Consider the following 57,155-nt stretch of genomic DNA (forward strand, 5'->3'; position numbering starts at 1 on the left):
GTGGCCCCACGCTCATCCATCCCGAACTGAGTGGTGAAACGCATTTGCGGCGACGATAGTGAGAGGGTAGCCTCTTGTCAAAATAGCTAGCTGCCAGGGTATTAATTAGAAGAGCCGAATGCATTTACAGAAGTGAGTGTGTTCGGCTTTTCACTTTCTTCACTGCATGAGGCTTACGGTCGTCGGTGTTCGCAGGGGTGAGCTTGAAGGCAAGCAATTCGCCACGCTTGTTGATGATCAGGTGCAGCTTGAAGCCAAACTTCCACAGCTGAGACTCGAAAGAACGTTACAGCTCTTTCAAACGTAGTCTCAGCTTTCTTTTCGCGCTACCTCCCCGTCGAACTCACGTTAAAGTAGTAATGCCAGCCGCTTCGTGAACGACTGACATTGTGAACCCTATTCGCTTCAAATAGACTACTGATCTGCTTGACTCTCAGCAAAATACTGCATCCGAATCGCCTTTTTCACGATCGGCGTTAGCTTTTCGCGCCAGTACCGAATATCCGGATACTTGATCGCAATTTTAAGTACATCATTCCAGCGGCTCTGCTTCTCAGCATTGACCGCCTTTTGGTATTGAACTTTAGCTTGATCCCAAGCTTGCGGCATTATCTTCAAAGCAGTTTGAGCATGAGGATAAGCTGCGCTGTCCGCCGAGATCATTTGAGCAAGTTTGATCGCACCCGGCAAATTTCCTGCTTGAAACTGAGACACCGCCTCGCGGTAAAGCCGGGTTCCTGATTCATCCGGCAGCACCTCTAAAGCCGGATCAACTACACGCCTGCTAGATAGCCTTGCAGCTGGTGGATCGCCCTCACATTTCTGACGAGTCAAATTCTGATAAACCCAGCCAGTCGTAGGAGCGCTTATTTTAAGCCAACCGTCCTGCTCTCCAACCACGGTCACAGTCTCGCCATTATTAAGCGATGCCACAATATTTCCGGGTTGAACAGCGGGAGTCGCTCGAACATTCAGCGGCGGTTTATCGTCGAAAACCACCGTTTTACAACTCGTAGCTTGCCCGGATGGACTCGAATCGGCGAGTTTCACCATCGATCGCGGATGAGTCAGTGCGTACATAGTGCCAACTAAAGTGACGGTGGCGGTGAGACAAGCCCCAACCATCAGCGGAGATTTGAGAATGGTTTTTAGGTTAACCGACATGGTGATGCATCAAGCTGATCAAGTTCAGAGCGGATTCAGAATTGACAATGAGCCAGGAGGAGCGAGACGAAGATTTTATGCTCTCTTTGTAGATTGCCTTAACTAACCCTAAATTGCATTCAGAACTTTTATCAGTCGTGTCGAGTTCGAGCTTCAAATTCACAGTGTTCTTACACTTGACAATCTCTGGGCATCCTGAGTGGAAGCCTGATTCTTCTTCCGTCGCTGGTTTCTTCGCGCTGAGCTTAATATGTTGCAACATTCTGGTAAACTTCATGACATGGTTAAGCATCAATAGTGGTAATGGAAATCGGTCAAAAAGTTCGCGTTCGTCGGTTGCGCGATCGCGTCTCTCAAGAAGTGATCAAAAAGCTCGGAGCGGTTGGAATTGTCCGGCAATTCAAAGTTGTGGACGGCAAAGGAGTTGGAATGTTGGTTCAGTTTGACGATAAATATTCGACCTGGTTTTTTGAGGACGAATTAGAGCAATACGACTAATTGATCTGAAGAAGCATTCAGGCAGTCGATACCATAAGAGAGTTGGGAGTCGAAAACTGGGAATGTATTCTCGGTTTTTGAAGTCCAACTCTCTGTTTGTTCAAAATACTGGATATGGCTTTTATATTGACGTTTTTGGGTAAGGGCGGGACTGGACGCACGACGATCGCTATCGCGGCGGCGAAAAAGCTTGCCAGCCAAGGAAAGCGCGTTCTTTTGGTTGGACAGGATTCCAGTCCAGCGTTTGGGTTAGCGTTAGGAACCCCGATCGGATCTGATCCACAAGAAATTGCACCGAATTTGAGCGCAGTTCAGCTTCAGACGACTACACTCCTAGAGCGCAGTTGGGACGAAGTGAAAAAGCTCGAAGCTCAGTACCTGCGGACTCCGTTCTTTACAAATGTGTTTGGTCAGGAATTAGGCGTTTTTCCAGGATTGGATGAACTCTTGGCGTTAAACGCGCTGCGGGAATTCAATCAAAGCAATCGTTACGATACGATCGTCTATGACGGCACAGGTGACCAAAATACCTTGCGAATGATCGGAACGGCTGAGGTAGCAAGCTGGTATATTCGGCGATTCCGGCAGGTCTTCGTCGATTCAGATTTGGGTAGAACGCTATCGCCGTTTATTCAACCTGTTGCCAGTGCTATTCTGACCAATGCAAATTTTGCAGGCGATAACTTTGCTCAACCCACGGGACAAGTGAATGACTTGTTAGAGCAGGGCAAGCAAGCGGTCAACGATCCAAAACGGATGGCGGCGTATTTGGTGACAACTGAGGATGAAGGCGCGATCGCAGCCGCAAAATACCTTTGGGGTAGCGCTCAGCAAGTTGGATTAACGGTCGGCGGCGTTTTACTCAATCGCTCGACCGATGCCTCTGCATTAGACGAAGCGTTTCAGCCGCTTCCAGTTTCCACCATTCCAGTTCAGCCTGTGAATGATTGGCAACCCTTGATCGACGCGCTGCCAGAGTTTAATCGCGCTTCAGAAGCGCCCCGCCCGATCGCAGTGAATGTAGCGGAAAGGAAAGTAAGCTTATTCTTACCAGGGTTTGACAAGAAACAAGTCAAACTCACGCAGTACGGGACAGAGATCACGATCGAAGCCGGCGACCAGCGACGAAATATTGATTTACCACCAGCTTTACGGGGACAGCCTGTGAGCGGTGCAAAATTCCAAGACGGCTACCTCATTATTTCCTTCTAACCTTATGACTGATTCTCCTGACCTGACTACGGACACTCAAGAGAGCGGTTCCCCGGAGAACCGCTCTGCAAAAACTCGCCAGCTTCTCGGCATGAAGGGAGCTGACGTGAAAGGATCTTCGATCTGGAAGATTCGACTGCAGCTAATGAAGCCGATTACCTGGATTCCGCTAATGTGGGGAATTCTTTGCGGTGCGGCTTCATCGGGCAACTACCACTGGGTTCTCGAAGACGTGCTGAAATCAGCGACCTGTATGCTGCTAGCCGGCCCCTTGCTGACAGGCTACACCCAGATCTTGAATGATTACTACGATCGCGAAATTGACGCGATTAACGAACCATATCGCCCGATTCCATCCGGTGCGATTCCATTGGGACAAGTCATCATCCAAATTTGGGTGCTCCTGCTGAGTGGAGTCGGGTTGGCGTATGTGCTCGATCGCTGGGCGGGTCATGGGTTCCCAACCATTACGGTGTTGGCGGTTGTCGGATCATTCTTGTCCTACATCTACTCAGCACCCCCGCTCAAGCTGAAGCAAAACGGCTGGCTCGGCTGCTATGCGCTCGGTGCAAGCTATATTGCGATTCCTTGGTGGACAGGTCATGCGCTGTTTGGTGATTTAAATCCAACGATTATCGCGTTGACGCTGTTCTATAGTTTTGCAGGGTTGGGAATTGCGATCGTCAACGACTTTAAAAGCGTTGAGGGCGATCGGGCTTTGGGACTGAAATCCCTGCCTGTGACGTTTGGGGTTCCGACTGCCGCTTGGATTTGTGTGCTGATGATCGATGTATTTCAGAGCGGAGTTGCGGCGTACTTGATGGCAATTCATCAGAATCTGTACGCGACGTTATTGATTTTTCTGATCATTCCCCAGATCACGTTTCAAGACATGTATTTCCTTCGCAATCCTGTGGAAAACGACGTGAAATATCAAGCCAGCGCCCAACCTTTCCTAGTGTTTGGAATGCTGGTGACGGCATTGGCGCTAGGTCATGCGGCTATTTAAGGTTGGCTTCCGGACAAGCAAATTCGCGCTTCTGATGACAATCCGCAAGCCGGAAAATTTGGAGGCGCGATTGCAAAATCTCTAAAGTCTTGTAAACTAAGCGTGAGTATTTGTACAAATTTTGAAGCGTCTTCTGATACAGGGTTGGGAGATGACCGGCTTGTCTGAAATCCAATTGATACAGTCGCGTGCCATTGATCGAACGAAGGCTGATTTCCGCAAGACTAGCAGTGTGTGTGAGGTACGAATGTGGCAAAGAGTAGCTCGAAGCGCAACGGGAAACCCACTCAACCTGATTATTCCCCAACAGGGCTAGACTCTATGACAGACGGAACTGACGGAAAAAAACGCACCCCGAAAGCGCGATCAGAGCGCAAGCGGACACGGCGGGGTGCGCGCAAGCTGACGGAAAGTTCTCGCTTGGCAGGAGTTCGGGATTGGATCACTGGAGTCACAGCTCGGCTCAAACCTTTAGGAGAAAAAATCCCCGCACCGCTGAAAGAAGCGAAAACTTGGAGATGGATCGTTGGCGGCGTGGTGGTGGTCGGTGGAATTGGTGCACTTCGAGTCGCTGCGATCGAGATTGACAGCAGCCTGCCCAATCCTGCTGAAATTAAAACGTTTGCTCGTCCTGGAACGCTGACGATTCGGGCATCAGATGGTACGGTGCTGCATCAGCTAGGCCCTGCAACCCGACAGAAATTGGCGATCGATAAAATTCCCCAACGCCTCGTGCAAGCGTTTGTCGCTTCAGAAGATCGGCGGTTTTACGATCACGGTGGACTTGATTTTCAGGGCATTGGACGAGCGGTTTTTCGGAACCTAACCTCTCGCGATGTCGTTGAAGGCGGCAGTACGATCACGCAGCAGCTTTCTCGAATTGTGTTTCTCGATCAAGACGATCGCAGCATTGGACGAAAAGTGCGGGAAGCCCTGATCGCGCAGAAACTTGAGCGCGACATCGACAAGCAGAAGATTCTAGAGAAATATCTCAATTTTGTTTATCTTGGCTCTAACGCCTACGGAGTTGCAGATGCCGCTTGGATTTATTTCAGTAAGTCCGTCGAGCAGTTAACGCTGGGAGAAATGGCAACGATCGCCGGACTACCCCCCGCTCCGAGCTTGTATTCGCCACTGGTCAGCCTAGAAAAAGCACAAGAGCGGCGCAATGTAGTGCTCGATAAAATGGTCGTCGCGGGCTACATTACCGAAGCAGAATCACAAGCAGCACAGGCTGAAAAACTGGTGGTAAAACCGAGTACGCCGAGAAATATTCAGAGTTCTTCACCGTATTTCACCTACTATGTGCAGCAGCAGCTTGAAAAATTGGTGCCGAAAGAGGCGCTATTTGCAGGCGGGGTCACGGTTGAAACGACGCTGAATGCAAAATGGCAAAAAGCAGCAGAAAAAGCGTTGAAAACCGCTATTCGTGAAGATGGCAGCGCAGAAGGCTTCAAACAAGGCGCGCTCGTGTCGATCGATCCGCGGAACGGTGAGATTCGCGCGATGGTGGGCGGCTACGATTTTTACAAAGATAGCCAGTTCAACCGAGCGACTCAAGCACAGCGACAGCCTGGATCAACCTTTAAGCCGTTTGTTTATGCGACCGCGATCGGCGCTGGGTTTTCTCCGAATCAGTCTTATCTTGATGAACGCTTCTCGATCGATGGCTACCAGCCGAAAAACTATGGCAACAAGTATTCTGGCTGGATGAGTATGAAATCGGCGCTGACGAAATCGATTAATACGATCGCCGTGAAAGTGCTGATGGATGTGGGATATAAGCCCACGATTGATTTAGTTCGCAGCGTAGGTATTGCCTCTAAGGTGGAACCAACGCTAGCGCTAGCGCTGGGTGCTTATGAAGTCAATCCGCTAGAGCTAACTAGCGCTTATGGCGTGTTTGCGGCGCAAGGAAATTTTGTTCAGCCTCACGCCATTCGGCGCGTGCTCGATCGCAACGGCAAAGTTTTGTTCGATTCTAACTTCAAGTCCAAGCGAGTTTTAGATGCAGAAACGGCTGCAATCACCAACTGGATGATGCGCGAGGTCGTGACCGAGGGAACCGGACGCGCCGCGCAACTCGGTCGTCCCGTAGCTGGAAAAACTGGAACCTCTGAGGAAGCGCGAGACTTATGGTTTATTGGCTATATCCCGCAGCTTGTTACAGGCGTTTGGCTGGGCAACGATGATAGCTCGCCGACCGGGGGAACGAGCGGAACGGCAGCCTATACCTGGCAAGAGTTTATGAAAGAAGTCGTGCAGGGAATGCCTGTGCAGAAATTTGCGGAAATTCCAGCGAATCTCGAAGACCGCAAAGGCACGATTAAACCGCAACCGATTCGAGCAGCGCGAACACGATCGCTCGGTCAAGAGCCTGACCCGGCAGAAGAGCAACCCAGACAGCGCTATTACGAAGAACCTGCACCGGAACCGACCTATTCAGAACCCCGTCGCTCTGAGCCAGCGTATTCTGAGCCTGCGCCCAGTCAAGCGGAGCCAGCCCCAGAACCTGCTGCGGCTCCAGAACCCCCTGCTGCGGCTCCAGAACCTCCCGCTCCGGAGCCCCCCGCCGCGACTGATCCCGCTCCTCCCCCTGGGAATTAGGGAAAATTACCTGATTCGTCATTGCGAATCGAACCGTTGAAAGATGCCCTGATATGATGGCTTTGATAACTTATCTCTAGTAGAAAATTACAGGAGTATTTACATGAACCTTCTATTAGAAGTCGCAACGAAGCCTGGAATGCAGTTTCCGGTGTCATTCACGGCTGTTTATGTGGTTGGCTTTATTGCAGCAGTGACCTTCGGCTCGATCACCTGGTACAACTCAAAACGCCCGGTGGGTTGGGAAGATAAAGAGCGCCCAGATATTGTTCCTGAAGTGAAGAAAGAAGAAACTCCCGGTCTCTAATTTTTATAAGCTCTGGACGATCGTTCAGAGCTTTTCAATTTTTGCAATGCCGTGTTGATAAAGCTTGCAAATCGCAGCAATGATTTTTGTGTGCAAACTGGGTGCAGGTTCGGATTCAAGAATCTGGAGTCGAGTTAGAAGTTTTGCTTCTTCATGGGCGATCGTTCCGTCTGCATAAATTAATTGACTAATCGCTTCGAGCAGTTGATGGCACCGTTCAGCCGTGGGATGCTCACCGAGATAGTCTTGCACCCATTGATAACATTCTTCAGGTTTGACCGATCGCAGTTCGTAGAGAATTGGCTGAATTTCGCGATCCTGGTCTACTCCTTTATCTTTGGCGATGCGCTGGATATGCAGTCGTTCTTCGGGCTGAATGCATCCATCAAGCCAAGCGACCCCGATCAGAATTTTAACGAGCGTTTTTGCGTCATCCATGTCTTAGTCTGACCATAAAGAATCCGTCCATATTATGGCGGTGCGGTAGAACTTTAATCCAGCCTTCCGGTGTCGTAAATTCTGCAAGTGAATCAGAGCTTTCGATTGACCATTGAGGATGGTGCGCTAGGAACTGTCTAATCATGGCTTCGTTTTCGATCGGGTTTAATGTGCAAGTTGCATAAACTAAGACTCCTCGCGGTTTGACCCAGGTTGCCGCTTCGGTGAGAATTTCTTGCTGAAGTTGTGCCAGTTGTGTGGCACTCTCGGGAGTTTGTCGCCAACGAGCATCGGCATGACGATTGAGCGTTCCCAATCCAGAACAAGGCGCATCGACTAGAACCCGATCGCACACCCCTTTCAACTGCGGCACATTGCGACTATCACCGATGAGGGTTTGAATCGACTGGAAGGATAAGCGATCGAGGTTCTGCTGTAGCTTCTTCAGGCGAGATGCGGTTTTATCGATCGCCCAAACCGTGCCGCGATCGCGCATGAGTTCTGCAAGGTGCAATGTTTTACCACCGGGAGCCGCGCAAGCATCAGCAACAATCTCTCCAGGTTGAGGATCGACGAGATAGCTCACCAACTGAGCGCTACTATCTTGCACAATCCACCAGCCCTCGGTGTATCCCGGTAGGTTATAGATTGCACCCACCGCAGGCAACCGCAGTGCATTCGGTACGTTCGGAATGCGATCGGCGTGGATATCCTGCGCCTGCATTGCGGCTTCAACTTGATCGATATTCGTTCTGAGTGTGTTAATTCGCAAATCAATCTGGGGCGATCGATTCATCCATTCGCAAAGCTTTTCGGTGTCTTCAATTCCGAACTGATCACACCACACTTGCGCAATCCAATCAGGATAGCTGTGTAGCGTTCCGATTCGAGCGATTGCATTTTCGGGTAATTGCAGTGGATCAGCGTGCAGAATCATTTGCGATCGGAGATACTGCCGCAATAATCCATTCACAACCCCAGTTAATCCGCTTAGCTTATTCTGCTTTGCAAGTTCGACGCTTGTATCTACGGCAGCAGAGGCTGGAATTTGGTCAAGATAGCGCAGTTGATACAGTCCCAATTGCAGAATCAGACGTAAATCAGGAGGCTGGTCTTTCTTTTTGGCAAACTGATCAATCAGCGCATTGAGAGTGCGCTGGCGGCGAATGGTTCCGTAAACTAATTCGGTGAACAAACGGCGATCGAGCACATTCACATCGGCTTGATGCAGCGCTTGATCAACGGCAACATCCGCAAAGGCTCCTTTCTGGATGGCTCGGAGTGCGAGAAACGCGAGTTGGCGGGGATTTTGAGACAACGATCGGCAAGGGCTAAGATTGGCTTATCTAGAATAACAATCGATCGAGTGCGTTGATGAAGTTGCCAAATGTTGAGAATGCTCAACTTGGAGATAAAGTTGAGCGATACTGTCTGAATCTTGCGCACTCTAGAGGCAGAAATAAAGCAATCCTCTTCAGAAGTCGGCTTGGAATCACACTCGACAACAAAGAAATTTTAGAGATTGCGTTATTGGAAGCAGCAGTGACTGGTGACGCTATGATTTACAAAGAAGACCGATACGGGATTCACTATGACATTAAACTCTCGCTTGAAACCGAAGTTGGTTCGTCTTTGATTCTTAGCTGTTGAATCATCCGCAACGACGAAGACTTTCCAGGGTTGACGAACGCCTATCCTGTCGATCGCTAGGGGATTTCCATGACAATCATTCAAGAATATGACGTGGTTGCACTCATTGAAGATACTCCAGCAATTCATAAAACAACGCACCAACCGATTCTATTGAGGCGCGGACAGGTTGGAACCGTACTAATGACATTTGAGGATCAAGCCTGTCTAATTGATTTTGCCGATTCTCAAGGAATGACTTACGCTATGGAAACAATCCCAGTGAGTCGATTACTCCTGTTGCTGCAAGAACCGGAGGTTGTTCCTGCTTGGCGAAACCTGACTTATTTGACGGAATTGAACTCCTAGTTGATCTGCCAGAGGTTGGAATCCAGGCTGGAGAACAAGGGGCAATCGTAGAAGACTACGGAGATGCTTACGAAATAGAATTCTTTGTGCCAAACTCCAATGGAGAAACGTTAGCGCTTTGTAGGCTTACATTGGATCAATTTGTAGTGGTTTGGCGATCGGCAACGAAATCTGATGTTTCAATCTCTGGGCAAGTGGCAGCGATCGTCGAATAATTACCGGACGATCGCCGCAAGCAGGTGTTTGGATTTGCGCGATCGCTAGTGCTGAAGGAGCATTTCGTTTAATCAGAAACATCCGTCGTCAGATCAATTCTGGGAATTAGATAAAGGGGCAACAGAAATCCAAACGAAACCCACTAGAATGAGTTGGATTTAGAGAAGAAAGCGGAAAGACACTATGCCCCGTCGCCAAGACATCCATAAGATTTTATTAATCGGTTCTGGTCCGATTGTGATCGGGCAAGCCAGCGAGTTTGATTACTCCGGGACTCAAGCCTGTAAAGCGCTACGGGATGAAGGATTCGAGGTCGTTTTGGTTAACTCGAATCCGGCGACGATCATGACTGATCCCGAAACCGCCGATCGCACCTACATTGAGCCACTCACGCCGGAACTGGTGGAGCAAATCATTATTAAAGAGCGTCCGGATGCGCTGCTGCCGACAATGGGCGGACAGACGGCGCTCAATTTGGCGGTGGCGTTGGCGAAAAATGGCGTTCTGGATAAATACAACGTCGAATTGATTGGCGCAAAACTGCCCGCGATCGAGATGGCAGAAGATCGCAAGCTATTCAAAGAAGCGATGGAGCGAATCGGGGTCGGAGTCTGCCCGTCAGGATTAGCAAACACGCTCGAAGACGCGAAAGCGATCGGTCAGCAAATTGGGTCTTATCCGTTGATTATTCGTCCGGCCTTTACGCTTGGTGGAACGGGCGGCGGCATTGCCTACAATCAGCAGGAGTTTGAAGAAATCGCGCAGTCCGGTTTGGATGCAAGTCCGGTATCGCAGATTTTGATTGAGAAATCGCTGCTCGGCTGGAAAGAGTATGAACTCGAAGTCATGCGGGACTTGGCGGATAACGTCGTGATTATTTGCTCGATCGAGAACCTCGATCCGATGGGCATTCATACCGGAGACTCGATCACGGTTGCTCCGGCTCAAACCCTCACGGATAAAGAATATCAACGGCTTCGGGATGCTTCGATCAAAATTATTCGTGAGATTGGAGTCGAAACGGGCGGATCGAATATTCAGTTTGCAGTGAATCCGGTCACCGGTGAAGTGGTCGTGATTGAAATGAACCCGCGTGTGTCTCGGAGTTCGGCGCTGGCTTCTAAAGCGACTGGATTCCCGATCGCGAAGATGGCGGCAAAACTCGCAGTCGGTTACACGCTCGATGAAATTCCCAATGACATCACGAAGAAAACACCTGCGAGTTTTGAACCGACGATCGATTATGTCGTCACCAAAATTCCCCGGTTTGCGTTTGAGAAATTCCCTGGATCGCAGCCGTATCTCACCACGCAGATGAAATCGGTTGGTGAAGCTATGGCGATCGGGCGGACGTTTCAAGAATCGTTTCAGAAAGCCTTGCGATCGCTCGAAACCGGACGGGCAGGCTGGGGTTGTGATAAGCAAGAAGTTCTCCCAAGCCTAGAGCAGATTCGTGCAGGTTTGAGAACGCCGAATCCCGATCGCATTTTCACCGTGCGCCACGCGATGCTGATGGGAATGTCCGTAGATGAGATTTTTGAGCTAACCAGTATTGATCCTTGGTTTCTCGATAAGATGCTCGATTTGCTTGAAACCGAAAAAGCGCTGAAACGATCGAGCCTTAAAGATCTAACGGTTGAGAAACTGCGTGAAATTAAGCGGAAGGGCTTTAGCGATCGTCAAATTGCTTTCGCCACCAAGACGACTGAAGATGAAGTTCGCGCTCACCGCAAAGCGATCGGCGTGATCCCGGTTTATAAAACAGTGGATACTTGTGCGGCTGAGTTTGAAGCCTTGACCCCGTACTATTATTCGACTTATGAAGAAGAGACCGAAGTTCTACCATCGAGCAGGCCGAAAGTAATGATTCTCGGTGGAGGCCCAAATCGCATCGGGCAAGGGATTGAATTTGATTACTGTTGCTGTCATGCGTCGTTTGCGCTGCGTGAAGACGGCTACGAAACGATCATGGTAAACTCAAACCCCGAAACCGTTTCAACCGACTACGACACCAGCGATCGCCTCTATTTCGAGCCACTGACGAAAGAGGATGTTCTCAACATTATCGAAGCGGAACAGCCCGAAGGCGTGATCATTCAATTTGGGGGACAAACGCCCTTAAAGTTAGCGGTTCCGCTCGCTGCGTTTCTCAAGCAAGGCACCGTGCCGACGAAAATTTGGGGAACTTCGCCAGATTCGATCGACACTGCCGAAGATCGCGAACGGTTTGAAAAGATTCTGCGCGAGTTAAACATTCAACAACCTGCAAACGGAATTGCACGAGACTATGCAGACGCGAAAAAGGTCGCACGGCAAATCGGGTATCCGGTAGTCGTGCGCCCCAGTTATGTCCTCGGTGGACGGGCAATGGAGATTGTTTACTCGGACGCAGAACTCGAACGATATATGGTTTATGCCGTTCAGGTTGAACCGGATCACCCAATTTTGATCGATCGCTTCCTCGAAAACGCGATCGAAGTCGATGTCGATGCGATCGCCGACCAAACCGGAAACGTCGTGATCGGCGGCATTATGGAACACATCGAACAAGCGGGCATTCATTCCGGCGACTCTGCTTGCTCGATTCCGACCGTCACGCTGAAGCCCGAAATCGTCGATCGCATCCGCACCTGGACAATTCAACTGGCAAAAGCGCTCAAGGTGGTAGGCTTGATGAACATCCAGTTTGCCGTGCAGGGCGATCAGGTTTACATTATCGAAGCGAATCCGCGGGCTTCTCGAACCGTTCCGTTTGTGTCAAAAGCAATCGGCTATCCGCTTGCAAAGATGGCAGCCCGGATTATGTCTGGTAAAACGCTTGCCGATCTCAATTTCACGCAAGAAGTGATCCCGAAGCATATTTCCGTCAAAGAAGCCGTTCTGCCGTTTGAGAAGTTCCCTGGAACCGATACGATTTTAGGACCCGAAATGCGATCGACCGGAGAAGTGATGGGGATCGATACTGATTTTGGCAAGTCTTATGCAAAAGCAGAACTTGCCGCGAGTCAACGTCTGCCGCGTCAGGGAACGGTTTTTGTCTCGATGAACGATCGAGAAAAAGCGGCGGTCGTTCCTGCCGTTCAAGAGTTAATGGAACTCGGTTTCAAAGTTGTCGCAACGGCTGGAACTCGTAAAACCCTGAAAGAACAGGGTCTCGACGTGGAACTCGTCCTGAAGCTGCATGAAGGTAGACCGCACGTTCTCGACTCGATCAAAAATGAGCAGATTCAATTAATCATCAACACTCCCACTGGACAAGAGGCACACGAAGACGATCGCCTGATTCGCCGTACCGCTTTGACGTACAAAATTCCTATGATTACAACGATCGCGGGGGCCAAAGCGACAGCGGCAGCAATTCGATCGTTACAATCTGAGGCACTAACGGTTCGGGCTTTGCAAGATTACATCGCTCACTAATCTGCCGAAAGCGGAGCCTAGCCCCGCTCCGCTTTCACCCTCTGTCAGAGGGTAGATGACATTTACAGAACGAAACCTGTATGCCTATAGAACAATTACGGAAATTCAAGCACTAAATTTAACTACGATCGTGCCAGCACTTTTAGACTAAATCTTAAAGTTTTACAAAACGTTCTCATAATTAAGCCATTTCACTATCAATGACATCTCGTTTAAATGACCAGGCTTTGATTAAATTTATAATTCCGTTGCCTAAGAAACAAACGGAATCTGTAGTTTTGGTAATGTGTTGCATAGGCTATAGATCAAGAATTAGACTCGCACGATTAGAATGGACTTTGTTAAATCTTCTCTCATAATCTTTACAAAGCTTAACTCACTAAGGGATAATCCTTAATACAACTGCTTAGTGCCACGGTTGAAACAATGTTAGAAGCAGCACATCCGTTTACGCTCATCAATTTACGCCCATTGACCGAGTTGTAGTCGCCTTACTTTTGCTTCTATAGGCAATTTCGCTCTAAGCTGCACAAGCTTCACAAATGTTTCACTGCTTCAGCATTCCCAATTTCTCTTTGTTCCCTCACACTCGTTGAAGTCGCTATGAAAACTGCTCAGACCCCCACTGATTCCGTTCGGGCTTACCTGCGTGAAATTGGTCGTGTGCCGCTTCTGACGCACGAGCAAGAAGTGCTGTATGGCAAACAGGTACAGCGACTCGCGATCGCCAACGCTGTCCGGGCAAAGCTGGTTGAGAAACTGGGTGCAGCGCCAGATGATCCAACCTGGGCGCAGGCGGCAGGACTCTCAGAAACAGAACTTCGGCAGGTGTTAGCGGAAGGTGAGCTTGCCAAGCGGCGAATGGTCGAGGCGAATTTACGTCTAGTCGTTTCGGTGGCAAAGAAGTACACCAAGCGCAATGTTGAATTAATGGACTTAATTCAAGAAGGCACGATCGGAATGCAGCGCGGAGTCGAGAAGTTTGATCCCACGAAGGGATACCGTTTTTCGACCTACGCTTACTGGTGGATTCGTCAGGCGATCACAAGAGCGATCGCAGAGAAAGGTCGCACGATTCGCCTACCGATTCACATCACCGAGAAGTTGAATAAGATTAAGAAAGCGCAGCGAAGTTTGTCCCAGCAGTTAGGACGCGCCGCTACACTGTCAGAATTAGCGAACGAATTAGACATTCCCATCTCGCAGGTGCGGGATTATCTCGAGCGGGCGAGAGTTCCCTTATCGTTAGATTTGCGGGTCGGAGATAACCAGGATACTGAGCTAGGCGAACTGCTTGAAGACACGGGAATGTCGCCCGAAGAATTCACCACCCAGACTTCACTCAAGCTCGATCTTGATGCGCTGATGGCAGATTTAACCCAGCAGCAGAGGGAAGTTTTAATTCTGCGGTTTGGGCTAGATGACGGCAAAGCGCTGACGCTGGCGAAGATTGGCGATCGGCTCAATATCAGCCGTGAACGAGTGCGCCAGATCGAACGTGAAGCGCTGACGAAATTGCGGAAGCGCAAAGGTGATATGGGTGAATATCTCGCAAGCTGATTGATTTCCATCAATTTCTGCGTAGCTGAGACGATCGGAGTCACCTATTTAACTCTCAAGATAGTCATGCAAATTCTCAAGGCTTGTTACAGTCGAAGAATTGTTCTGGCTCTGGAGAAAGGGTGGGTGAATACTCGATTGGTCAGTCGCAGCATAAATCTCAGTGAGTGTCAGCTTCACTATGAGCAAGGTGGGCAGGAATTACGATCGCTGCCTATCCTGTTTCTGCACGGTTGGGGAATCTCGGCTGAGCCTTATCAGGAAGTTTTAGAACGGCTGTCAGAGCAGCATCCGGTGTTTGCACCAGATTTACCGAGCTTTGCGAGATCGTCCTACGACAAGATGATCCCGGACTACAAGACTTATGCAGCGTTTCTGGTGGAGTTTTTAGATGCGTTGAATTTGGAGCAAGTGCATATCATGGGGCATTCGTTTGGCGGAGGAGTGGCACTGACGATCGCAGCCCTGTTCCCGGAGCGAGTGAAGAGTCTTGCCCTGCTTGGTAGTACCGGAATTCCAACCGTTTCGGTTGCCGAAATTATTCCGAGACGCGCAGCAGAAATGACGGCACAGTTGTTTCTACCTAAACTGGAATTAAAGTTAACCACAATTCCGAAGGTCTTTACGCATAATTTGCTATTCAACACAGCGAACGTCCTGCAAGCGTTGCTGCTTTCGTTGTACGGGGATTTGAGGCATTTATTACCCACGATTCAAGCCCCCGCATTATTGCTTTGGTCAGAAGAGGATTTAACAGAGCCGTTAGCGATCGCGCGTGAAATGGCAGCCACTTTACCGGATGCCAAACTGGTGACTGTGCCAGAAGGCTTTCACGAATGGGGGCTTTGGTATCCAGAGAAATTTACTTCAATGGTGCTTGAATTTACCAGGCAAATTGAAATGGCATAACTACTCGTTCATTTCGCGATACGTTGCCACAGCAGACGGTGAAACTCGATTGAGGTAACGGAAAATCCAATACTTAAAAATGGTGTCTAGAATCACCGGGAAGGTTGCAATAAACAAGAAGATAAAATCGCGACTCGTCGGTAAACCGAAGTGTCTTGAAATCCCTTCGAGAATGATTTCCCAACCGTGGGGCGAGTGGAATCCCACGAAGACATCTGTAAACAAAATGATGATAAATGCCTTAGCACTATCGCTAAGACCATAAACCGTTTCATCCATAAAAGACTTGAGAATTTCGATTTCGCGTTTGCCGTTCAGCAGCACGAACGTAAACGCGATCGTAGCCAAAATATCAGCAATCCAGTTGCGAATCACGTTTGCGCTTTGACTTGAAAATTGTTCTGCAATTTCGGTGGCTTTCTCGCGGACTTGGACTTCGACTTGTTGCGATCGCACTTTCGCTCTCGCTTCGACTTCCTCAGAACTGAGAATATTCCGTTCTAAGGTTTCTTTGATAATATTTTCAAACTTCAAGCGCTCCTCAAATCCCTGCATCTCTCTCAGCGCTTCTTCTGCCATTTCGCCATTGATAAAGATTCGGTCTGGATTTTCGATCGTGAACTGTTGCGAAATCCAAGCACCAACAGGTAATCGATCGCTCAGCACAAAATTACGAGTTACTTGCTGCACCAATAACGGTACAAGAATTAAGACCAAAACAAATCGGACTGCTAATAGCGTTTTGACCTTAGAAATGCGATAGTTTTGAACGACTTCGTCTTCAGATTTAGGATCAAGATCACGTCTTAATCGTCTCAGTGTTGCCAGGATCGATCGGGGAAGCAGCCCTGTTTTATCAGAAATGCTTTCAAAATCTTCGGAAGTTTGCACATCGTTTGTTGGGACTTTTTGAGCTTCAGGTACGGTTAGATCCTGATCGGAATTCTTTTTAGCAAGACCGCCATTGCGCTCGACCGAAAGCATTGCCGTTGAAACGGCTTCAAGTGTTAATTGTTCATCTGCATATCGAGCTAGAATTTCGTCGATAAATCGAAGTTTTTCTAGCGTAATTGAAGACTTATCGCGCAGGGTGGGCACAAACCGGGATGAGCCAACTTCCGTCGTTTCGATCGTGCGAACTTCCTGCGTTGTTTTATTCGGATTCGTAATTGCCAATGCAGCACGACTCCGACGAAATTCGGTTAATCGCATCCGCATCATGCGGAGATATTTCTGTAAATCGGCTGAGAAATACTCAAACGCACTACCGCGCAGTTGAGTCGAATGAGGCGCGATCTTCTTACCGCCAAAATGCTCATTTTCGATCGCTTTGATTTTGAGAGCAGCATCATATGCCTGATCGAGAGCGCGATCGGGCGTTTCGAGGTACCATCGCTCAGCCCGACGCACATAGGCTCTGAACTGCGAAAGTAGCGAATTATTGTTCATGGCTTGTGTAGCAGAAATCGTCGATCGAAGAATGTGGCATGACAGTGTAACGAATCGGTCAGGTTGTTGGCGATCGCTCTATTCTAAAACTGCTTTTGGCTAAAGGTTTAGGATGGAAAGAGCATCTTAAGCAAGTGCTAAGTATCCTAACAAATCCGGTTGAGAGGGTTCGGGCAAATGCAAACATTTCCGTCAGTCTGGATTACAGGCGCAACTCGCACTGGTAAAACTGCCCGATTGGTAGCGCAGGCGTGCGAGTGGATGCGGGTGCGAAAATCTGGAATTTTGGTGTTGGCGGCGATCGGGGATAATCGATTGGAGTTGAGCGATCGGCTGACTGATGCGACTCAGGGCAAGTTTCCGTTTCGAGCGACAACTCCGCTCGGATTCTTTGAAGATGAAGTGACGCTGTTTTGGTCGCTGTTAGTGCAGCAGTTGGATCTGAAGGCTCAGTTTCCGGTGCGGTTGCGTCCTGAGAATGAGCAGGAGTTAGCGACAAAATTATGGCGGGTTGAGTTGGATCAAGCGATCTCACGATCGGGAATTGCAGAAGCGCGTTTAGTGCGGCGGGTACTGGATTTGATGCAGCTTGGTGCGTTAGGTGGGGTTGCGATCGAGGACATTCCCGCGATGCTCGATCAAGGTTTACCGGAATTTGAGGAAGGATTTTCCGAATTGCCGCTCTCATCAGAAACGATCGGCGAAATGATGCAGCGCTGGCGATCGTGGTGTTTGCGACGGGGATTGCTCACTTATAGTTTGATTACCGATTTATACGGGCGTTATTTGCTGCATAACCCGACGTATCAAGAGCATTTACTTGAACGGTATCAAGCAGTAATTGCAGATGATGTCGATGAGTATCCCGCGATCGTGCGATCGTTGTTTGAGTTTTTGATCGATCGACGCATCCCTTGTGCGTTTAGTTTTAATCCAGATGGAGCGGTACGCTTGGGGCTGGGAGCCGATCCGGTGTATTTAGCCGAACTGAGCGATCGATGTTCGGTGGTGGAATTGAGCGATCGGGTTTCACCCTGTCTGATGGACGAACTCGGCGAAGCCATTTTAGATCTTGTGACTGATCCCGTTTTCTTTGCCAGTTTGCCGGATACGATTCAAACGATTCAAACCACAACGCAGGCGCAACTCATTCGCCAAACCGCAGAAATCATTATCAAAGCCGTGCAATCGGGAACGGCTGAGCCGCGTGACATTGCACTGATTGGGCCTGGGATCGATCCAATTTCTCGGTATGCACTGCGGGAAATCCTGATGCGCCAAAATATTCCAGTTGAGTTTCTCAACGATCAGCGACCGTTAGCGAGTAGCCCGATCGTGCGCGCTCTGTTAACGTTATTGACACTGATTTATCCGGGACTCGGACGAGCGACCAATCGGGACACGATCGCAGAAATGCTGGTAATTCTCAGTCAGAAATCCGAATCGCCTACGACTTATGCGATCGATCCAGTTCGGGCGGGGTTGCTTGCCGATCATTGTTTTGAGCCGCATCCGGAGCAGCCGCGCTTACTCCCTGCGAATACGTTTCCACGCTGGGATCGTTTGGGGTATCAAGCTTCAGAAGCCTATGAAGGCTTAGTGCGCTGGATCGAATTGCAGCGATCGCAGTTAGAAACCCGAATGATTGCCAGTCCGGTTGTGATGCTCGATCGAGCGATTCAGCGATTCTTTCTCGGTGGCAGTCATTTACCGTTTGATCAACTTGCAGGACTGCGGGAACTGATGGAAACGGCGCAGCATTATTGGGAAGTAGACGATCGCCTCCGACGCAGCGATCTAAGCGATGCACCGCAATCGCTCACCGTGCGAAACTTTATCCAACTCCTAAGAAGTGGTACGGTGACGGCGAATCCTTATCCGGTGCGGTTAGTGCAACCCAATTCCGTGACGTTAGCTACGGTATTTCAGTATCGTTCCATGCGACGATCGCATCGCTGGCAATTTTGGTTAGATGCGGGATCATCGCGCTGGTTGAGCGGGGTGGATTCGCTGTTTGCGGCTCCGTTATTTTTGCAGGATTGGTCGGGGCAGGTGTGGGATGTGGAAGACACGCAACGGATGAACGAGCAGCGATTACGCCGCATTTTGCTCGATTTGTTAGGACGGACAGAAGCGCGATTGTTCTTGTGCTACAGCGATCTTTCGACAAGCGGACAGGAACAGACAGGAATTCTGACCTCGCTTGTGAATGCCGCAATTCCGTTGAGTTAGATGAAGATTTTCTGCTTCGGTTTGAGCGGTTGTTTGCCCCCTAAATCCCCCAGAATGGGGGACTTTGAGAGTAGACAATAACGTTCAAACCAAAGACCGGAGACGATCGCGCCCATTCCACACAATCCAAAAATTAACGGCTTCACGGGTAGGTCGTACTCTAGTGCGCGGCTTGAAATCTGCAAAATTAGAAACGTTACCCCACACCAAAACGTCGATCGCTCTCCGGCTCGTAAACTGCTTCGTATTGTCGTAATCGATAATACAACCAGCATCAGATTAAACACGATCGCCGCAAAGATTGGAATCGGTTGCACTCGGAGATGCCAAACCTGAACGATTCCATACAGTGCAATCATCGAGGCGATCATAATCGTCTGCCAATTGCACTTCCGCATTGAAATAAACAAGTACAGCCATTGCCCGATCGTGATCGCCGCCAAGAACACCACACTGGGAAGCGATCGCCACCCTGAAAGAATGCTGTACCAGGCATGATTCGCCCAAGTCCACTGAAACGACTGGCAAAAAAATAGCCCGCTCAAATACAGCACTGCCAATCGACGTGCGATCGGTTGAAACTGCTTTTCTTGCCGTCCCAGCGTCCAGATTGCATCGTCATACGACCACAACAATGCAGCAGGAAGACCCAGCACCAAAGGCGGTAACACGCTTCCTTTAGTCACAATCTCAGCCAAGCTGCTGATTAACGCCGAACAAACCGCGATCGCGCTCAACCCAAACAGCACTCCAGATCGACACCAATATGCCAACGGCAAAAACAAAATTGCAGCGACGATCGGCATTTGCAGCGCGATTGAGTGAGATTCAGCATTGAGGTAAATGTTATTCCAGTCTCCCCAATACCCCAGCCCGATGAGTAAAATCGCTCCAATTCCCCAGATAGTAGAGCGGAATCCGTAGGCAATCGCTAGCGCCCCAATTCCCCAGACCAATAAGCTAGAACTCACAGAGGTGCTGTGACTGAACAGTGGGATGATTTGCAGAATGACCCTGCTAAAGAGGAGTCCCGCGATCGATACCGCGATCAATAAGAGTAAGGCGCTGAGAGGATACTGACGAAACTTCTCACGGAGCATAAAAGCGAGTGCGAACAGATGGAAAACACTGAAATATTTTAATTCGCACCCCAGATTTTAATATCTACCTTCAGTATTTATATCGAAAAACGTCACCTTGATTTGATCTACGCGACCACGCATTCCTACGATCTCGCTGAAAAAAGTTGTGCCTGCCTCACCAATGTTCGGTATAAACAAACAGAGAGTTTTGGGTAAACTGTGCGCCCGTTTTTTGCAGTTTTATTAACGATTTTGGTGTGGTTTTACGCGCTTCCTGCTGAAGCCGCAGAACTAGAACGAGTGCCACTGACTTTAGAATTGTTGCAGGAGCGATTGCGCTCCCCGATGCCCAGTGAAGGAACGCGAATGGTCGATCTCAGACGGATGACGATCGATCTGCGTCCTGAAAATGCGGCGTTTCGAGATCAGTTTTACGGTTTGGTGCAGGCGCAACTTCAGCGTCCGGGTGTGCCAGTCGGGTTAGATCTGAGCAATTCGCAGATCGAAGGCGACTTTACCACGAGCAAGTTAGGGTTACGTGCGCCGATCTACGACGGAGAAGCCTTATCAAAATTATTTACACCCACGGAACAAGAGCAGCTAAGGCGCGATCGCAGACGTTTATACAGATTAAGCACCCTCTCGCAATCACTTTTGGTCGCGCCAAAAGAAACCGGAATTACAACTTCTCTGCAACTCACGGTATTTCGTGCCCCGATCAAATTAGTACAAACTAGAATCACAGGATTTGCAGACCTAACAAATACATTTTTCCTGAATCGGGTTGAAGCTCAGGGCGCACTGTTTCCGGCAGGAGCAGACTTTTCTCAGTCACGATTTAGCTTGCCGATGAATTTTGCGGGTGCGAACTTTGGTCGAGAAGTTCAGTTTCGCAACATAATCTTCTTTGCGAAAGCTGAATTCAATCAAGTCCAATTTCGCGGCGAGGCGAATTTTCAGGGCGCAGAATTCCAAGCCACAGCAAACTTCAATCAAGCCGTTTTCTATCAACCGACTAACTTTACGCGGGTGCAATGGCAAGGCAATGCAGATTTTGCTCAGACCCGATGGCGGGAGCAAGCCACCTTTAGTAAAGCAAAATTTAGCCGATCGCTCTTTCTCACCGATGCCACCTTCGAGAAAGCCGCCGTCTTTCGCGAAGCACAGTTCAATTCACTGGCAAATCTGCGCGGAGCCACCATTCTCGATCGTGCCGATTTTAGCTATTGCAGTTTTGCAAAAAGCGCCTATCTGAATGTGGCAGGATTACGATTCGATTCGGATAAAGCCAAAATCCTAGGCGATCCGGGGCAAATTGGGCGGGTGATTTCAGTACCAACACTCCAAGGCAACGAGAATTTATTGCGCGAACTGGTGCGAAACTTTCGCCGATTGGAGCAAATTTCTGATGCCAATCAGATCGATTACACCACTCAGTTATTACGATCGCGCCAACTTAACCGCCAGTTTTTCGGAACCGATCTCAACTCTGCAAGCGTCACCCAATTAAAGCAAATTGGATTTAGTGAAACCCAGGCTAATGCCATTATTCGACACCGAATAGAACAACCCTTCCGCAATCTCACCGAACTGCTCACGCTCGATCAAATCGGCATCGCGACTTATATTAACGTCCGCGATCGCGTGATTGCGGCTGATCCATTACCGCCTGCATTTAATCTCTGGTGGCGCTTTTCGATCGGGTTTCGCTGGATTTGTTTAAGTCTGCTTTTATTACTCAGTCGAGACGGAACGAGCTTTTGGCTGAGTTTTGGCATTGGCATCGTCACGGTCGCCTATTTTAGTGTGTTGTTTTGGCTGGTCGATCGAGCGCGGCGGCGTTATCCTAAACCGATTTTGCCGACGGCTTCTGAGACGATTTCGACCCTTAGTTTCGCGATCGTGCTGTTTTTACTCGGCTTAACCGCCGTGATTCAAACCGCAGATCGCCCCTTCATCACGCTGCTGTGCTGGGCGATCGTCGTGATCCCTGTGCCCTTAAGCTTGACCGTCTGGTTATACCTGCGAGGGCGATACCACGGGTTAATGGAGGTGAGCTACTTCCTGGAAGAAGGCACGTTGCGACAATTGAGAATCCTAGTTGGAAGACTGCCAACCATTCCGAGATATCCCCTATTTCGAGAGCGCTACTTGCCAATCTTGTGGAACAAGCAATGGAGTTGGCTAAACTATTTTGATTTCAGCCTCAATAATTTTTTGCGCTTTGGCTTTAATGATATTCGGCTCAGGGACGAGCATCTACCGGGACTTGTTTCAATCCTCGTATGGTATCAGTGGACATTGGGTACGCTATATATCGCATTACTCTTGTGGACGCTTTCCCGGACGATCCCGGGACTCAATCTCTTGATCTACTTTAAGTAATGAAAGTAATGAGGTTCAGCCCAGAGGTATATTTCAAAAAAGTGATTTATTTCAATCTTTGCTTCTAAAATCAATTCAGTCGTCGATCGGATTGCCCCAAATCAATCCTGCGATCGATGCAGCCGCTGCTGATTTTGTCCGGTTAATTCAGACAAATTAGAAGAAACTGATTCATGCTCTGCTTTTAGTCTTCCCCTAAAAGGAGGAGTGACGTTAAAAAATCGCGCATTCGGCGCTAGTTGAATACAATTAAAGTCCGAAATTATAAAGTCCGAAATAGAGTCCGAAATTGCAAGTGTGATCTGTTCAGCCCGACTTTAAAGATGGTGTGATGAGGGAACCCGTGAAAAGCGACAATCAACGTTCTGTGAAGCAGAAGGTACAGCCAGTTAAACCCACGCAAAAATCGACCTTGAAAAAGGTCGCAACGCAAAAAGTGGGACAGCCACAAAAAACCAAACCGTTATCCCCATCGGGACAGCTCCGCAGAAAGCAGCCTGTCCAGCGATCGAAAGGAATGCGGCTGTTATTTATGGCGCTTTCTCTCAGCGGAATTGCGATGATCTCAGCCACCGCAGGCGCACTTTTGGCGGTTTCTCTTGCCAGTACCCCCTTGATGCAGCGACAACTTTCCGCCTCTGAAGCCTCGATTTTTAAAAAGGGCGATCGCTTTTCGACCCGGATGAGTCTGCAACTGCCTGCCTTAACTCGTCCGGTGAACATCTTGGTTCTCGGCACAAAAGTTCTCACCACCGATGTCAGTAACGCTCCCGAAAACCTGAAGAAGCTGCCTTATCAAGCCCTAGTCAACTCCTTTGAGGGCTTAACGGATACAATGCTGCTGCTCCGGTTTGATCCGGAGAATAAAAAAGTTGTGGTGATGTCGATCCCGCGTGATACGCGCACCTACATTGCAAATCACGGCATGACCAAGATCAACGAAGCGAACGCCTATGGCGGCCCGGCGCTGAGCGCCAAATCGGTGAGTGAACTGCTTGGGGGAGTGGGGATCGATCGCTACATGACGATCAACGTCCAAGGCGTTCAGGCTTTAGTCGATGCCCTTGGGGGTGTCACCGTTCACGTCCCCAAAGATATGAAATATCAGGACGATAGCCAACGGTTGTACATCAACCTCAAAGCGGGACGACAACAGCTAGACGGCAGCAAAGTGTTGCAACTTCTGCGCTATCGTCAAGACGAGAACGGCGATATCGGACGAATTCAGCGCCAACAAATGGTGATGCGGGCATTGATGGAACAATCGCTGAATCCCGGCACAGTTGCCCGTTTTCCCAGTGTTCTGGGCGTGGTGCAATCGCACATTGATACCAATCTGACCGTTGAGGAGTTAGTTGCCTTGGTTGGATTTGCTTCGCAGGTGAATCGATCGAACACCAAAATGCTGATGGTTCCTGGCGAATTTAGCTCCCCCGGCGAGTACAAAGCAAGCTATTGGTTGCCCGATCCGAAGCGAATTAACGGGATGATGGCACAGTATTTTAATTATGGAACCTCAAGTCTAGAAGCTCCAGATCCTGCCGCGTTGAGAGTTGCAATTCAAGATAGTACGAAGCAAGCCAAGAGCATCCAGACGGCCATGACCGCCTTGAATAATGCGGGTTATCGCAATGTTTATGAAGGGCAAGACTGGAACGAGCCGTTGAGCGTGACGCGGATTGTGGCGGAATGGGGAGATGTCAGTAGCGCTGAGGCGATTCGGGAAGCGTTGGGGTTTGGAGAAGTCCGGATCGAGAATACAGGAGATTTGCGATCGGATGTGACGGTTCAGCTTGGTCGAGATGCGTTGCAGCCGAAGCGATCGGTTAAGCGTCCGACTGCTGAACAGCCTTCAGACAAGTCAACCAGTAAGCTATCGAATTAAATTGAGGGCTGGGTGCTGCGATCGATAAACACAAACTTTAACGATCGCGAAACAACCTTAGAATTTTTTGGAGGAGCGAAAGCTTCGCTGCACTTCGTGTACGGATTTGCCGCAGCGATCGTAGTTCTCGAAATATCCTGCTATGGTAAGCAACGTTTGATGCTGTGATTGCTGCATGAGCTTTCTCATTTATCTTGATGTTTGTTGTTTGAATCGTCCATTTGATGATCAACGGCAGGAACGGGTTCGGTTGGAAGCAGAGGCGGTACTGTTGATTCTGGAACGTTGTCAGAGCAAAGAATGGACATTGCTCGGAAGTGAGGCAATTGAGGCAGAAATTGGGCAGATTCGCGATCCGGATCGCTTGGCGCAAGTTCAGACATTGGCAAGGGCGGCAACGCAACAGGTATTGATCGATGAATTTGTGGAGCGGCGGGTAGAAGAATGGGTTGGGCAAGGATTTGGGGTGTTTGATGCGTTCCATTTAGCCTGTGCCGAAGTGGCAGATGTGACCGCTTTGTTAACGACTGACGATCGCTTTTTGCGGCGCGCAGTACGGTTGGGAGAAATGTTAAAAGTAAGGGTAGCGAATCCCTTGCAATGGCTTTTGGAGGTGACGAGTGATGAACGCGAATGAGTTGACTCCGCTACAACTTCGACGAAAAGGGCTGGAAGCGTTGCGGGAGGCACTAGGAGTTGTGGGAATGGTGCGGTTTTTGCAGCAGTTTGATCAAGGCAGTGGGAACTATACTCGCGATCGTGATCAGTGGCTCAAAGATGTGACGGTTGCGGATGTGATCGAGCAAATTCGCAGAGAGCGCGATCGTGCTGCCTAATTTTTTGACGGGGCTTTGATTTCTGATTCGGGTGAGTTATGCGATCAACCTGACCTCTCCCGCAACTTCCACGATCGCAGCTTCGATCAACCAATCAGAGGTTAACGATCGCGAAACAACCCAACATTTCTGTAAAAAGCCTGAATGTTGGAGTTAAAAGCGAGAACAATCGACCTCCAAGCAGGAAACTTGCCCCTCAAAGCGCCAACAATTTATCTCCAAGATGAAACGATCGTGCTAGAAACCAACAACGATCGATCTCTAAGCAGGAAACTTGCCCCTCAAAGCACCAACGATCGACCCCTAAGCGGAAAACCATCGTGCCTGAGCCACGAACGATCGACCTCTAGGCTGGAACGATCGTGCTTAGAGACTGAGATCTCGATCTTTCATCAGCTTTAAGCCCAGTGGAGAGGTGAGATTGTAATGCAGTGGCGTGACGGTGATATATCCATCGCGATTTGCCTCCACATCTGTTGGAATCCCTTCATTGGGAATGTCTGGATCTTCGACATCTTCGAGCAGTTCACCCGAAAGCCAGTAGTAAATCTTGCCTCGCGGATCAACCCGCTTCTCAAACACATCCGTATAGCGCCGCACGCCTTGACGAGTCAGAATCGCACCCCGAATTTGATCACGCTCGATCGCCGGAACATTCACATTCAGCAGCATCAATTCAGACAACGGATCTTTCTCCAACTGTTGCACCAGCGTACAGGCATAATCCGCCGCAGGCTGAAACTCTTGCGACTGAAAACTGGTGAGGCTAAACGCAATACTCGGAATCCCTTCGATCACGCCTTCCATTGCCGCCGAAACCGTTCCCGAATACAGCACATCCGTTCCCAAATTCGACCCGTGATTAATTCCGGAAAGCACAAAATCCGGTTTCTCCTCCAGCAATGCCCAAATCGCTAACTTCACACAATCCGAGGGTGTCCCCGAACACGCCCACGCTCTTACCGCCGGATGAAACACCTGATCCATTTGCACCACGCGGATCGGATCATGCAGCGTTAACCCATGTCCGGTTGCCGATCGTTCGCGATCGGGGCACACCACCGTCACCGTATGTCCCGCCTCTGCCAGAGTATTCGCCAGCGTCCGAATGCCGAGCGCGTAAACACCATCATCGTTGCTGATCAGGAGTCTCATGCTTTCCACTACAATAAACAAGTTCGCAGTTCATTTTGACGCGAATTAGGACTTATAAACTACTGATTATGGCGGCTCAACCGAACGAACTTGAATCACAATTAGATGCCATTCGGCAAGAAGCGAAAAGCGCGATCGCCGAAACCCCATCGCTCGATCAGCTTGAACAATTGCGGGTCAAGTATCTCGGCAAAAAAGGGCCAATTCCGCAAGTTCTTGGCGGCATGGGCAAACTCGATCCGGCAGAACGTCCCAGAATCGGGGCACGCGCCAACGAGGTAAAAGAAGCAATCCAAATCGAGATCGACCAGAAAAAAGCGGCTCTGCAAACGGCAGCGATCGCGGCGCAACTCGAAGCGGAAACGATCGATGTCACCATGCCCGGAGTGGCGCGATCGCAGGGACGGATGCACCCGTTGAACAGCACGATCGATCAAGTCCTCGATATCTTTGTAGGACTGGGCTACACCGTCGCAGAAGGCCCCGAAATCGAGACCGATTACTATAACTTCGAGGCGCTGAACTTCTTGCCGGATCACCCTGCGCGAGATATGCAAGACACACTTTTTCTGCCAGACGGCAACTTGCTGAGAACACATACGTCTCCGGTGCAGATTCGCTACATGGAAGCCAATGATCCGCCCATTCGCGTGGCAGTTCCCGGTCGAACCTATCGCCGCGATACAGTCGATGCAACTCATTCGGCAGTGTTCCACCAAATCGAGATTCTAGCCGTCGATGAAGGTCTAACCTTTACTGACCTCAAAGGAACGATCAAAGTCTTCTTACAGGAGTTGTTTGGCGAGGTCGAAATCCGGTTCCGTCCAAGTTTCTTTCCGTTCACCGAACCCTCCGCAGAAGTGGATGTGAAATGGAAAGGACGCTGGCTCGAAATCCTCGGCTGTGGCATGGTCGATCCGAATGTGCTGAAAGCCGTGGGCTACGATCCGGAAGTTTACACAGGATTCGCGGCTGGATTTGGAGTGGAGCGGCTGGCAATGGTGCTGCATCAAATCGATGATATTCGCCGTTTGTACAGCAGTGATTTGAGATTCCTCAAGCAGTTTTAATCAATGAGCTGTTGTGCCGCTTGAATTACACCGATCGCAATCTGAATGATCGGGAAACAAAGCAGGCAAATCAAGGCAGCCCGACGAGTGCTAACATCTAACGCTTGACGGACTGCCACAATCACAGCCATCAATGTCCAGACCGCGAGTATTATCTCGATCGCGCTTCCTAACAATGGAATCAGCGTCAAAAAGTTGAGAATTTGCGGCGAATAGGCAAACCCGATCGGGCTAAGTAGGGCGCGATAACTCGGTGCGTCGGACTTTAGCCACCGTCCAATTTTCCAAATCGTAAACGTCCAAATATAGTAACTGACAATCACACTCAAAACATTCAGCAGTAAAACCAGGATAAAAGTGAAGGGTGTAGTTCGCGTCAGCAGCAGGATGGCCGCACTGCCGAGAGCGCGAGACAAAGCAGCGAGAAGAACGATCGTAAAAGCGAGTCGATGCGTTTTGGGCGTATTTTGAGCCGTTTCATAAAGCTGAGCATTCAAGGTCAGCGCAGCACGAATGGTCTGCCAAATTCCTGCCTGAGTAGCACGTTCATTCATAATCTATCCTGCGAAACTTCATTTGCTGACAAGGGGCTGAGATAGTGATCCGTAACAGCACTTTCATAAAAAAGTTCAAATGTGGCAGTGGATCAACCGCACCGTTCAAGAGATTGGTCGAGAGCTAAGAGGCTCGACCTTCAAGCTTATCGTCTCAATGGGTGGATTTTTGATCCTGTGGGGAGTGGTTGCGCCCGTGGGTACGATCGTGTGGTGGCTCAACCAGAATGCTGAAAGTCTAGGTTGGGTCACAGCGCCGGGGTCGAACCCAGTCTCTGATTTACCTCAAAGCGCCTCAGGCGCAAAGATCGATTGTTACATTGTATTCCTACCCGGAATCGGCAACTTTTCGCCCGATGAAATCACGGCAGGTGAAACATACTTCCTCGATCGACTTGTCGAACAACATCAAAGTTGTGTTGCAGTAAAAGATGTCTTTCCTTACTCAGTCGCAAATCGAGATTTAGGCAGTGAGCGAGTGTTTCAGCCGCTGTGGAAACTAGCAAGGGATAACGACGAATTGCTTGGTAGCGTTCTGATTCCCCTTCGTAACCTCTGGAGGTTTGCAATTTCATCCGACTATCGCTATAGTCCGGTCTACAGTATGGGAATTGCAGACACGATCGTCGATCGCATGAATGCGGCTCACCCCATTTCCAAGCAGCGGATTAACTTAATTTTGATCAGTACCAGTGGTGGTGCTCAAGTCGCACTGGGGGTAACTCCTTATCTTGCTGAATGGTTGAATGCTCGATTAACCGTGGTTTCGATCGGAGGAGCATTCGACGGGAAAGCCGGATTTGATCAGGTAGACCACATTTATCATTTTCAAGGTCAGCAAGACTTAGTGCCAACGCTGGGCTATGTGCTTTTCCCGTCGCGCTGGAATTGGACAGTGGGTTCTCCGATCAATCAAGCTTTTCGGCAAGGGCGATTCACGGTATGCAGTAGTGGCTCGCATGAGCATAGCGGGGATAAAGGCTATTTCGGAACTGCGATCGCGCCCAACAATCGCCCCTATGTTGAACAAACGATCGATCAAGTTGCACAGTTGCCGATTTGGTCGATCAACCAATCTTTAGTATCTCAATGTCCCCAGCGCTCAACTCAGTAGTTTGATACCGAATTCAACATAGAACGCGACAGATTGTACTCAAAGTCCCCCAGAATGGGGGATTTAGGGGGCGAGGATCTGACACATTCACGAATCAATTTGGTATGAGAAGCGATCGATCGCTTCTCATACTATTAAAAAGCGGCGGTTTCATACACAGACTCAATCAGCCTGAAGGAAACCGCCGCCAAAATCGCTTAGGTCTTTAGATCTTCGTGCCGCAGTTCGGGCAGAACTTGTTGGTCGGAACGTTCTCTGTACTGCAATTCCTACATTCGATCGTTTCTGCTGCCCGCTCTAAAAGTTTGCGTTCAGGCAATCCCATCATTTGAGCATTGCTCTTACCAGATGGAACCATCGGATAGCAGTTTTCATCCTTCTTCACGCGGACATCCATCAGCACTGCACCAGGGTGAGCAATCATCTCGGCGATCGCAGCTTGCAACTCTTCCCGCGTCTCCACAATCATGCCTTTGATGCCGAATGCCTCTGCCAATTTGACAAAATCTGGTGTCCCCACCTGCATATTGGAATTCGAGTAGCGCTCATCGTAGAACGCTTCTTGCCATTGGCGCACCATGCCCTGCCAACCGTTGTTAATAATCACGGTTTTGACGTTGATGCCGTACTGTGCCAGCGTTCCAAGCTCCTGAATATTCATCTGAATGCTGGAATCACCGCTAATACAGATCACTTCTTCGTCTGGAACTGCCACTTTTGCACCCATCGCCGCAGGCATTCCAAAGCCCATCGTTCCTAGCCCTGCGCTAGAAATCCAGCGGCGGGGGCTATTCTTGAGAAATTGAGCCGACCACATCTGATGCTGTCCTACATCGGTGGTATAAAAGGCGTTCGGGGCTTGCTGTCCGATTTCAAAAATCACCTCTTGCGGCGACAGCACCCCCGGATATTGCGGCACAACGAGCGGATAATCTTCGCGCCAGCGATCGACTCTTGCAAGCCACGCTTCGGTCTGCGTCGGGTTCGCGGGATCACCTTCTTCGCTGCTACGCTCCAACAAATCCGTTAGAACTTGCTTCACGTCACCCACGATCGGCACATCTGGCAAACGCACTTTACCCACTTCTGCCGGATCGATATCGATGTGAATCACTTTGGCGCGAGAGGCGAATTCGTCCAGCTTTCCAGTCACACGATCGTCGAATCGCGCTCCTACGGCAATCAGCAAATCGCACTCAGTCACCGCAAAGTTTGCGTAAGCCGTGCCGTGCATTCCCAGCATTCCAACCGAGAGCGGGTGATGCTCATCAAAGGCACCCAATCCCATCAGAGTTGTGGTGACAGGTAGCTTGAAGCGCTCTGCCAGTTCTTTGATTTCTGCGTGTGCGCCTGCTGCGATCGCGCCACCACCGACATACAGCAAAGGACGCTGCGCTTGCCGAATCAGCTTTAATGCCTGCCCAATTTGGCGCGGATTGCCTTTTACCGTCGGACGATAACCCGTCAAGCGCACCGAACCTGGCTCAACGGGAACATAATCAAATTGCTCAACACCGACATCTTTCGGCACATCGATCAGCACAGGCCCCGGTCGTCCACTGCTTGCAATGTAAAACGCTTCGGCAACGATTCGCGCCATCTCTCGCGGATCGCGCACAACGTAGGAATGCTTGACGATCGGTAAAGTAATCCCGTAAATATCGGTTTCTTGAAAAGCATCACTGCCGATCGCGGGGCGCGGAACTTGTCCGGTCACAATCACCATCGGAATCGAGTCCATGTGAGCCGTGGCGATTCCGGTGACAAGATTGGTCGCACCAGGGCCAGAGGTTGCAAAGCAAACTCCCACTTGTCCGGTTGCACGAGCGTATCCATCGGCTGCATGAGCGGCTCCCTGCTCATGACGCACAAGAATGTGCTTGAGGATTCCAGCTTGTTCAGCCCGATAAAGCTCGTCGTAAATGGGCAGGATTGCCCCGCCTGGATATCCGAAAATGTGCTTAACACCGTGGCGACTAAGACTATCGATTAAAGCAAAAGCACCCGTCACCTTTTGGACTGCTGATCGTTGCTGCAACTGCACTGGAGTAACCTCTTCGAGTACGCGCGATTGGATAAATTGGAAGATTTTTGTATCGTAGGATGCAAGTAATAGAAATATAGTGTAAAGCTGATCCCTATCTGTGTCGAGAGAAAGACTGAGGAAATCTTTTCAAGAATTCCCGCTGCGTCAGACGTTTGAAATCTAGCGGACGATCGCTGCGTCAGAAGATCTTGACATCATTTCAAGCTCCGTAACATTGATCGTTACCCATCAGGAGAATCCTAATTAATCCAGCTTGTGTTGTGGCTGAACTAAGGGAAGAGTCCTGTCTGGAATTCATAACTTTAATCTAGCTTGTAATGCTCAACGATTTCACTAATGATCTCACTAATGAAAGTTGCAGCCGTAACTACAGCATTCGAGGGTTTAACAATTCCTTTAACCGTTGTGGGAGATTGCCATAGCATCAGATGTTCAACGGGTGGATCGGCGTAGAAATGAGTTGCGTTTCCCCCCATCATTAGAGAACTCCAGTGAGTAAAGTGATCATGGCTGACCCGGTGAATCGGGAACTCCCCGAATAAAGGAACGCCCCAACCATCGATCGCAATCAGCGCTGCAATCCGGATTCCTTGGCGCTGCCATATTCTAGCCGCTGCGATCGCACTCACGACTCCAGCACTAAACGCAATGATCAGCACTGCGTCCTGCGGGGAAAAGAAATCGAGAAGATGCCGGGGTGAATAAACGGGGAAGCGGTCAGACGGAAAAACCTGACAGTTTCCCAAAGATAGCTTTGAGAGAAACGCATCGGTGAGCGCAGGCGGGTGCATTCCTGGACAAATAAGAATTTCCATTACTCTGGGTAACAATATTTCACTAATCCGCTCCGTCCCCCGGTGGGGGATGTTAGCCTGAAGCTAGACCAAGACATTCTACGAAAGCAAGGGGTTTTACACCGTGGTCGCGACTCCAGAAAAGCTCGAACATTCTCACTCTCATCATGTATCTTCCAACTCAGAGCGGGTAGCTGTACTGCTGATGGGATATGGCGAGGTCGAAAGCTACGAAGACTTCGCAAATTACAACGAACAAGCTTTAAATCTCCTGACTGCAAAGTTTGCACCTGTCCCTACCTGGGTTTATCCACCTTTAGCAAAGCTTTTAGCAGTCTTCGATCTGCACGAGTGGGGACATCAGCACGGTCAGTTTGTTTCTCCCCATAATGCGATCTTTGAACAGCAACGTGCAGGAGTCGAAGCCGCACTGCAAGAAAAATGGGGCGATCGCGTCCAAGTTTTCAAGGCGTTTAACTTCTGTAAGCCATTCTTACCTGAACAAGTATTAGCCGAGATTAAAGATCAGGGATTCACAAAAGTTCTGATTTATCCCTTACTGGTCGTTGATTCTATTTTTACCAGTGGGATTGCCGTCGAGCAGGTGAACAAAGCTTTAGAAAATTCAGTCGATGATGGCGAACATTGGCTGAAAGGGACTCGCTATATTCCCTCATTTTTCGATCGACCCGAATATATCGACTTGATGGCGCGGTTAGTCGAATCTCAAATTCACTCTGATCTCGCTGGAGCCTATCTTCCCTCGCAGATCGGCATTGTTTTGATGAATCACGGCTGCCCCCATAAAGCAAAAGGATTCACCTCCGGCATCACCGAGAGCCAAGCGCTTTACGACAAAGTGCGCGATCGCTTGATTGATCGCTATCCGCTGATTTCAGTAGGCTGGTTGAATCACCAAACGCCGCTGATTGAATGGACGCAACCCAACGCTGATCTTGCAGCAAGAAACCTGATCAACCTCGGCGCGAAAGCGATCGTCTTTATGCCGATCGGCTTTGCCACCGAAAACCACGAAACGCTGCTAGATGTTGAACACATTATCGAGAAGCTGCATCGCAAGCACTCAGATGTGAAATATGTCAGGATGCCTTGCGTGAATGACAATCCTGACTTTCTAAAGATGGTTGCAACATGGGCAGATCCGCAGATTGAATCGCTTTTGTCTGAGCAAGCGGCAGCGGTTGTTCCCGTTCACGGAGAAATTCACCATCATCATGATCACGGGCATCACCATGCACACGATCATGGATATCACCATCATTAATAATCAGTGAACGTTAAGGGGAGAGGCGGTTCTGCGCTTCTCTCCTGCTCAGTTGAAAGATTTTGATTGTGCAATCTTAAACATCGCGTTATAATGTCAAAGCTTAGTTACGGGATGTAGCGCAGCTTGGTAGCGCGCCTGCTTTGGGAGCAGGATGCCGCAGGTTCAAATCCTGTCATCCCGATTTCTTGTGAAGGAAAATGCAATTTCCCGAAAGAAAGCGTAAGACTGAATCTGTAAGTCTGAGCTGGGAGTTACATCTACTCTATACAAAAGCAGAGCGATAAGGGGGACACCGATTCGCTAGCTCATTATTATATGTCGGAAACGATCGTAGCCTTTTCTGCACGTTTTCCACTACCCACATCGCACTTTCAGCGTCCAAATACATCCATGCATCGCTTCTTTATCTTCATTTTGGCGACAGTGGTCAATTTGATTATGTTCAAACCGCCCGCTGCCGCCCAGACTCCTGGGTCAGAAACCCCAGACCAACTGCGCCAACAGATTCAGCAGCTACAACAGCGTCTGCAAGATTGGGCACAGCTAGACCTTTATAGACAAGCCAACGCTAGTTTGTTACCTACCACAATGGATGAGAATCGAGCCGTGTTCTTTGGCGATTCTATTACCCAGTTTTGGAATCTCTCTGCCTATTTCCCCAATCGCCCCTATATCAACCGAGGCATTTCTGGGCAGACGACTCCTCAGATGCTGATTCGATTTCGTCCGGATGTGATTGCACTGAAGCCGCGTGTAGTCATAATTCTCGCAGGAACAAATGATATTGCGGGCAATACGGGTGCGATGACCTTGGACCAAATTCAGGATAATTATGCGTCGATCGCAGAGTTAGCAAGAGCGCATCAGATTCGCGTGGTGTTTGCGTCTGTGCTGCCGATTCATGATTATGCTGCAAACAAGATTTCGCCAGGGCGACCACCCACAAAGATTGAGGCGCTGAATCAATGGCTTAAAGGATACTGCGCTGCCGTGTATTGCTCTTATTTAGACTATTACAGCGCAATGCTAGATGCCCAAGGCAGGCTGAGAGCCGATTTGTCAGACGATGGACTGCATCCCAATTCAAAGGGTTATGCTGTTATGGCTCCGCTTGCAGCGGCGGCAATTCAGCAGGCATTGAGATCCCCTTCTAAGAATTAGATGATTCTCATGCAGCGAACCGACTGACACGATCGGGCGAATTTCATACCCCATTCGACAAGAAACACCGAACTGAAATTCTCAATCCGGTGACTTGATAGATCGATGGAAACTAAGGCGTAGGAATTAGGGATCAGTCTGCAACACTTGCGGATGGAGCAATCCCACCATTTGTTGGATGCCGCGATGAATGCGACGAGTCACCGTCATCGGACTGACTCCGATTTGTTCCGCCACTTCTTTGCGCGACAAATCATGCAGGAAAACATATTCGATCGCTTGGCGCGTTTTATCTTCAAGCTGGTTGAGCGCCCTCTGCAACTGTTGGCGATCCTCCTCAAGCACCTGCAAGGCTTGATAGCGGGCATCAGGCAGCGTGTCACCTAGCGTCATCGGCGAATCTAACTGCTGGCAAACCGTCGCATCTAAACTTAGCGGTAAGCGGTTCTTCGCCGCCAGTTTGCTTTCGCGCCATTCGTTGACGGACACTTTCAGGACATCTGCAATCTCTTCGTCGCTCGGTTGACGCCCGAACGCCTCCATCAGTTGTTCTCGAACTCTCTGACCTTCTTTGTTTAATTGCTGCCAGCGACGGGGAATTTTTACCGTACCGGCTCGATCGCGGAGGAAATGCAGCATTTCACCCCGAATATAAGGAACCGCAAATGAGCTAAAGGCGCAACCCTGGTTTGGGTTAAAGCGTTCGATCGCTCGAATTAGCCCTAAGTAGCCAATTTGTTCAAGGTCTTCGTAGGGTTCTGCACATTGATGACTTACCCGATGAGCGATTTTACGAACCAAACCTGCGTTCATTTGTACCAACTGATTGCGGAGTTTCACCGAGGGATTTTGGTGATACGAAACCAGTAATTCCATCCCGCGAGAACGTAAAGAAGATTGAGTTGCCATCATCCACCACAAGATCAAGGTTCACATCAGCGTTGAATCTATTTTCTGTAGAGAGGCATTGTAAAACCATCGTCGATCTACGGTACTGATCGAATTTATGCTGGTACGAATTCGGCAAAATTACGCAGATATTCAGTCTTTATGTGGACGGCATTTGAATTAGTTTTAGGCTGTGATCTGCGTCATATTCCTAATGTGATTGCACTCTGTCTAGAGTGTGATCGAGGTCGCTTCTTTTGACAGAGGGAAACCAATGTAACGAATTTTATTGTGATGCTATATCTTACTAAAACTTAGAAGGAATGGAATTTATGGCAGCTAAAGACGAAAAAACAATGCAACAAGAAGCGCATTCTTCTGAAGTTGAAAAAGAGCCAAAAACTGCAAAAAAATCAGCAAATTCTGAGGTGGATAACGCACCAGATATTGAATCTTTGACTGAAATTTTACATGGCGATCCTACTGAAATTGAGTCCGAAGAAGCGATCGACTCGATCGACGAGTGGGTGGATTTTCTCAAGGGTCACAAGGAAGAAAACATCAAAGAACTGTCAGCATCCCTGAAAGAATTGAAAAAACTTCTGAAGGGTAAAAAGACCGAAGCAAGCCAAATTGTAGAAGTGCTGGCGAAACTGGGCGAGCAAACCAACGCGATCGGCGACGAAGCGGGTCGTGGTGTGAAAGGCCCGATGCATACGTTGGGTAAAGCGTTAATCACGTTTAGCCACAAGATCGAGCGAGCTGCGGCAAAAGCAGAGAAGGAAGCATAAGCTTAAATTTCGCATCAACAAAGAGGGGCGATCGAGACTTTTGAATCCCGATCGCCCCTTGCTTTTGAACAAAGTTAGCCTTCGCTTTCTAAAAGTTTTTTGACTTCGAGTAGTTCTAGTCGATGCTGTTCGCTGACTTCGGGGTAGGACAAATTCAGGGACTTGAGTTTACTGATGATGATGTTGGAGACAGCCAGACGAGTAAACCATTTATGATCGGCTGGTATGATGTACCAGGGTGCATGATCTGTACTGGTATGGCTGAACACCTCTTCGTAAGCTTCCATATACTTGTCCCAATGTTGCCGCTCTTTTGCATCCGTGGCGGAAAACTTCCAGTTCTTTTCGGGCTGCTCAATTCGATCGAGAAATCTCTTTTTCTGCTGCTCTTTCGAGACATTTAGGAAGAACTTTAGAACAATGACTCCGTTGTTAACTAAGTATTCTTCAAAGTGATTAATTTGCTTAAATCGCTTCTCCCAAAAATCTTTGCCTAGTGCTTCTTTGGGTAGCTTTTGCTTTGCTAGCAATTCTGGGTGAACCCGCACCACTAGAACTTCTTCATAATAAGAGCGATTGAAAATTCCAATGCGCCCGCGTTCGGGTAAAGCTTTCGTCGATCGCCACAAATAATCGTGATCTAAGTCTTCTGAAGAAGGGGCTTTGAAGCTGAAGACTTGGCAGCCTTGAGGATTTATCCCTGACATGACGTGCTTAATAGTGCTGTCTTTTCCGGCCGCATCCATCGCTTGAAATAGAATTAACAAGGCGTAGGAATCGTGAGCATAGAGAATGTCTTGATATTTTGCGAGCTTCTGAACGCCTGTCTGAAGCTCGGCTTGAGCCGCTACTTTATCTCTTAAGCCATCTGTATGAGCTGGATCGTAGTCCTTTAGCTTAATTTTCTGATTGGGCGGCACTATAAATTGATCGTGTTTCATAAGGATTCTCATGGAGGCTATTCCCCAATTATGGTTAGCCTGCTGAGGATGAGGACGCGATCGCAACGTTCTTTAAAAAATTTAGCGGACGCAATTGTTTCAGCGTTTCGAGTTGCTCGGAGTTTCGGACTAAAAGCGCACCTGCAAAGGCAAGAGAGTTCACCGCGATCGCACTATATTCGGCTTGTGATCGTGGCACAATCATCATCCATTCTCGCGTTGCTAAAAAGTTATAGGGAGCCGATTGTATAATTTGATTAGAATCAATTCTTACGGCTTCGAGTAACTCCCAATAGCGTTCTAAAAGTTGCTTAGCGGTATCAATTCGATCAAGTTTTGTGAAGGCATGAATAAAGGGAAATTCGGGAATTGTGGTAATGCGATCGGCAGAATTTACAGCGTTAATTAAGGGGTCGATCGGTAAACGAATTCCCTCAACAAACGGGAATGGAACCAGTTGTAGATGCTTGTGACGCTGGCTTGCTCCTGCCACTGAGCCGGCATTATAAAACGCTAATCCATCCACTTCGGCTAAACATGCCCATAGTGCTGCAAAATCGTCCAGCGTTAATAAAGCTTCTTGTTCTTCAAAGGCACGAGTAATAATTAATAGGTGATGATCGGCAACGTTGAATTTATTCAAAAGACAAACGTGAGTGTCAGAAATATCAACAACAAATAAATCGCGATCGTAGGGAAGAAATGGATTAATCGGTTTTCCAGTTGCAATCTCTTCTTGTTTTTGCTTCAGGTCGGAGACTTCTTTGCGAATCAGATTGGTGACAGTGCGGACGAGAAATTTCGCGCCTGCTTGCTCGATAAATTCGTGAGTGGTTGGAATTGAAAGGAGTGCGCCACAAGAAAGCGCGTGTTGCGTTTGCTCGATCGTGCGTTGCCACAGAACTCCGGGATTTTCCAGTAACCGAAGATGCACAGAGTCAGACACAAATTCAGACACAAATTCAGACATAGTAAAGAGCAAGAATTACCACTTTCAACTATTTCACATCTTCGTAGCGCTGGCGATGCGCGGTCAGTTGTGTGATGTAGCCGGGATCAAGTTTTGCAAGCTGCCACTTTTCGTAAAAAATCTTGGCGGATTCGGCTTTGATCGGGTCTTCTTCACGGGGCAGTACGGTTTTATCGGTGGCGTATTTGCGCCCGGATTTGTGGTTTGCGTAGCGGCGCGATCGAGTGTATCCCATCTGCAAAAATTTCCGCGCCATGTCCATGCCGACAAAATCACCTTGCGCTTTATAGTCTTGAAAAAGCTGATAGATCTTATCGGCTGAAATTCGCGCAATCTCTGGAGTCTTGAATCTCCAGTGTGGCAGAATCTCGCTTTTGTAAGGCTCGACTAACAGAACGCCTTGTTCGCCTTTTCCAACGCGGTAGAGCTCCGGGTGCTCTCTGAAATTGACCTGAGTGAAATCGATCGAGTAATCAAATGCCATCGGTGGAAATTCGACTCTAGACTAATTCAAGCAGGTGCAAGATTTCTAGTCATGTCCCACGAGAACGATTTCTAGAAAAGAACAGCAGAACCAACGCGATCGCGCTGCCAATCGCCGTGACTGAAATTGCAAATTGAGCAAACTGACGAACGGCGATCGCCAACAATGCCCAAATGATCACACCTGTAAATGCAACATCTCGATATCGAATCACGATCGCGGCTGTAATCGCTGCGGCAATCAAAATCATGATCACTGTCGAGATCGTGCCATCAATCCCCGCTCCAGTCCAGCCCGAAGCATACAAAGCAGACGCAACATTCACGATCGACGCAACGCTAATCCAGCCCAAGTAAATACTAATTGGAACCTGAGCTAACCATTTTTCCTCACGCGGAACGCGGCTATTGGGGAATCTAGACCACAAGTAGGCAGCAATCAGGTTAATCAAAATTCCGAACATCAGTGCAACAGATAACCAAAACTGCTGCAACTGAAAGGCATACACCCAAACAATTTGAAAGAGAGATGCCCAAATGATTGGAGCGCGTAACTTCAGCAAATGGGAATTAAAACGCTGAGACGGTAATGCTTGATAAATTCCGAAACCAATCAGCCCAAGATAAATCACGCCCCAAATCGCAAACGCATAATTTGCTGGCGTAATCCGTACACCGCCTAGAATCGTGTTTGCGACTGCTCCAATGCTCAATCCTCGCAGCGGGAAGAAATTAGAGAGTGCATTAATGACGATCGCAGCCAAAATTGCGGCAATGGTTCCAAATTGGAGCGCCACTATAACCGAAGAATTTCGCCCAGATTCCTGCATATCACCTCTCGGAACTCGCTCTTATACCGTAGCGATATTTTGGGCTGCGATCCTCTTTCTGATTTAAGATTTCTCGCTCGGTTCGATCCACTTCCACATCGGGTGGCTTTGCCCTTGCTGGCGAATTTTTAAGACGGTTTGTTCGAGCTTTTGCTGCTCCTCGATCGGCAACCCAAATAGAATATTCCGGCTCTGCCAAATCAATACGCTCAGCGTCATGCCAATACAGAATCCGAGTCCGACAGTCGCAGGCAAATTCGAGATCAGCCCGTGTCGTAGGGCTGCCCAAGTGAAATAGTCCTGCATGAGTGAAATCGGGTAGCGCAGCTCCCAGAGGCTCCATGCCCCGATCGTTAGCCACAACCCGATCGCCACAAGCCACCGCCCGATCACCGTCGATCGATGCAGACGTTGAACTGCCGCTTGAAATTTTGGATCAAGTTCGACTTCGGGTGAGTCAGGAGGTGTCATATTCTTCAATCTAATCGCTAGTCGCCTCAGCCGTCACAGGCGCAAATGCGCGTCCCCGCTTTTCACGCCACAGTGCTAACAATGTACTGGCAATAAAGATGCTTGAATACGCTCCCATCGTAAATCCGATAATCAACGCTAGGGCAAAGTTCTTCAGCGTTTCTCCTCCGAAGAAAAAGAGCGCAAACAGCGTTAACAAGACGGTTAATGTCGTATTGAGCGATCGTGTTAACGTCTGATTTACCGCATCATCCACGATTTCGTTGATATGCCGACCGGGATTAAGTTGGATTGTTTCGCGGACGCGATCGTAAATCACCACCGTATCGTTGACCGAGAAACCGACGATCGTTAACAGCGCCACGACAAATAAACTATCGATTTCGGTTTTCAACGGGGTGAGTCCGAGAATCGCGAAGAAGCCGACCGTGATCAAAACGTCGTGGAACAGCGCGATGATGGCGAAGAGCGCGTAATCCAATTCAAAGCGGAACGTCATGTAGAGCGTGATACCTGCAAAGGAAACGATCAGTGCGACTAGGGCAGATTGAAACAGTTGTCGCCCGATCGTCGGCCCAACCGTGTCGATCTGCGTTTTTTTCGCATCAAACTTACCGACTTTTGATTCGAGTTCTGCTTGCAGTTTAGTGCGCTGATCTACGCTGAGCGTATTCGTCCGAATCAAAGCAGCGCGCTGGTCTTGACCGACGAGCTGCAGACTAGCATCTCCTAGATTCTCATCGCGCAGCACTTCGCGGATCGCGTCGAGGCTAATCGGTTTGTCGCAGTTTCCAGGCTGACTGCAATCGAGTTCTACCTGAAGCCGCGTTCCACCTTTGAAGTCAAGCCCCGGACGCAACGGCGTACCAATTTGAGTTTGCAGAATCACCATCGCAATGATGCCGGCAAGAATACAGAGGGCAGAAATCGTCCACCACAATCCCCGTTGGCGAATGACATTCAGTTTCATCAAGTGGTCTCCGAGATCGATTGTTTAGCTTTATGCAGATTGGGACAGAACCATGCTGGCTTGCGGAGTCCCGGAAACGTAATCGCGTACATCATCAGTGTGCGGCTGCAAGTGACTGCGGTGAACATACTGATCGCAACCCCTAACAACAGCGTTACGCCAAATCCTTTGACCAGTCCTGAACCGAACCAAATCAAGGCAATACAGGCGATCGCAGTCGTCACGTTACTGTCAAGAATGCTGGAGAAGGCGCGGAAAAAGCCGGATTCGACCGATCGATACAGCGTCTTTCCAGCAAGTAACTCTTCACGAGTCCGCTCAAAAATCAGAATGTTCGCATCAACCGCCATCCCGATACTGAGAATGAATCCGGCGATTCCAGGCAGTGTCAAGGTCACGCCTAAGAGCTTGAATCCGGCATAGGTTAAGAGCGCATAGATGATCAGAGAAATTGCGCTGATTACACCCGGCAATCGGTAATACACAATCATGAAGCCGAGAACCAACAGCAATCCACCGATTCCTGCGTAAATGCTGCTCTGAATACTATCGCGTCCCAGAGTTGCGCCGACGGTGCGGTTTTCAACGACTTCGACCGGGAACGGTAACGCACCCCCGCGTAATTGCACCGCTAAGTCGGTTGCTTCTTGAGCGGTAAAGCGTCCGGTAATCGTGGCTCCTCCGCCTGTAATTCCGGTTTGAGCGAATTCTGCACCCACAGACGGGTAGCTGATTAATCCGTTATCGAGGAAGATGCCCAGCGATCGACCCGTTCCCGCTAAGCTTTTCGTCAGCTGGGCGAATTTGTCGCCGCCTTCCTGGTCGAATTTCAGTCCGACGCTAAACGCATCTGAGCCAGGGGCGGATTCTGCAAAAGCGTTCTGTAAATTTTTACCGACTAGCGCGGGTGGATCAAATAGAGACGCGATCGCTTCGTTGCTGCGTTTGATCGCGGCTTGATTTTCCTCGATCGCTTTTGCGTCGTCGGATTTACGCAGTTCGGCTTGCTTTCTGAGGAACTCTTGGCGGATCGATTGTTCGATCCGGAGCCTGTCTTCGGTTCCGGCTTTTTGTGCCCGGAAGTCAAGCTGTGCGGTGCCGCCTAAAACGCGCTCGGCTTGTTCCGGGTCGTTGACTCCGGGCAACTGGACTAAAATTTGATCTTCGCCCGCCGTTTGAACGAGCGGTTCGGACACGCCCAATCCGTTAATCCGACCTTCGATCACGCGCTGCACGTCTTCTAGCTGCTGCTGCGTGATTCTTTGCACATCACCCGTTGGCTTGACCTGGATCGTAATCTGCGATCCGCCGCGCAAATCCAAGCCGAGCAGGGCTGGAAAATGGCGCTGATCGAAGATGATGTAGAGCGAACCCAGCACCAGCACCAAAATCAGTATTAATAATCCTCGTTGCCGTCCCATAGCCAGTCTTTATTATGACAAAGGCTATGATAGCGCTTTCTTTGTATGACGTTGCATTCGATACGGTTTCAGCAACAAAAACGCCTGATTGGAAAGATGAGCGATCGCGCTTTGTGTTGGCATCTCTAGAGGTGAATTGATCGAAGGTCGGCTTTCGTCTTCTGAGTTGTAGGCTGCGATCGCACAAGTATACTGACAGCGCTTCACGATCAAATCAATCTGATACCGAATCAATTTATTAATGCGACAGATCCTTCGCCCCCTAAATCCCCCATACTGGGGGACTTTGAGAATCCGAAACAGATTTAGGCTTGAAGTCCCCCACTCGTGGGGGATTTAGGGGGCGAAGGATCTGTCGCACTCAAAAATCAATTTGGTATGAGGCGATGGCGATCAAGGATTGGAAGTGGCACTGCACGATCGATTAGTCGGGGTTGAGGAGCGCTTGGAATCGATCGTCTTGCCGACGAAATTTCTCTTCAATTTATACCGAATTAGACATAAAATGCGACAGATCATACTCAAAGTCCCCCAGAATGGGGGATTTAGGGGGCGAGAATCTGTCGCATCCACAAATCAATCTGGTATTACTCAACCACAGGTAATGGCGTGTTGCAGAATGGCAATTGCTGAGTCAACCTGCTTTTGGAAGCCATAACAGCAGGCTTTGCCGTAATTCAGTAACGCGGAATCAGCAGAGATCGAGTGCGATCGCTGATTCCATTGGGCATCCTCAGACGGTATACCTTTCTATCCCTAAAGCAGCTCTACCCGATGGCATCCCAGAATCTTCCCGCCCAGCTTTCAGACACCGACCTCGAAGAAATCAAAGCCGCCCTTGCGACGATCGAAGCCCAGATGCCGTTTCTAGTGCATCTCAGCACCGAAGAACGCCGCAAGCTGTTCAAGATGGGCAACAAAAGCCTCTCGTTTGTCAACAACAGCCTGATCGCCGCTCAATCCAATCCCGATATTCTCCCTGCCAGCTTCGATCTCGACAAGTTCCGCAGCAACTATGAACTCGCGACCACCCTGACCGAAGTGCTTCTGAGACTGCAACAACTCACCGAAAAAGTAGACGATACCTTAATCTCGGTGAGCAGCGAAGCGATGACCGATAGCCTCACTGTCTACGACTACATCAAAACCGCCTCTAAAAAGACTCCGGGACTCAAAGCCGTTGCCGATCAGTTAGGCGAACGCTTCAAAGCCACTCGCTCCAGAGCATCGAAAGAAGCCCCGACTCCTGCATCCGTTTCTTAATCAAGTTCCAATACTCGCTGATGAATCATTTAATCTCGTTGGCGAGTGTTGATCACTCATTCACGAGTCTTTATGACTCACGCACGAGTGTTTGATCCTCGCGGGCGAGTGTTGATCACTCATTCACGAGTCTGCGATCGTCGTTGGCGAGTATTGATCACTCATTCACGAGTCTTTGATCGTCGCCCACGAGTGTTGATCACTCACGCACGAGTCTCGAATCCTCGTCGATGAGTCTTGATCGCTCGTGGATGAGTGCCAGTTTCTAGAAGGAGTTGTCGATCGCTTCGTTTCAGTCGGCTTCAGCCCCCTAAATCCCCCAAATTTGGGGGACTTTGAATGTCAAAAATTTCCTGGAATCCCAAAATTACTTATTGTCAAAGTCCCCCAGAATGGGGGATTTAGGGGGCAGTTTGCCAGTGACTTCAACTCCCTTCTAAACCTTCAACGGAACCATGTTGCGAACCGCTTCCACAATCTGCGGCGGTTGCACGATCGTTAAAGCCTCAAGCGTTCCATTGTAAGGAGTCGGAATATCTTGCGAAGACATCCGCAACACGGGCGCATCGAGTTCATCGAAGAAGCGATCGTTAATCGAAGCGGTCAGTTCCGCTCCAATTCCCCCAGTTCGCATACATTCTTCCACAATAATCACGCGATGCGTTTTGCAGATTGATTCACCGATCGTCTCAAAATCCAGTGGCTTGAGCGAAAGCAAATCAATTACTTCGCAGTCATACCCTTCTTTATCTAACGTCTTCATCGCCTGCATCACATGATGCCGCATTCTCGAATACGTCAGAATCGTGACATCTTTGCCTTTTCGCACGACTTCAGCTTTATCAAGCGGCAGGTAATATTCTTCGCTCGGCAGGTCTTCTTTCAGGTTGTAAAGCAGAACGTGCTCAAAAAACAGCACGGGATTATCGTCTCGAATCGCCGACTTCAGCAATCCTTTGGCGTTGTAGGGAGTCGAACACGTAACGATCTTCAATCCGGGAACCGCTTGGAAATAAGCTTCCAGCCGTTGCGAGTGTTCTGCACCTAAGCGGCTACCGACTCCACCAGGGCCGCGAATCACGATCGGGATCTTGAAGTTCCCACCCGACGTATAGCGCAACATCCCCGCATTATTCGAGATCTGGTTGAACGCCAGCAGCAAAAAGCCCATGTTCATACCTTCGATAATCGGGCGCAATCCGGTCATTGCCGCGCCGATCGCCATCCCGGTAAAGCTGTTTTCAGCGATCGGCGTATCGAGCAGCCGCAGATCCCCATACTTCTTATATAAATCCTTCGTGACTTTGTAGGAGCCGCCGTAATGACCGATATCTTCTCCCATCACCAAAACCGTCGGGTCTTTTGCCATTTCTTCGTCGATCGCTTCCCGAAGGGCATTAAAGAAGAGTGTCTCTGCCATTGCGTCTCAATCTAAATAAAGTACGTGCAAGGTCTCATTTTATAAGGAGCGAGGACATTCCGTATAGTGATCTCGCAACAAACACGATTTCCCGCGAATGCCAGCCTTCCCATAAAATTGAAGATCTGTCGTGAATGGGTAAAAAGCTGTGGCGTTTAAAGTCGGTTTGTTGGGATTGGGAACGGTCGGGACTGGAACAGTTGAAATTCTCCGTGATCCGGCTCAACGTCACCCGTTACTGCAAGAGATTGTGATTCATAAAGTCGGAGTGCGATCGATTGACAAACCCCGCATCGTTCCGTCAGAACTGCTCACGACCGATTTAGAGTCGATCGTGACCGACCCAGAAATCGATATTGTGGTCGAAGTGATGGGCGGTTTAGAACCCGCTCGATCGCTAATGCTGAAAGCGATCGCAAACAAGAAGCACGTCGTCACCGCGAATAAAGCTGCGATCGCCCGATTTGGCGCTGAAATTTTTACAGCCGCATCGGAAGCGGGCGTTTACGTCCTGCTAGAAGCAGCAGTCGGCGGCGGAATTCCGGTAATCGAACCGCTCAAACAATCGCTCTGCGCGAATCGGATCAACACGGTAACAGGCATCGTCAACGGCACGACAAACTACATCCTCACCCGAATGCAGCTTGAAGGCGGTGACTTTGCCGAAATTCTTGCCGATGCTCAAAAGCTTGGATATGCCGAAGCTGATCCCACTGCCGATGTCGATGGGTTAGACGCTGGGGATAAAATCGCGATTTTGGCATCTCTTGCATTTGGCGGACGAATCAAACTGCCAGAAGTCTATTGCGAAGGCATTCGGAATGTCAGCGCGATCGAGATTGCCTACGCCGAAAAACTCGGATTCGTGATCAAATTGCTGGCGATCGCGAAACGCAAATCAAGCGATGAACTTGAAGTCAGAGTCCACCCCACACTGGTTCCGAAAGCGCATCCACTTGCCAGCGTTAACGATGTCTATAACGCGATTTTGATCGAAGGCGATCCAATCGGACAAGTAATGTTCTTTGGGCGAGGAGCAGGAGCTGGCCCAACCGCCAGCGCTGTGGTTGCAGATGTCCTCAATATCGCGGCATTGCTGAAAGTTGAGCGTACCACTCAGCGCGGAGAATCCTCTGTGCTTGATCCACTCTTAGCGTGTTCACATCAGCATTACTGCACGATCGCGCCCATGAAAGAACTCTCAACCCGCTTTTATGCAAGGTTCTTAACGCGAGATTATCCGGGAGTTATTGGAAAGCTTGGCACCTGTTTCGGAGATCATGAGGTCAGCTTGGAATCTGTCGTTCAGGCGGGAATTCGAGATGGAGCCGCCGAGATCGTGGTCGTGACCCATGAAGTTCAGGAAGGAAATTTCCGTGCAGCACTCAGCCAAATTGAGCAGATGGACACGGTTGAAAAAGTAGCGAGCGTTTTACGAGTGCTCTAGATTAACTTTTGGAAGCGAATCTTGGGTAAACGCCCCACACCCCTGCTTCTTTCTAAGCCTTCAGAATCAAGCAAAAGTTCGAGGTCGCCCGCAAGATTAGAAACAGACTTAGATTGTCGACGAATCGGGTTCCAAGCCCCACTGCTGTTTGAGGAAGTGACGATACATCGTCTCACGCATCAGCATCTGCTCGTAGAGTTTCACAAGAAATTCTTGCGCTTGCTCACGGCTCATTTGCTGAACCTGAGTTTCAAACGATCGAATGCTGAATTGTTGCTCCAAGGAAAGTTCAACAGGTTGACTCATAGCAATTACGCTCCAGATAAAAAGAGAGTAGACCAATTACAGGATTCAATGACTTAAAAGTCAATGGGGTTTATCCTGAACAAACTCGGTTGATTCTTTTGGGGATTCCCTAAAATAAATCTAAATTCCGAACTTGATATTAAAAAAGATAACAAGCATTTGACAAAACGACCATCCGCCACTGGGGTAATAACCTGGGGGATACCCGTACATCTGAGGGGAGACGATGATTATCTTTTGGGTGACGCTTGCCTGGATTGGCGGTATAGCAGCGATTCTGGGCAGCTTGATGACGATCGCAAGCCTGCTGCTTTGGACGATCGAGGGAAATTGGCAGGGGCGATTAAAAGTTTTGGGATTTTCGCTCGGCTGTGCGATCGTGGGATTTTTACTGTTGCGGCTGATCCCGTTCTCTGTGCTGTGACACGATTGCAGCAGAATACGCACAAGCCTGAGCCGAACCAGCTCAAATTCAAGCCGCTCAGGTTGCAAGGTTATCGATCGACTCAGGGAGATCGCTTATTCAATAAATGCCTGCGATTTCTGCTTCATTTTCGCCAGGATGTTATAAAACCCATTTGCCCGCGAAGGAGTTAAGCTCACATCCAGTCCCGTCGCCTTGATGAATTCCGGCGAGAGATCGACGACTTCTTGCGGGGGCAATCCGCTGAGTCCTTCAACCAATAGCGCCACTAATCCTTTCACCAACTGCGAATCCGAATCGCCCTCAAACTGCACTTTTCCGTCTGCCAAATTCGCCACCACAAAGACCTGCGATGCACAGCCTGAAACTTTGTTTTCTGGCATTTTTTCCGACTCTGGAAACGGCTTAAGACGCTGAGCCAGGGTGATGAGAAGCTCGTACTTGCGTTTGGGTTCGGTCGATCGCGCTAAGCGTTGCACAATGCGATCGAGTGCGGGGGGAAGTTGCGTGGATGACAATGACATGACTCTTAGCTGATCGGGTTAGACGACTCAGTTGAATTTCAACAAGCGCTGCTATTCCATTGTAGTATGTGCGGCTGAGCCGTTCAGCCTAGATTTTGCAAGGATAAGAAAACTCTGACTCATGAAGCATCAGAGTTTTGCCAAAAGAACTAGCGATTCAATTTGGATGAATTAAGCTAATTGCATTGCCGTGCCAAAATTTTGCGTCCAGTATCCATTATGGTATCCCACACCAAGCTCCTTTAGATTGGGATTAAGGATATTTTGCCTATGTCCAGGACTATTCATCCAAGCAGTCACAACATCTTGAGGCGTGGGTTGTCCAAATGCAATATTTTCGGCAGCTCTAGAATAGCTGTAGCCTCCAGTCCGCATTCGATCCCAAGGCTGGGAACCATCGAGTCCTTGATGACTGAAATAGTTGCGCGTTGCCATGTCTTGACTGTGCTTTTCAGCCACGTCATTCAACGTCAAATTGAGCGTCAGGGGTGGCAGTCCTTGCTGCATCCGCTGCTGATTGGTGAGGTCGAAAACCTGCTGCTCAAATGCACCAAATGCTGGATCGGGGGCGGCTTGAACGGGGCTAGGTGGCGGTGCAGTTTCAAGCGGTGCAGGACTGCTAGATTGAGGCTGCACGGGCAGTACGTCGGGCTGGGTTCCGAAACTGAATCGATCGAGAAAACGCCTCCCTTGAAGGGCTTGTTCGCTTCGCAGAAATGGATTCAATTGGTCAACTGAGCGAAATATCATGTTGATTTACCTTGAATAACAATATGCAGAAATCGCCATGCCAAATTTGACCCCGATTTGGGATCTGATTTGAAGCGGGCATTCTGAACGGTGCGATCGCACACGTTGATCGCATCTTTGAACGACTAGAACCCTTGGTGAAGTCGTGAGACTAGCTGTGTGAAAACCTGATTGAATCGTGAGTGATCGCAGCCTAATTTGGAATTGCAGCGATCGCTACCTGAGTCTTGGAGTAGTAATGCGGCGGATGCACGGGGGTTAATGTAAAGGGAAAGTAAACTGACCGTGTTTGCATCTGTGCCACTTCTACTGCCGTAATAAGTTCGCTCGCGAAGGGAAATTTTTCGCTGTGATGTAGGTTGAGCAATGTTTAATCCTTTCGGTAGCTGCACTAGAGGATGCAATACCCTCCATCACTAGATAGATGCGGTTAAAGTGAACTGTAATTGTATTGCTGCAAGCTTGTATCCTCAAGCCTTTACTAAAATCAAGTTTTCTTGTGCCGCTTGATTGAGTGTCTACCTTAGCTTGAGAAAGTTTAGTGTCGTAGCTGTGAAACTCTGGAGAAGCTCGATCGATTCCCCGGAGAACGAATCGAAAAAAATGAGGGACGGTATTTCCATCCCTCAAACCTTCAGATTGAAACTGAACTAGACTGCGATCGCTGCCGTTTCCAGTTCAATTACCTTAGAGTCTGGCGCAGAATGCCAGACTTTTCCATCTAGCGCCATCTGCTCGATTAAGCTTGCCAGCCTTAGAGCTTTGAGCGCTTGAATGCCTCCAACCGAAGGCGCGATCCCACCCCGAACACATTGCACAAAGTGTTCTAACTCAGCATGAAGCGGCTCAATATTGCTCGTCTTCACCTTTTCGATTAATCCATCCTGGCAATACAACACCTGACCATAATCGGTCTTGTAGTTGGCGGTCGTTTGACGATGAATCAGAATTTCATTGTTGAGAAAATCTGCTTCAGTCAACGAGCTTCTGCAATGGGCTGAGATCCGCCGAATCTTGCGGTGAGTCACTTTGCTAGCGGTCAGTGTTGCCACAATTCCATTCGCAAATCCCAATGTTGCAGTTACATAGTCAAGCTGACCAGAATTCGAGGCACGACTTCCACTTGCAGTGAGTTTTACCACCTTAGAATTGGCTAATTCCAACAGCAAGTCGATATCGTGAATCATCAAGTCCAAGACAACCGAAACATCATTGGCTCGATCGCTATACGGACTCATCCGGTGTGCCTCAAGCGCTAGCACTTCCTCAGTTTTCAGAACCTTGCAAAGCTCTTGGAACGCTGGATTAAACCGCTCGATATGACCCACTTGCAGAATTCGTTGGCAATCTGCGGCGGCATTCACTAACGATTCTGCTTCTGCAATACTTGCCGCGATCGGCTTTTCAATCAGAACATGAACTCCGGCTTTCAGAGCCGCCATTCCTACTGAGTGATGCAAACGAGTTGGTACGGCGATACAAACCGCGTCAACCCGCTCCAGCAAATCATGATAATTCTCAAAAAATCGAACCCGATACTTGCTGGCTGTGTCCAATCCACGCTCTACATTAATGTCAGATACGCCAACTAGCTCTACATCCTTCAGCAGACTTAAGACCCGTGTATGGTGCTGTCCCATGTTGCCGACACCGATCACGCCAATACGTAGCGGATCTGGCTGACTCCGGAGCATACCAAACTGGGAATACCCAATTGGGATATTATTTTGCACGCTTACTACTCCTCCACCACCGAACTTGTGCTGATATACAGCCGTAAAATCTCCTCAGACATCCAGATACTATCACAGCGACATTATTTATGAAGAATTCCAAAGGGCCTAGCAAGTTCCCTCCTACAATAGGAGGTTCGATTTTTGATGTTTTACCTCTGGAGACGGAGTTTTACTACGGTCTCTCGATGTAATCTCCTCTCGGTGATTGGATTCAAGCCGTTATTGTGCAATTTCGGCTGCCTATACGATCGTTTTCTCTCGACAGCGGCACGGATTTAATTTTCGGAGTGTATCCGTGAAATCACTGTATATTCTCTACAAAATTGCCGGAGGTTTTATGAAGTTTTCGCTAAAATCACGGTGAACAAAGATGACTCTATTGCTATAGAGAATTGGAGTGGCTAAGATTTGGGGATCAAGTCATTCTGTTGTCAAAGTTGGCATGAAATCACCCGCGCAGCCTGTACCCCTCGAAGTCGTACAACAAGTTTCTGATTATTTCAGTGTGCTAGGCGAACCGATGCGTCTTCGCATCCTCAATTTGTTACGTGATGGGGAGAAGTGTGTTCAAGATCTAGTGGAGGCGACGGATACGAGTCAAGCGAACGTCTCGAAGCATCTGAAAGTGATGCTCCAGGCGGGAATCCTGACTCGTCGATCGAAAGGAACGCTGGCATATTACCGCGTCGAGGATGATTTGATTTTTGAGTTGTGTAATTTAGTGTGCGATCGTTTAGCCAGTCGCATTGAACAACAGGCGCAGCATTTCCGCGCTTTTAGTTTAGCCAGTCGCCGCTAGAAAGGGATGCTTATTCTTGTTTGGTGCCTGTTTCCTGCTCAAACTGCGATCGAGTGAGCGGTTGATCGACTATCAGCCCTTCACCGCCTAATACCGTGAGCGGCTTTCCTTCGACTGAGAGAAAGACTTTGGCATTGGGATTGAGACTGGTTGCGGTGTAGAGAACTTGAGCGAGGCGACCCGTCATCGATGAACTACCACCGCCAGAGGTGAATGCTTTAGAGAGATCGACATAGATAGAATCTGATTTCACCTTAAGGCTGCGGAGCGTTGTGCCTTTGGGAACACCACTGCTTAAATCTTGGCTCGGTGCGGCGCTGAACAGAGTATTGAAGGCGGCGGTGAGTCGGGCTTCGTCTCGATCGGCAGATTTGACCTTGACCGCAACCGGGGCAAGTTCGAGGTCGGTGGCGCTATCTTTCAGCCAATAAACTTGAGCAGTTTTTTCGGTTGCGGCTACTTGAATCGGGTTTTGTGAGGCTGCGGGAGCGCTAGGAACTGATGTAGGAGCATTTGCTTGAGGGGACTTGACGGCAACTGGAGTCGATTGGCTGTTGTGAGTGTTTTGCCAAGTAAAAAAGGCGGTGGCACCCCCCGTTGCGACGACGAGCGTAGAGAGTCCGACTACGATTCCAAGCGGAAAGCGGCGTTTATCCTTTGGCATGAGGAAGACCTCGGCGTAAAACTGATGGATAGAATTTTCGATAAGTGGTAGCGCGACATCCAGATTCTACAAAGCTACAGAGTGTTGTAGCGTCATTTCGGGATTCTTCAGAAATTGATAAATTTGCGATCGCTTGAAACTGTATGTCGGATTCGCTTGAATGAGGGTAGCTAGGGGATTAGGTATGACGCAGTATCAGAAGATTCTTAGAATTGCAACGCAGGGAAAATCGCTGCATAAAATTACTTCGCAGGTGAGCGCGATCGTGGTGGAGTCGGGCATTAAAACGGGCTTGTGTAATCTATTTTTACGGCACACTTCTGCGAGTCTGATTATCCAGGAGAACGCTGACCCAGATGTGCTGCGGGATTTAGAGAATTTTTTCGCGAAGCTGGTTCCAGAGTGGGAGAGCTATATTCACAGTACGGAAGGAGCGGATGATATGCCTGCTCATATTCGTACAGTGCTGACTCACTCGTCTGAGCAGATTCCGATCGCTCAGGGACGATTAGTGTTGGGAACGTGGCAGGGCATTTATCTATGGGAGCATCGCCAACAGCGTCACACACGGGAGTTAGTGGTGCATTTGATGGGTGAGTGATCGATCGTTGTTGAGTTGACTTTGTTTAGCGGAGTTTTGCGATCGCGCCTTGCTCCAGTAGCACCTTCTGAGTTAGTAAATCTCGAATGGTTGCCGTTAAGATTCGCTGTTCTGTGACCTGCAATTCCACAGAGATTCGATCGACTCCAAGTTTTCCGGGTGGATCAAGTCGGGCAACACAGATTTGATTGCGATCGTGAGCAAGTGATCGATAAGTTTCCTGGGGGCGCAACGGTGTACTGCTCATTCGTCCCTGAGCATCATAGGTTACTTCTGCTTCGGTCACTTGCGCTACTTCACCAATGTCTAATCGAATCTCAGTTTGTCCTTCTAACGCAGCTTGCAAGGTCAAAGATTCTTCGCGTTTGCAAGGGTACTTTGTGCCAGGTTCAAACAAAGGAAAGTAGGTATACGATCGAGAATAAGGCTCCCACAATCGAATCGCATAACCATGCCGGAGATAGTCTTCGAGTCTCGCAATCTGTGTCAGGAAGAGCGCTCCATGCGCTACCGCTTCAAAGGGTTTATGTACCTGAACTCTTTGCCGCCCGAAATATGACATAAACAATTGCTGAATGGCTCGAATCTGACAGCTTCCCCCGACCAATAACACTTGTTCGATGTCAGATTTCTGAACCCCTTTACGCAGACCTAACTGCAAGGTTTCATCGATCGCTTGTCGCACTTGCTCCAAGAGTTGTCGAGCTTCTAGCAGATCCTCGAACTGCGATCGCGTCAACATCAAATCGTGATAGATAAAATTCTCCTCATCAAACCAGCTTTCTTTTGCTTCCTCTGCACTGGATAGCCGAATTTTTAACTGTTCTGCGATCGACAATAAATTCTGCCAACCCATCTCACTGATTGCCTCTCGCGTCGTATTCAATTGTTGTAGATAGTGTTCAACAATCCAGCGATCAAGGTCTTCACCCCCAATGTAAGCATCTGATTTTGCTAACACTTCAGCCTGTAAAACTTCCTGACCGCTTGACATCGTTGAAGTTCTCACCAAGCTTAAATCTAATGTTCCGCCGCCAAAATCAGCGACTAGCACTGTTGATCCGGGTTGATCGACTGCATATCCCAATGCTGCGGCAGTTGATTCATCAACGAACTTCACAGCAGGAAAACCAAACTTCAGTGCAACATCCTGAAACCAATTGAGATATCTTTCAAATGCTCCGACCGGAACTGTGAAAATTAGCAATGAAGGTTGAATCTGTGCGGCTTTAATCGCTTGCCAAATCCCACTTAGAAATTGAACCGCGATCGCCTCCGCATCATAAACCTGTCCATCTAATGTTCTGGCTGGAGGCTGAAAATCTGCCGCTAAATCTCGCTTAAACGAGCGGAAGAATCGCTGAGGCTGCGTTAATCCGAGACGCTGCGATCGCACAGGCTCCCCAACCACAAACTCTCCTTGCCCTTGCACAAACACCAAACTGGGTACAACGGCAACATCATTGAACCATCGAGAAATCTCAGGAACTCTCAAAGTCATCGGAGTCTGTGTATCAGGTTCCAACACACTAACCACCGTGTTACTGGTGCCAAAATCGATCGCAACTGCGGTCATGATGTTGCTCCAGCAGGTAAGGTTCGACTGACTTTAGCAGGAACTAAGATTTGATTGCTCGATCGATAGCCCACAAATCTCACATACACTAGCTCTCCTGGTGCTAAATCAGCAACATCACCCTGATGCAGTTGTGGATCAAACTCGACTTGCTCCCAAGGTTTGCCGATCGTTTGATAGCCCCAAAACTGAATTAAGTTATCGAGTGCAGTGAACATTCCAACTAAGTTCCGAGCAGGTAAATCTGGCTTTGTCTCTGTTATTTGTCGCACACTGGGATATTGTGTTAACAGAGATTGAATTTGCTCAAAAGCTTTCGTTTTAGTATCTAGCTGTGTTTGAACGGATTGTATTTCTAGCTGCGATCGCAATCTCACACACTGCTGCTTCAATTCCTCGATTTGAGCTTCTAAAGCTGCTTTTTCTCGCTGGCTCGTTTGCCAATCTGAAATAGCAGTTTCTCGCTTTTGTTCTAAATCAGCTTGTGTTTGCTTCAGAGCATCAATGTCCGATCGCAACTCGGAGGTAGCTTTTCGCCAATACAGCGCACCCCACCCGATCGCCGCAAACAACAAACCATCCAGCACGAGATCCATGCGATTACTCCTGCTGAATGGTTTGGGATTGTTCAACTATTAATTGCTCAACCATTAAAAGATTGTCCTCGCTGTCGTGATATTCGGGCAACAACTCCCGCGCCTCGATCGAACCCAGCGATCGTTCTAAATCTTCAGTTGCCAGGGTACAACTTTCACCTGATCCGTTTAGCACCGTTTCTGTAACTTTGCCATCTTTACCGATGCGATACTCAATCTGCTGATAGTTTGCCATCGTTCTAGAAAAAGTAAGCTTGCACCTACATTATGTACAGGAAATTAAATTCAAACTAGAAAAATTGTACTATAAAACCCGACCCTGAGTTCGAGTTCTCAAGCATCGGGTTTCAATTGCTTCAATTATGCTTATTGAGCGCTGGGTGCTGTGGGCGCTGAAGCTTCGTTGTACCGCCGTGGCACTTGAGCAAAGCGATAGCTTGTTAGACTGCTCGCGATCGTAAAATGCTGATTGATGATTGGTAATCCTTGATTTGCTACGGTGAGCAAACTCGGATTGCGCCCGAATGCTGCTTCGCGCTGATAAAGAGATGCCGCCTCTAAGTGAGCATTGATACCACCTTCATCGAGATAAGCAGTATCAAACTGCGTTCCTGACAATTGCGAAAACCGTTGCATAAGTGCTTGATACTTCGGACCTGGAGCGGTCGGCAGCGTTACCTGGAGCTGAGGAGCAATGCGCGTTAACTGTTGCTTCACATTTTGTTGCTCTGCAATCTCAGCTTGTGCAAACTTTTGCACTGACGGATTGGTTGATTTCTGCAGCGCCATCTCACCCAACATGATGTTAGCTAGTCCAAATTGCGCGGCTTCGTTAACAAATGCAAGATCAACCGCGTTGGCTTGATTGGTGTTGACGGTAGGGATACGCGGCGACTGTTGAGCATTAACCTGCGAAAAGAACGAACCCCCGATCGCGAAACACAATCCCACGATCGCAGAAATTGCTACGATGTAATACTTTCTAAACATGAAACCTATCCTATTTCTACAAAAATGAAGAGCATGATTCGGGGAAATTCCACAGATGCTCTTCATTTATGTTCGTAGCTTGAGAAACAGTTTCCTCTCCCTAGAGGCGTGTTCCTGAAAGTTAAATTCCAGCACTAAATTCCAGCACCGTCGAGAAACTCATCGATCACCCGATCGCGCAATCGACAGGCTTCTCCTTCATTCACGGGTTCGGGCTTCGGCTCGACCGCAGGCATGGCATAACAAGCGGCTAATGATTCACGAGTTTGCAGGCTTTGGATCTGCTGCTCTAAAGTCTCAATGCGATCGACCAATGCCCGAATCACTTGCGCTTCGGAGTCCGGTAAGCGCCCATGTTCAAGGGGTTCAACTCGCTCTCCGGCACGATACACAATCCGCCCCGGAACGCCCACAACCGTGCAATCCGAGGGAACATCCCGCAGCACCACTGATCCCGCCCCGATTCGCACATTGTTGCCAAGCTGAATGTTTCCCAGCACTTTTGCGCCTGCACCCACGACCACGTTTTCTCCGAGGGTTGGATGTCGTTTGCCGCATTCTTTTCCGGTTCCGCCCAGCGTCACCCCTTGATAAATCAGTGCGTAATCTCCGACGATCGCTGTTTCACCGATCACAACACCCATTCCGTGATCGATAAAGACGCTTTGACCGATCGTGGCTCCAGGGTGAATCTCAATTCCCGTAAAAAATCGTCCAATCTGTGAAATCAATCTCGGCACAAAGGGTACGCCCACTTTGTATAGCCAGTGAGCGATCCGATGCAGCATCAAGGCTTGTAACCCCGGATAGCAGAACAGTACCTCTAACCAATTGCGGGCAGCGGGGTCACGATCGAAAATAATTTTGAAGTCAGCAATCAGGCTTTTCAGCACAGTGGCATCCCTATGTGGCGTGATAAGACCAAAAACTATCTTAGCGTGTCGAGTGAATCGAGATCATCCGCGTGGTAATTCGGCAAACCCCCTATAATGAGAGACTGCATTCTTTCACGCCCTACTCATGTCAGACGAACTTCGCCAAACTCGAATCGAGAAAGTAGAACAACTCAAGCAGTTGGGAATCAATCCCTATGCGTATCGGTGGGAAACAACCCATGCGGCGGCACAGTTGCAGGAAAAGTTTGCTGAGTTGCCAAGCGGTGAAGAAGATCCGATCGAGGTTGCGATCGCGGGCAGAATTATGGCGCGTCGCGTCTTTGGAAAATTGGCGTTTTTTACGCTGCAAGACGAGACCGGAACGATTCAGCTTTATCTAGAAAAAAGCCGAATTCAAGAATTCATGCCAGATAATCCAGAGGCGTTTAATCAGCTCAAACAGCTAACGGATGCAGGTGATTTTCTGGGAGTGCGGGGCACGATTAAGCGCACCGAAAAAGGCGAATTGTCGGTGTATGTGAAAGATTACATGATGCTGACCAAATCGCTGTTGCCATTGCCAGATAAGTGGCATGGATTGACCGATGTGGCAAAGCGATATCGTCAGCGCTATGTGGATTTGATTGTGAATCCAGAAGTGCGCGATACGTTTCGTAAGCGGGCATTAATTACCGCAGGCATTCGCCGCTATCTGGATGAGCAAGGCTTTATCGAAATTGAAACACCTGTGTTGATGAGTGAAGCCGGTGGGGCAGATGCCCGCCCGTTTATCACGTATCACAACACCATGGATATGCAGCTTTATCTGCGGATCGCAACTGAATTGCATCTAAAGCGGCTGATTGTGGGCGGCTTTGAGAAAGTGTTTGAACTGGGTCGAATTTTCAGAAATGAAGGCATTTCGACACGACACAATCCTGAGTTTACGTCGATCGAGGTTTACCAAGCCTACGCTGATTACCACGACATGATGAATCTCACCGAGGCGATCATTACCACCGTGGCGCA

The 57,155-nt window shown here is 49.0% G+C and carries 57 protein-coding genes, 1 tRNA gene and 1 pseudogene (1 of these 59 running past the window's edge); 29 read left to right on the plus strand and 30 right to left on the minus strand.

Features of this window, described 5'->3' with window-relative positions:
* Nucleotides 1-169: 169 nt before the first annotated feature.
* Together H6F51_19945 and H6F51_19950 are read right to left on the minus strand one after the other, a co-directional pair.
* A pseudogene (locus H6F51_19945) lies at nucleotides 170-277 on the minus strand (transposase).
* 137 nt (nucleotides 278-414) lie between these two features.
* On the minus strand, nucleotides 415-1,164 hold the full coding sequence (locus H6F51_19950; protein ID MBD1824745.1) for an SH3 domain-containing protein: 750 nt from the start codon (nucleotides 1,162-1,164) through the stop codon (nucleotides 415-417).
* Between the two features lie 303 nt (nucleotides 1,165-1,467).
* Between H6F51_19950 and H6F51_19955 the strand changes: the two genes are divergently transcribed.
* The 5 genes from H6F51_19955 to H6F51_19975 all read left to right on the plus strand — a co-directional run bounded on the left by H6F51_19955 (nucleotide 1,468) and on the right by H6F51_19975 (nucleotide 6,797).
* Entirely contained in the window at nucleotides 1,468-1,662 is a 195-nt protein-coding gene (locus H6F51_19955) for a DUF2862 domain-containing protein (GenBank protein ID MBD1824746.1), read from the plus strand.
* 114 nt (nucleotides 1,663-1,776) lie between these two features.
* On the plus strand, nucleotides 1,777-2,874 hold the full coding sequence (locus tag H6F51_19960; GenBank protein ID MBD1824747.1) for an ArsA family ATPase: 1,098 nt from the start codon (nucleotides 1,777-1,779) through the stop codon (nucleotides 2,872-2,874).
* A 4-nt stretch (nucleotides 2,875-2,878) separates the two neighbouring features.
* Entirely contained in the window at nucleotides 2,879-3,883 is a 1,005-nt protein-coding gene (gene chlG / locus H6F51_19965; protein MBD1824748.1) for a chlorophyll synthase ChlG, read from the plus strand.
* Between the two features lie 321 nt (nucleotides 3,884-4,204).
* Nucleotides 4,205-6,490: a penicillin-binding protein 1A gene (locus tag H6F51_19970; protein ID MBD1824749.1), complete on the plus strand. Its 2,286-nt coding sequence runs from the start codon at nucleotides 4,205-4,207 to the stop codon at nucleotides 6,488-6,490.
* A 103-nt stretch (nucleotides 6,491-6,593) separates the two neighbouring features.
* Nucleotides 6,594-6,797 carry a hypothetical protein gene (locus tag H6F51_19975; GenBank protein MBD1824750.1) on the plus strand — a complete coding sequence of 68 codons (204 nt, stop codon included), beginning with the start codon at nucleotides 6,594-6,596 and terminating at the stop codon, nucleotides 6,795-6,797.
* 24 nt (nucleotides 6,798-6,821) lie between these two features.
* Here the strand turns inward: H6F51_19975 and H6F51_19980 are convergent, their stop codons facing one another.
* Nucleotides 6,822-7,235 carry a TerB family tellurite resistance protein gene (locus H6F51_19980; protein ID MBD1824751.1) on the minus strand — a complete coding sequence of 138 codons (414 nt, stop codon included), beginning with the start codon at nucleotides 7,233-7,235 and terminating at the stop codon, nucleotides 6,822-6,824.
* Nucleotides 7,228-8,553 carry a 16S rRNA (cytosine(967)-C(5))-methyltransferase gene (locus H6F51_19985; protein MBD1824752.1) on the minus strand — a complete coding sequence of 442 codons (1,326 nt, stop codon included), beginning with the start codon at nucleotides 8,551-8,553 and terminating at the stop codon, nucleotides 7,228-7,230. The genes H6F51_19980 and H6F51_19985 overlap by 8 nt, the downstream gene beginning before the upstream one ends.
* A gap of 401 nt (nucleotides 8,554-8,954) precedes the next feature.
* Between H6F51_19985 and H6F51_19990 the strand changes: the two genes are divergently transcribed.
* The 5 genes from H6F51_19990 (at nucleotide 8,955) to H6F51_20010 (ending at nucleotide 15,338) form a co-directional block, all read left to right on the plus strand.
* Entirely contained in the window at nucleotides 8,955-9,233 is a 279-nt protein-coding gene (locus tag H6F51_19990; GenBank protein MBD1824753.1) for a DUF4926 domain-containing protein, read from the plus strand.
* Entirely contained in the window at nucleotides 9,194-9,448 is a 255-nt protein-coding gene (locus H6F51_19995; protein ID MBD1824754.1) for a DUF4926 domain-containing protein, read from the plus strand. Before H6F51_19990 ends, H6F51_19995 begins: the two co-directional genes overlap by 40 nt.
* A gap of 184 nt (nucleotides 9,449-9,632) precedes the next feature.
* The gene (gene carB / locus H6F51_20000) at nucleotides 9,633-12,869 is read left to right on the plus strand and encodes a carbamoyl-phosphate synthase large subunit (protein ID MBD1824755.1); all 3,237 of its coding nucleotides are present in this window, start codon (nucleotides 9,633-9,635) and stop codon (nucleotides 12,867-12,869) included.
* A 603-nt stretch (nucleotides 12,870-13,472) separates the two neighbouring features.
* Nucleotides 13,473-14,429, plus strand: a complete 957-nt coding sequence (locus H6F51_20005; protein MBD1824756.1) for an RNA polymerase sigma factor, RpoD/SigA family — start codon at nucleotides 13,473-13,475, stop codon at nucleotides 14,427-14,429.
* Between the two features lie 66 nt (nucleotides 14,430-14,495).
* Nucleotides 14,496-15,338, plus strand: coding sequence for an alpha/beta hydrolase (locus H6F51_20010; protein ID MBD1824757.1), 843 nt, complete (start codon nucleotides 14,496-14,498; stop codon nucleotides 15,336-15,338).
* On the opposite strand, the gene pxcA is transcribed toward H6F51_20010, so the two are convergent.
* Entirely contained in the window at nucleotides 15,339-16,787 is a 1,449-nt protein-coding gene (pxcA, locus tag H6F51_20015; protein MBD1824758.1) for a proton extrusion protein PcxA, read from the minus strand.
* Between the two features lie 177 nt (nucleotides 16,788-16,964).
* Between pxcA and H6F51_20020 the strand changes: the two genes are divergently transcribed.
* The gene (locus tag H6F51_20020; protein ID MBD1824759.1) at nucleotides 16,965-19,019 is read left to right on the plus strand and encodes a recombinase family protein; all 2,055 of its coding nucleotides are present in this window, start codon (nucleotides 16,965-16,967) and stop codon (nucleotides 19,017-19,019) included.
* On the opposite strand, the gene H6F51_20025 is transcribed toward H6F51_20020, so the two are convergent.
* The gene (locus H6F51_20025; GenBank protein MBD1824760.1) at nucleotides 19,016-20,119 is read right to left on the minus strand and encodes a hypothetical protein; all 1,104 of its coding nucleotides are present in this window, start codon (nucleotides 20,117-20,119) and stop codon (nucleotides 19,016-19,018) included. The genes H6F51_20020 and H6F51_20025 overlap by 4 nt on opposite strands.
* 201 nt (nucleotides 20,120-20,320) lie before the next feature.
* Between H6F51_20025 and H6F51_20030 the strand changes: the two genes are divergently transcribed.
* From H6F51_20030 to H6F51_20050, 5 genes are all read left to right on the plus strand, one after another.
* A complete protein-coding gene (locus tag H6F51_20030; protein MBD1824761.1) occupies nucleotides 20,321-22,486 on the plus strand; it encodes a pentapeptide repeat-containing protein in 2,166 nt (721 codons plus the stop codon).
* A 517-nt stretch (nucleotides 22,487-23,003) separates the two neighbouring features.
* Nucleotides 23,004-24,371, plus strand: coding sequence for an LCP family protein (locus H6F51_20035; GenBank protein MBD1824762.1), 1,368 nt, complete (start codon nucleotides 23,004-23,006; stop codon nucleotides 24,369-24,371).
* A 175-nt stretch (nucleotides 24,372-24,546) separates the two neighbouring features.
* Complete coding sequence (locus H6F51_20040; protein ID MBD1824763.1) at nucleotides 24,547-25,008, plus strand: PIN domain-containing protein; 462 nt, start codon at nucleotides 24,547-24,549, stop codon at nucleotides 25,006-25,008.
* Between the two features lies 1 nt (nucleotide 25,009).
* A complete protein-coding gene (locus H6F51_20045) occupies nucleotides 25,010-25,207 on the plus strand; it encodes a hypothetical protein (GenBank protein MBD1824764.1) in 198 nt (65 codons plus the stop codon).
* A 144-nt stretch (nucleotides 25,208-25,351) separates the two neighbouring features.
* Complete coding sequence (locus H6F51_20050; protein ID MBD1824765.1) at nucleotides 25,352-25,609, plus strand: hypothetical protein; 258 nt, start codon at nucleotides 25,352-25,354, stop codon at nucleotides 25,607-25,609.
* Here the strand turns inward: H6F51_20050 and surE are convergent.
* Complete coding sequence (gene surE / locus H6F51_20055) at nucleotides 25,574-26,362, minus strand: 5'/3'-nucleotidase SurE (protein MBD1824766.1); 789 nt, start codon at nucleotides 26,360-26,362, stop codon at nucleotides 25,574-25,576. The genes H6F51_20050 and surE overlap by 36 nt on opposite strands.
* 68 nt (nucleotides 26,363-26,430) lie before the next feature.
* On the opposite strand from surE, the gene pheS reads away from it, so the two are divergent.
* Nucleotides 26,431-27,432: a phenylalanine--tRNA ligase subunit alpha gene (gene pheS / locus H6F51_20060; protein MBD1824767.1), complete on the plus strand. Its 1,002-nt coding sequence runs from the start codon at nucleotides 26,431-26,433 to the stop codon at nucleotides 27,430-27,432.
* Here the strand turns inward: pheS and H6F51_20065 are convergent.
* Nucleotides 27,429-27,986, minus strand: a complete 558-nt coding sequence (locus H6F51_20065) for a YIP1 family protein (GenBank protein ID MBD1824768.1) — start codon at nucleotides 27,984-27,986, stop codon at nucleotides 27,429-27,431. The two genes, pheS and H6F51_20065, sit on opposite strands and share 4 nt — an antisense overlap.
* Before the next feature lie 79 nt (nucleotides 27,987-28,065).
* Here H6F51_20065 and H6F51_20070 point away from each other — a divergent pair, with 79 nt between their 5' ends.
* Nucleotides 28,066-29,100: a hypothetical protein gene (locus tag H6F51_20070; protein ID MBD1824769.1), complete on the plus strand. Its 1,035-nt coding sequence runs from the start codon at nucleotides 28,066-28,068 to the stop codon at nucleotides 29,098-29,100.
* Between the two features lie 205 nt (nucleotides 29,101-29,305).
* Here the strand turns inward: H6F51_20070 and ilvB are convergent, their stop codons facing one another.
* A complete protein-coding gene (gene ilvB, locus H6F51_20075) occupies nucleotides 29,306-31,144 on the minus strand; it encodes a biosynthetic-type acetolactate synthase large subunit (GenBank protein ID MBD1824770.1) in 1,839 nt (612 codons plus the stop codon).
* 305 nt (nucleotides 31,145-31,449) lie between these two features.
* Nucleotides 31,450-31,962, minus strand: a complete 513-nt coding sequence (locus tag H6F51_20080) for a hypothetical protein (protein MBD1824771.1) — start codon at nucleotides 31,960-31,962, stop codon at nucleotides 31,450-31,452.
* Between the two features lie 103 nt (nucleotides 31,963-32,065).
* Here H6F51_20080 and H6F51_20085 point away from each other — a divergent pair, with 103 nt between their 5' ends.
* The 3 genes from H6F51_20085 (at nucleotide 32,066) to H6F51_20095 (ending at nucleotide 34,390) form a co-directional block, all read left to right on the plus strand.
* Nucleotides 32,066-33,226 (plus strand): ferrochelatase, encoded by a 1,161-nt coding sequence (locus tag H6F51_20085; protein ID MBD1824772.1) that lies wholly within the window; start codon nucleotides 32,066-32,068, stop codon nucleotides 33,224-33,226.
* A 110-nt stretch (nucleotides 33,227-33,336) separates the two neighbouring features.
* Nucleotides 33,337-33,410: transfer RNA gene (locus H6F51_20090), tRNA-Pro, on the plus strand.
* Nucleotides 33,411-33,619: 209 nt separating this feature from the next.
* Entirely contained in the window at nucleotides 33,620-34,390 is a 771-nt protein-coding gene (locus H6F51_20095) for a capsular biosynthesis protein (protein ID MBD1824773.1), read from the plus strand.
* Nucleotides 34,391-34,516: 126 nt separating this feature from the next.
* Here H6F51_20095 and H6F51_20100 read toward each other — a convergent pair whose 3' ends face one another.
* Nucleotides 34,517-35,299: an RNA polymerase sigma factor SigF gene (locus tag H6F51_20100; protein MBD1824774.1), complete on the minus strand. Its 783-nt coding sequence runs from the start codon at nucleotides 35,297-35,299 to the stop codon at nucleotides 34,517-34,519.
* Between the two features lie 311 nt (nucleotides 35,300-35,610).
* Here H6F51_20100 and H6F51_20105 point away from each other — a divergent pair, with 311 nt between their 5' ends.
* Nucleotides 35,611-36,069 carry a hypothetical protein gene (locus H6F51_20105; protein MBD1824775.1) on the plus strand — a complete coding sequence of 153 codons (459 nt, stop codon included), beginning with the start codon at nucleotides 35,611-35,613 and terminating at the stop codon, nucleotides 36,067-36,069.
* 74 nt (nucleotides 36,070-36,143) lie between these two features.
* On the opposite strand, the gene H6F51_20110 is transcribed toward H6F51_20105, so the two are convergent.
* The 8 genes from H6F51_20110 to H6F51_20145 form a co-directional block, all read right to left on the minus strand.
* Nucleotides 36,144-37,010 (minus strand): polyphosphate kinase 2 family protein, encoded by an 867-nt coding sequence (locus tag H6F51_20110; protein ID MBD1824776.1) that lies wholly within the window; start codon nucleotides 37,008-37,010, stop codon nucleotides 36,144-36,146.
* A gap of 34 nt (nucleotides 37,011-37,044) precedes the next feature.
* Nucleotides 37,045-37,980 carry a phosphorylase gene (locus H6F51_20115; GenBank protein ID MBD1824777.1) on the minus strand — a complete coding sequence of 312 codons (936 nt, stop codon included), beginning with the start codon at nucleotides 37,978-37,980 and terminating at the stop codon, nucleotides 37,045-37,047.
* 28 nt (nucleotides 37,981-38,008) lie between these two features.
* A complete protein-coding gene (locus tag H6F51_20120; protein MBD1824778.1) occupies nucleotides 38,009-38,464 on the minus strand; it encodes a DUF4385 domain-containing protein in 456 nt (151 codons plus the stop codon).
* Between the two features lie 49 nt (nucleotides 38,465-38,513).
* Nucleotides 38,514-39,293: a tryptophan-rich sensory protein gene (locus H6F51_20125; GenBank protein ID MBD1824779.1), complete on the minus strand. Its 780-nt coding sequence runs from the start codon at nucleotides 39,291-39,293 to the stop codon at nucleotides 38,514-38,516.
* Nucleotides 39,294-39,356: 63 nt separating this feature from the next.
* A complete protein-coding gene (locus tag H6F51_20130; GenBank protein MBD1824780.1) occupies nucleotides 39,357-39,764 on the minus strand; it encodes a hypothetical protein in 408 nt (135 codons plus the stop codon).
* 10 nt (nucleotides 39,765-39,774) lie between these two features.
* Nucleotides 39,775-40,734 (minus strand): protein translocase subunit SecF, encoded by a 960-nt coding sequence (secF, locus tag H6F51_20135; GenBank protein MBD1824781.1) that lies wholly within the window; start codon nucleotides 40,732-40,734, stop codon nucleotides 39,775-39,777.
* Nucleotides 40,734-42,155, minus strand: coding sequence for a protein translocase subunit SecD (secD, locus tag H6F51_20140; GenBank protein MBD1824782.1), 1,422 nt, complete (start codon nucleotides 42,153-42,155; stop codon nucleotides 40,734-40,736). Before secD ends, secF begins: the two co-directional genes overlap by 1 nt.
* A 24-nt stretch (nucleotides 42,156-42,179) precedes the next feature.
* Nucleotides 42,180-42,362, minus strand: coding sequence for a hypothetical protein (locus H6F51_20145; GenBank protein MBD1824783.1), 183 nt, complete (start codon nucleotides 42,360-42,362; stop codon nucleotides 42,180-42,182).
* 567 nt (nucleotides 42,363-42,929) lie between these two features.
* Here H6F51_20145 and H6F51_20150 point away from each other — a divergent pair.
* Nucleotides 42,930-43,418, plus strand: coding sequence for a hypothetical protein (locus tag H6F51_20150; GenBank protein ID MBD1824784.1), 489 nt, complete (start codon nucleotides 42,930-42,932; stop codon nucleotides 43,416-43,418).
* Nucleotides 43,419-43,490: 72 nt separating this feature from the next.
* Nucleotides 43,491-43,652, plus strand: coding sequence for a hypothetical protein (locus tag H6F51_20155; protein MBD1824785.1), 162 nt, complete (start codon nucleotides 43,491-43,493; stop codon nucleotides 43,650-43,652).
* Between the two features lie 202 nt (nucleotides 43,653-43,854).
* Here the strand turns inward: H6F51_20155 and H6F51_20160 are convergent, their stop codons facing one another.
* Nucleotides 43,855-44,838, minus strand: a complete 984-nt coding sequence (locus H6F51_20160) for an alpha-ketoacid dehydrogenase subunit beta (protein ID MBD1824786.1) — start codon at nucleotides 44,836-44,838, stop codon at nucleotides 43,855-43,857.
* 148 nt (nucleotides 44,839-44,986) lie between these two features.
* Here H6F51_20160 and H6F51_20165 point away from each other — a divergent pair, with 148 nt between their 5' ends.
* A complete protein-coding gene (locus H6F51_20165; protein ID MBD1824787.1) occupies nucleotides 44,987-46,285 on the plus strand; it encodes a homoserine dehydrogenase in 1,299 nt (432 codons plus the stop codon).
* Between the two features lie 108 nt (nucleotides 46,286-46,393).
* Here the strand turns inward: H6F51_20165 and H6F51_20170 are convergent, their stop codons facing one another.
* Nucleotides 46,394-46,591, minus strand: a complete 198-nt coding sequence (locus tag H6F51_20170) for an NblA/ycf18 family protein (protein MBD1824788.1) — start codon at nucleotides 46,589-46,591, stop codon at nucleotides 46,394-46,396.
* Between the two features lie 226 nt (nucleotides 46,592-46,817).
* On the opposite strand from H6F51_20170, the gene H6F51_20175 reads away from it, so the two are divergent.
* The gene (locus H6F51_20175) at nucleotides 46,818-47,015 is read left to right on the plus strand and encodes a hypothetical protein (protein MBD1824789.1); all 198 of its coding nucleotides are present in this window, start codon (nucleotides 46,818-46,820) and stop codon (nucleotides 47,013-47,015) included.
* Nucleotides 47,016-47,110: 95 nt separating this feature from the next.
* Here H6F51_20175 and H6F51_20180 read toward each other — a convergent pair whose 3' ends face one another.
* From H6F51_20180 to H6F51_20190, 3 genes are all read right to left on the minus strand, one after another.
* Nucleotides 47,111-47,539 (minus strand): SufE family protein, encoded by a 429-nt coding sequence (locus H6F51_20180; GenBank protein ID MBD1824790.1) that lies wholly within the window; start codon nucleotides 47,537-47,539, stop codon nucleotides 47,111-47,113.
* Nucleotides 47,540-47,710: 171 nt separating this feature from the next.
* On the minus strand, nucleotides 47,711-48,289 hold the full coding sequence (locus H6F51_20185; GenBank protein MBD1824791.1) for a CAP domain-containing protein: 579 nt from the start codon (nucleotides 48,287-48,289) through the stop codon (nucleotides 47,711-47,713).
* A gap of 650 nt (nucleotides 48,290-48,939) precedes the next feature.
* Nucleotides 48,940-49,983 carry a Gfo/Idh/MocA family oxidoreductase gene (locus H6F51_20190; GenBank protein ID MBD1824792.1) on the minus strand — a complete coding sequence of 348 codons (1,044 nt, stop codon included), beginning with the start codon at nucleotides 49,981-49,983 and terminating at the stop codon, nucleotides 48,940-48,942.
* 484 nt (nucleotides 49,984-50,467) lie between these two features.
* Here H6F51_20190 and H6F51_20195 point away from each other — a divergent pair, with 484 nt between their 5' ends.
* Nucleotides 50,468-50,824, plus strand: a complete 357-nt coding sequence (locus H6F51_20195) for a helix-turn-helix transcriptional regulator (protein ID MBD1824793.1) — start codon at nucleotides 50,468-50,470, stop codon at nucleotides 50,822-50,824.
* 10 nt (nucleotides 50,825-50,834) lie between these two features.
* Here H6F51_20195 and H6F51_20200 read toward each other — a convergent pair whose 3' ends face one another.
* Nucleotides 50,835-51,488 (minus strand): GerMN domain-containing protein, encoded by a 654-nt coding sequence (locus H6F51_20200; protein ID MBD1824794.1) that lies wholly within the window; start codon nucleotides 51,486-51,488, stop codon nucleotides 50,835-50,837.
* Nucleotides 51,489-51,672: 184 nt separating this feature from the next.
* Between H6F51_20200 and H6F51_20205 the strand changes: the two genes are divergently transcribed.
* Nucleotides 51,673-52,089 carry a YjbQ family protein gene (locus tag H6F51_20205; GenBank protein ID MBD1824795.1) on the plus strand — a complete coding sequence of 139 codons (417 nt, stop codon included), beginning with the start codon at nucleotides 51,673-51,675 and terminating at the stop codon, nucleotides 52,087-52,089.
* Nucleotides 52,090-52,114: 25 nt separating this feature from the next.
* On the opposite strand, the gene H6F51_20210 is transcribed toward H6F51_20205, so the two are convergent.
* From H6F51_20210 to cysE, 5 genes are all read right to left on the minus strand, one after another.
* On the minus strand, nucleotides 52,115-53,665 hold the full coding sequence (locus tag H6F51_20210) for an Hsp70 family protein (GenBank protein MBD1824796.1): 1,551 nt from the start codon (nucleotides 53,663-53,665) through the stop codon (nucleotides 52,115-52,117).
* A complete protein-coding gene (locus tag H6F51_20215; protein ID MBD1824797.1) occupies nucleotides 53,662-54,261 on the minus strand; it encodes a molecular chaperone GrpE in 600 nt (199 codons plus the stop codon). Before H6F51_20215 ends, H6F51_20210 begins: the two co-directional genes overlap by 4 nt.
* 4 nt (nucleotides 54,262-54,265) lie before the next feature.
* Nucleotides 54,266-54,496, minus strand: a complete 231-nt coding sequence (locus H6F51_20220; GenBank protein MBD1824798.1) for a DUF2997 domain-containing protein — start codon at nucleotides 54,494-54,496, stop codon at nucleotides 54,266-54,268.
* Between the two features lie 131 nt (nucleotides 54,497-54,627).
* A complete protein-coding gene (locus H6F51_20225; protein ID MBD1824799.1) occupies nucleotides 54,628-55,251 on the minus strand; it encodes a DUF4142 domain-containing protein in 624 nt (207 codons plus the stop codon).
* Nucleotides 55,252-55,385: 134 nt separating this feature from the next.
* Complete coding sequence (cysE, locus tag H6F51_20230) at nucleotides 55,386-56,144, minus strand: serine O-acetyltransferase (protein MBD1824800.1); 759 nt, start codon at nucleotides 56,142-56,144, stop codon at nucleotides 55,386-55,388.
* A 127-nt stretch (nucleotides 56,145-56,271) separates the two neighbouring features.
* Here cysE and lysS point away from each other — a divergent pair, with 127 nt between their 5' ends.
* Nucleotides 56,272-57,155 carry the 5' portion of a lysine--tRNA ligase gene (lysS, locus tag H6F51_20235; GenBank protein ID MBD1824801.1) on the plus strand. 616 nt of this gene lie beyond the right edge of the window, so only the first 884 of its 1,500 coding nucleotides appear in the window; the start codon lies at nucleotides 56,272-56,274; its stop codon lies beyond the right edge, outside the window.

This window comes from Cyanobacteria bacterium FACHB-DQ100, from assembly GCA_014695195.1.
GTDB lineage: Bacteria > Cyanobacteriota > Cyanobacteriia > Leptolyngbyales > Leptolyngbyaceae > Leptolyngbya.

Excerpts from the sequence above, each read along its gene's own strand:
- H6F51_19950 (MBD1824745.1), bottom strand. The coding sequence starts at position 1,164 with ATGTCGGTTAACCTAAAAACCATTCTCAAATCTCCGCTGATGGTTGGG.
- H6F51_19955 (MBD1824746.1), top strand. The coding sequence starts at position 1,468 with ATGGAAATCGGTCAAAAAGTTCGCGTTCGTCGGTTGCGCGATCGCGTC.
- H6F51_19960 (MBD1824747.1), top strand. The coding sequence starts at position 1,777 with ATGGCTTTTATATTGACGTTTTTGGGTAAGGGCGGGACTGGACGCACG.
- chlG (MBD1824748.1), top strand. The coding sequence starts at position 2,879 with ATGACTGATTCTCCTGACCTGACTACGGACACTCAAGAGAGCGGTTCC.
- H6F51_19970 (MBD1824749.1), top strand. The coding sequence starts at position 4,205 with ATGACAGACGGAACTGACGGAAAAAAACGCACCCCGAAAGCGCGATCA.
- H6F51_19975 (MBD1824750.1), top strand. The coding sequence starts at position 6,594 with ATGAACCTTCTATTAGAAGTCGCAACGAAGCCTGGAATGCAGTTTCCG.
- H6F51_19980 (MBD1824751.1), bottom strand. The coding sequence starts at position 7,235 with ATGGATGACGCAAAAACGCTCGTTAAAATTCTGATCGGGGTCGCTTGG.
- H6F51_19990 (MBD1824753.1), top strand. The coding sequence starts at position 8,955 with ATGACAATCATTCAAGAATATGACGTGGTTGCACTCATTGAAGATACT.
- carB (MBD1824755.1), top strand. The coding sequence starts at position 9,633 with ATGCCCCGTCGCCAAGACATCCATAAGATTTTATTAATCGGTTCTGGT.
- H6F51_20005 (MBD1824756.1), top strand. The coding sequence starts at position 13,473 with ATGAAAACTGCTCAGACCCCCACTGATTCCGTTCGGGCTTACCTGCGT.
- H6F51_20010 (MBD1824757.1), top strand. The coding sequence starts at position 14,496 with ATGCAAATTCTCAAGGCTTGTTACAGTCGAAGAATTGTTCTGGCTCTG.
- pxcA (MBD1824758.1), bottom strand. The coding sequence starts at position 16,787 with ATGAACAATAATTCGCTACTTTCGCAGTTCAGAGCCTATGTGCGTCGG.
- H6F51_20020 (MBD1824759.1), top strand. The coding sequence starts at position 16,965 with ATGCAAACATTTCCGTCAGTCTGGATTACAGGCGCAACTCGCACTGGT.
- H6F51_20025 (MBD1824760.1), bottom strand. The coding sequence starts at position 20,119 with ATGCTCCGTGAGAAGTTTCGTCAGTATCCTCTCAGCGCCTTACTCTTA.
- H6F51_20035 (MBD1824762.1), top strand. The coding sequence starts at position 23,004 with ATGCGGCTGTTATTTATGGCGCTTTCTCTCAGCGGAATTGCGATGATC.
- H6F51_20040 (MBD1824763.1), top strand. The coding sequence starts at position 24,547 with ATGAGCTTTCTCATTTATCTTGATGTTTGTTGTTTGAATCGTCCATTT.
- H6F51_20050 (MBD1824765.1), top strand. The coding sequence starts at position 25,352 with ATGTTGGAGTTAAAAGCGAGAACAATCGACCTCCAAGCAGGAAACTTG.
- surE (MBD1824766.1), bottom strand. The coding sequence starts at position 26,362 with ATGAGACTCCTGATCAGCAACGATGATGGTGTTTACGCGCTCGGCATT.
- pheS (MBD1824767.1), top strand. The coding sequence starts at position 26,431 with ATGGCGGCTCAACCGAACGAACTTGAATCACAATTAGATGCCATTCGG.
- H6F51_20065 (MBD1824768.1), bottom strand. The coding sequence starts at position 27,986 with ATGAATGAACGTGCTACTCAGGCAGGAATTTGGCAGACCATTCGTGCT.
- H6F51_20070 (MBD1824769.1), top strand. The coding sequence starts at position 28,066 with ATGTGGCAGTGGATCAACCGCACCGTTCAAGAGATTGGTCGAGAGCTA.
- H6F51_20080 (MBD1824771.1), bottom strand. The coding sequence starts at position 31,962 with ATGGAAATTCTTATTTGTCCAGGAATGCACCCGCCTGCGCTCACCGAT.
- H6F51_20095 (MBD1824773.1), top strand. The coding sequence starts at position 33,620 with ATGCATCGCTTCTTTATCTTCATTTTGGCGACAGTGGTCAATTTGATT.
- H6F51_20100 (MBD1824774.1), bottom strand. The coding sequence starts at position 35,299 with ATGGCAACTCAATCTTCTTTACGTTCTCGCGGGATGGAATTACTGGTT.
- H6F51_20105 (MBD1824775.1), top strand. The coding sequence starts at position 35,611 with ATGGCAGCTAAAGACGAAAAAACAATGCAACAAGAAGCGCATTCTTCT.
- H6F51_20110 (MBD1824776.1), bottom strand. The coding sequence starts at position 37,010 with ATGAAACACGATCAATTTATAGTGCCGCCCAATCAGAAAATTAAGCTA.
- H6F51_20115 (MBD1824777.1), bottom strand. The coding sequence starts at position 37,980 with ATGTCTGAATTTGTGTCTGAATTTGTGTCTGACTCTGTGCATCTTCGG.
- H6F51_20120 (MBD1824778.1), bottom strand. The coding sequence starts at position 38,464 with ATGGCATTTGATTACTCGATCGATTTCACTCAGGTCAATTTCAGAGAG.
- H6F51_20125 (MBD1824779.1), bottom strand. The coding sequence starts at position 39,293 with ATGCAGGAATCTGGGCGAAATTCTTCGGTTATAGTGGCGCTCCAATTT.
- H6F51_20130 (MBD1824780.1), bottom strand. The coding sequence starts at position 39,764 with ATGACACCTCCTGACTCACCCGAAGTCGAACTTGATCCAAAATTTCAA.
- secF (MBD1824781.1), bottom strand. The coding sequence starts at position 40,734 with ATGAAACTGAATGTCATTCGCCAACGGGGATTGTGGTGGACGATTTCT.
- secD (MBD1824782.1), bottom strand. The coding sequence starts at position 42,155 with ATGGGACGGCAACGAGGATTATTAATACTGATTTTGGTGCTGGTGCTG.
- H6F51_20150 (MBD1824784.1), top strand. The coding sequence starts at position 42,930 with ATGGCATCCCAGAATCTTCCCGCCCAGCTTTCAGACACCGACCTCGAA.
- H6F51_20155 (MBD1824785.1), top strand. The coding sequence starts at position 43,491 with ATGACTCACGCACGAGTGTTTGATCCTCGCGGGCGAGTGTTGATCACT.
- H6F51_20160 (MBD1824786.1), bottom strand. The coding sequence starts at position 44,838 with ATGGCAGAGACACTCTTCTTTAATGCCCTTCGGGAAGCGATCGACGAA.
- H6F51_20170 (MBD1824788.1), bottom strand. The coding sequence starts at position 46,591 with ATGAGTCAACCTGTTGAACTTTCCTTGGAGCAACAATTCAGCATTCGA.
- H6F51_20175 (MBD1824789.1), top strand. The coding sequence starts at position 46,818 with ATGATTATCTTTTGGGTGACGCTTGCCTGGATTGGCGGTATAGCAGCG.
- H6F51_20180 (MBD1824790.1), bottom strand. The coding sequence starts at position 47,539 with ATGTCATTGTCATCCACGCAACTTCCCCCCGCACTCGATCGCATTGTG.
- H6F51_20185 (MBD1824791.1), bottom strand. The coding sequence starts at position 48,289 with ATGATATTTCGCTCAGTTGACCAATTGAATCCATTTCTGCGAAGCGAA.
- H6F51_20190 (MBD1824792.1), bottom strand. The coding sequence starts at position 49,983 with ATGCTCCGGAGTCAGCCAGATCCGCTACGTATTGGCGTGATCGGTGTC.
- H6F51_20195 (MBD1824793.1), top strand. The coding sequence starts at position 50,468 with ATGAAATCACCCGCGCAGCCTGTACCCCTCGAAGTCGTACAACAAGTT.
- H6F51_20200 (MBD1824794.1), bottom strand. The coding sequence starts at position 51,488 with ATGCCAAAGGATAAACGCCGCTTTCCGCTTGGAATCGTAGTCGGACTC.
- H6F51_20205 (MBD1824795.1), top strand. The coding sequence starts at position 51,673 with ATGACGCAGTATCAGAAGATTCTTAGAATTGCAACGCAGGGAAAATCG.
- H6F51_20210 (MBD1824796.1), bottom strand. The coding sequence starts at position 53,665 with ATGACCGCAGTTGCGATCGATTTTGGCACCAGTAACACGGTGGTTAGT.
- H6F51_20215 (MBD1824797.1), bottom strand. The coding sequence starts at position 54,261 with ATGGATCTCGTGCTGGATGGTTTGTTGTTTGCGGCGATCGGGTGGGGT.
- H6F51_20220 (MBD1824798.1), bottom strand. The coding sequence starts at position 54,496 with ATGGCAAACTATCAGCAGATTGAGTATCGCATCGGTAAAGATGGCAAA.
- H6F51_20225 (MBD1824799.1), bottom strand. The coding sequence starts at position 55,251 with ATGTTTAGAAAGTATTACATCGTAGCAATTTCTGCGATCGTGGGATTG.